Source organism: Methylobacterium sp. D48H (assembly GCF_053345715.1).
In genome coordinates, this window is record NZ_JBKFAP010000018.1 from 1 (window position 1) to 55,673 (window position 55,673).

Consider the following 55,673-nt stretch of genomic DNA (forward strand, 5'->3'; position numbering starts at 1 on the left):
GCAGCATAGCTATGTACGGACGGGATAACCGCTGAAGGCATCTAAGCGGGAAACCCCCCTTAAAACGAGACCTCCCTTGAGGGCCGTGGAAGACGACCACGTCGATAGGCCGGGGGTGCAAGCGCGGTGACGCGTTGAGCCGACCGGTACTAATCGCCCGATTGGCTTGATCGCTCTCGTGATCCGTGTCCGGACTGGTTCGGCAGCCGCAGAGGCTGACGAAGCCAGAGACACACGAAACAAGAAGACCCGCAGCGACACCGCTGCCTGCTTGCCGAACGAAACACTCGCCGTCGCAGCACCCTGCGCCGCCGAGTGCCAAAAAAGTTGCGATGCGCCGGTCTGGTGGCCTGAGCGGCGTGCCCAGAACCCGATCCCATCTCGAACTCGGCCGTTAAACACGCCAGCGCCCATGGTACTGTGTCTCAAGACACGGGAGAGTCGGTCGCCGCCAGACCTGCCCATCGCAATACACACACACGTTCCCTCACCACGAACACCGATCCGGCCTCCGGACACGGCGCACGCTCGCCAGAGCCGGCGCCGGATCTCATCGGTCGCTCCGCCCCCGTGCAAGTTCTCTGAGCCACGTCACCTTCGGTGATGGGCGTTCGATCGGCCGCACGGCCATCCCAATCAGCCGAGAGATCGTGCGCAACCGCGAAGGCGGTTCCCCGCGTCGCGCGAGGGCTGACTGATCCCGGACATCTGCCTGCTCCGAGCCTTTCCCGACCGGTCGTGCCGAACGCCTCGGCCAGTCGTCGTTCGCCCGGCACCGACGACCGCGCTGTGCCGAAGGCGCGGCCTTGAGGGCTGTACAGCAAACCTCTATTATGATGCTGCTGTACAATGCCTCCGGTCAGTGTGGAATCGAGCATCGCATGCCGTGCCATCCGGACACGCGCTCACGGTCGGTCCCCGGTGATAGGGCTGGATCGCCGTCCCTCAGGGCTGATGGCGGACCAGAGTGTCCGCCTGCCGCGTCCGGCCCCGACAAGATCCATCTGCGTCGTCCGCACTCAGGGGATCTCAATGCGGCGGCCGATCGGGATCCGGCGTTCGACGCGGACCGTTTCCGGGCAGCCCTCGTGGAGTTGCTGCCCGACCTGAAGCGATTCGCGGGGTCGATGGCGAAGACGGCCGATCAGGCTGAGGACTTGGTTCAAGAGACGCTGCTCAGGGCTTGGCTGTGTCAGGATCGCTTTCGTCCTCGTGGCCATCTTCGAGCCTGGACATTCACCATCATGCGGAGCAGCCTCTCGCCCTCCAAGCGTGAGACAGCGGATCCGACGGATGTCGGCAACGCTGCACCCGACAGGCGACGCATCGATCCTGACCGGTGAAACCGCGGAGCGTTCTCGCAGGACGAAAGGCTACGGCCACGTCCTCTGACGCGGCGGTGCTGGATGTGGCGACGCCGATCATCGACGCGCGCGCTCTACTGCGTGCGTCGAGATATGAACCGCTCTTCGTCAGTCCGAGTGCTTCGCGCTCCCCGGTCGAGTTCAGGGCGGTCGAGCGCCACCGTCGAGAACTCACGAGAATGCCTGCCGTTCGCGGATCCTCGGTTTCCCGTCAGGAGTGGAGGTCGAAGTGATGGGCGTTGGCGCCGTGATCTGAAACCCCGATCAGGCCGACGTCTCCGTGGACGCCACTGTCCGCCGGTGCGTGGCTCGGTCCGGCCGGTGGGCCGGGTTTGCTGTCGGACGCGAATTCGATGGTGCCGTTCGGGCCGATGCTGGCTGCCGGTCTCGGACCGTGACTGCCCCCGCTCGTCGGGGGACTCGGCTCGCCTGGCGGTTCTTGATCACGGCTCACGCCGGTCGAGCCTCCTGATCCCTGGCGCGAGAGCGATTGGTCTGACGCCACCGGGGTGCCGACGTTCGCGGCTGCAACGGCAGTGCCGTGACCTGTGTGGTGCGGGCCCGCGTCGAGGTTCGCGGGATTGGGATCCGCCTCGACCGCTCGATCCTGCGTGCCGCTCGGCGAGATGCCTGCGTTCGCACCGGTTGCCGGGTTGGAGCCGTCCGAGTTCCGCAGATACGGTTCGGTCTCTCGGGCGTGATCCGCAGCCTCGCCGCTGCGGCCGGGCCCGTCGGCGGTCTGAGTATGGCCTGGATCGTCCGCTCTCACCCCCGCCAGCGCGCTGGCTGACGGAGCGATGGAGTCCGCGTCGGAAGCCGCGCTGTGAACGGCGGGACCCTGTGCGTGCGGTCCATTGTCTTGGAGGTGCCCGGGCGGCTCGCCGCTTCGATCGTCCTGCCCGTGGCCTGGATCGGCAGCGCGCGCCTGCGTGCCGGCTGACGGCGGACCTGGGTCCGCGTCGGTGGCCGAGCCGTGACCGCGGCTATCCTGTGCGGGTGGTGCCGTATCGTGAAGATGTCCCGGCGCCTCGGCGCTCCGGCCAGGTGAAGCGCCGGCCCGCGCGTGACCGGGATCAGCAACATCCGCCTGCGTCTGCGCGCTCGCGGATGGTTGGACCGGATCCGTGTTGGCGGCCGAGCCGTGATGGCCGGCATCCCGGGCGTGCGGCGCCGTGTCTTGGACATGTTCCGGCGCCAGCGCGCTCCGAACCGGTCCCTCGCCAGCCTGCCTGTGATCCGGTTCGGCGGCTCTGGCCTCGATCTGCAGGTTGGCTGCCGGAGCTGAGGGGGTGGGATCGGTGGCCGCCGTGCCGTGGCTACCGGCATCCTGTGCGTGCCCTGCCGGGCCCTGGAGAGGCCCCGGTGCCTCGGCGCTCCGGCCGGGGCCTTCGCCGGCCTGAGCGTGCGCAGCCACCGCGCCGCTCGCCTGCACGGTGGCTGAGGGCGGCGCTGATTGCGTGCCGGTGTCCGTGCCCTGACCGTCGTTGTCCTGAGCGTGCGGCGCCGAGCCCCGGAGGTGGCCCGGCGCAGCGGCACTCCGGCCGGGACCTTCGCCGGCCCGCGTCGGGCCTGGATCGGAAGTGCTTGTCTGAGCCTGTGCCAGACCCGGCGGTTCATCCGGACTCGCGCCGCCGGCCACGTCCAGTGGAACGGCCGCCGCGTCCTTGTGATGGCCTGGCGCATCGGCGCTCCGGCCAGGCCCGTCGCCATCTTGACCGCGGCCCTGATCGGTGACCTCCCCCCGGATCTGCGCGAGGCCCGCTGTTGGACGCGGGCTCGGATCGGATGCTGCACTGGGGTCGCCGGCCGCGCCGTGCAACTCCCGTTCGGATGCACCTGCGCCGATGCCTGAAGGATCCGCATGTGCGACCGCGTCGTGCCGCCCCCTTGCCTCCGGCGAGACGCCCGTTCGCGGATCGTTGTCCGGGCTACCGGAGCGCTCCTCGACCGGGATCTGCGCGTGTCTCAACTCGGGCTGTGCGGCGGCATTGAGCCCGTTGACCGGGGCTGGCGGAGCTTCCGATGCCGCGTGACCGGTCGTCGGGGTCACGCTCTGGGCCAGCGATGGCGCCTCACCGGTCGCGCTCGACGACGGGGCTCCCTGTTCCCGTACCGCGGCGTCCCCCGATGGCGCGGCGCCACCGTCCGATCTGGAATCCGGAGACGACGATGAACCCGCTGCGAGGGCTGCGCTGGCCTCGGCGCCGCGCGCGAGCGGCTGAAATCCGGATTCCGCGCCTGCCCGGGTCGGCCCATGGCCGAGGGCCGGGTCTCTGAGGCCGATGAGCCCGAAATCGGCGGCGTCAGATCGGGCGGAAACGACCGCAGCCGACTCGGCCGTTAGGAGACCGGCCGCGCCGCTCGCGGGACCTTCGTGGCGGCCGGTGCCGAGCGGACCCTCCGACTGGACGGGGCTCGCCGCTCCACCCGTCGTCGGCGACAGGCTGCCCTGGTCACCCGGGACGGCGCTGATGGCGCCCCGCGCGCCGAGGTATGATGTGGCCTCGATACCCTGTGAGGGGTGGTCGACGAGGGCATCCGCGGCGAAGACCATGGCCGAGAACACGATCAGCCCGACCTGCTTACGGTGGCCGTCGCGCTCATCGGCATCGCCCGTGTCGCGCGCTTCGGACGGCCCGTGCTGTTGCGCGTGGCCCGCGTGAGGGGGCTGCGCCGCGCTCTCGGTCGATCGCTCCCCGTCATCCGCGCGGGCGTCGTCGGGCGACAGGCTCAGGGCCGCAGCCGCGACGAGAGCCGCGAGCAGCGCCGCCGGGTGAACCGAGAGCTTCGTCCCGCGGGCATCCTGCGGGATCGGGAGAAGCTCGGGATAGCGTCGGGCGATCTCGTTGATGAGGGCGCGGAAGTCGCTGCCTCGCATCGGGCTGTCCAAGACATCGGACGCGATGACGTAGCTGCCGTCGATCCTGGCGAAATGCATGACGGCGTCGCCATCCGGCCGGCAGAAGACGAACCAGGGATCCGCCTCGTCGCTCAGGCCCTGCTCGCTGCCGATCTGCAGGCCGGCTCGGATCAGCGCGGCCTCGACGCGGTAGAATTCCGCGAGTTCCTGCTGCGACCAGCCGCCCTGGCACGTCGTTGCGGGTCGGAAGAACGAGATGACCGCGCCCATCGGGACCTCACGTCCGCACAGTGACTGAGAAGCGGACTCTATCGTTCATGGAAACTGCGTCCCAGAGCATCGAAGAACGGCGCCACCAGATAGTCGAGCGCCGTGCGCTCGCCGGCCGAGACGACGACCTCGGCGGGCAGGCCCGCCAGGAGGCGTGGTCGTACGTCGTCCGGGAGTTGATGGTCGTCGATCTCCACGGTGCCGGAGAAATAGGCCTGCTTGGTGCCGTCGTCGATCAGGCGGTCGCGGGAGACCATCGTCAACGTCCCGAAGATCGCCGACATGCGGCGCGTCTGAAAAGCCGGAAACTTCACCTCGGCCCGCATGCCGGCATGAACCGCCTCGAGATCGTTCGGCGCGAACTGCACGCTGATCACGAGCCTGTCGTTCGTCGGAACGATCTCCATCAACGGCTCGCCCGAGCGGACCACCTGGCCGATCGTGTAGACCTTCAATCCCTGGATGACGCCCTGGTGCGACGCCCGGACCTCGTGCCGACGGAGAACATCCCGGGCCACGATGAGCTTCTCGCGCAGTTCAGCGATCTTCTGGCGCGTGTCGAGGAGCTGCGCGGTCAGCGATTCCTGCAGCTTCTGCTTGAGCTGCGCGGTCTGCATCCCCGCCTCGTTGATGCCGTTCTGCGCCTTGGCGGTCTCTGCCACGGACCGTCCGATCACGCCTCGGAGGCGCGCGTGCTCGCGCTCCATCATCAGAACGCGCGAGAGCGGGATGAGGTTCTTCTCCTGGAGGCCGCGCAAGCCCTCCAGCTCCTGCTGGATCAGCGCGACCTGCTGCTCGCCCGAGGCCTTCTCGACCGCCAGCCCGGAAATCTCCGTCTTCAGCTGCGTGACCCGCGCCTCGATGAGGCCGAGCTGCGCCTGGAAGGACGCGCGGCGCTCCGACAGCTGGCTGGCCTGGTCGTCGATCAGGCCGGCGACGGCCGGCTCGGCGCGCCGCTCCGCGATCTCCGGCGGCAGGAGCAGATCCTGCGCCTGGCCCTGCTCCGCGCGGAGGCGCGCTTCGAGGATCAGGGCCCCGTCGAGCTGGCCGCGGAGCAGATCGTTGCTGGCTCGCGATTGCACGGGATCGATGCGTAGCAGGACGTCGCCCGCGCCAACCGCCTGGCCGTCCCGGACCAGCACCTCCTGGACGATGCCGCCTTCGAGATGCTGCACCACTTTGCGGCTGCCTTCCGCGACCACCACCCCGGGACTGATGACCGCCCGGTCGAGGCGCGCGACGGCGGCCCAGGTGCCGACCACCCCGAACGTCGCGACGATGAGCGCGTAGCCGGCGACGGCGTACGCGCGCCAGTTCGTCAGGTCGGCGGAGCCCGACCGGTCCCGATCGGACCTTCTTCGCACGGGGGACGGGCTCGGGATCGCGGCGCGCGTGACGGTCATCGCTTATCCCGCGCTCCGCTGTTCGTCGGAGCCGCGGCGGCTCTGGGATGCCGCGGGGCCGACGGGCGGCACCAGGGTCGGGACAGGCCGCTGGCCGGTGACGTGAGCGAGGACCTGCTCGGGCGTGCCGGAGAGCTGTACGCGGCCCTCGCTCATGAGCAGGATACGGTCGGCCTCCTCCAGCAGGCTCACCTTGTGGGTCACCAGCACCACCGTCGTCCCGGATCGCTTCAGGTCCGCGACGGCGCGCATCAGCGCCGCCTCGCCGGGCTGGTCGAGACTCGCATTGGGCTCGTCGAGCACGACCAGGCTCGGCTCGCCGTAGAGCGCGCGGGCCAGAGCGATGCGCTGCCGCTGACCGCCTGACAGCCCATGTCCCCCCCGACCGATGACCGTATTGTAGCCCTCCGGAAGCGACTGGATGAGCGCGTGACAGCCAGCCCGTTGGGCAACCTCGATGACGCGCGCGTCGTCCCGGTCGGCGAAGCGCGCGATGTTCTGCGCGACGGTCCCGTCGAACAGTTCGACGTCCTGAGGCAGATAACCGACATGCTGCCCGAGCAGGGCCCTGTCCCAGTGGTTCAGGTCGGCCCCGTCGATGCGCACCGTGCCTTCCAGCAAGGGCCAGACCCCGGTGAGCGCGCGAACGAGCGTCGATTTGCCGGCGGCACTCGGGCCGATGATCCCCACGACGCTGCCGGGCTCGAGCCGGACGCTCACTGCCTTGAGGATGGGGCGCGTCGCGCAGGGGGCCGCCACCGAGATGTCTTCGGCCTCGATCAGGCCGCGCGGCCGCGGCAGGACGAGGCGGCGCGTCTCCGAGCCGGCGACCGCCACGAGATCGGCCAATCGCCGATAGCTCGCCCGCGCCGCCGTGAAGCCCTTCCAGTTGCCGACGACGGCCTCGATCGGCGCGAGGGTGCGGCCGATGATGATGGACGCGGCGATCATCGACCCGGCCGAGATCTCGCGGTGAATCGCCAGATACGCGCCGACGCCCAGCACCAGGGTCTGTAGCAGCATGCGGACGAACTTCGTGGCCGCGACGATCAGGCCCGCGCGATCGCTGGCCCGCGCCTGGAGGAGCAGGACGTCGTCGTGGCGGCGCCCCCAGAGCCCGCGCATGGACGCGACCATGCCCATGGCCTGCAGCACCTCCCCATTCCGAAAGACCGTGGCGGCGCTCTGCCCCGCTTCGCGCGAGGCCTGACTGGCGGCGTCGAGCGTCCGACGGGTGGCGACCTCGTTGAGCAGCGTGAGGCCGAGGATCGTGCCGCCGCCCACCAGCGCCATCCAGCCGAACCAGGGATGGAGGATGAAGCAGGCGAGCAGGAAGATCGGAATCCAGGGCAGATCGCAGAACGCCAGCATGCCGGCGCCGGTCAGGAACTCCCGCAGGACGTCCACGTCGCGCAGCGCCGTATCGTGCTGCGCGCCGGGCCTGAGCAAGGTGCCGCGATGGGCGGCATCGAAGATCGGCGTGGCGATTTTCTGATCGAACACCACACCGCCGCGCACCAGGAGGCGGGCGCGCAGCAACTCCAGCATCGCGTAGACGGCCAGGCCGAACGCCGCGATCAGCGTGATCCCCGCCAGGGTCGTCTCACTCCGGCTGGGGATCACGCGGTCGTAGATCTGGAGCATGTAGAGCGGGCTGACGAACAGCAGCAGATTGATGAAGAGCCCGAACACCACGGCGGTCGCCAGGACCGGCCGGAGCGAGCGCAGGCCGATGGTCAATGCCGATTGCAGCGAAGGATCGCCCATTCTGCCCTCTTCCTGCGATCGATCGGCACGATCGGCGATACCCGGTGGCTCAGATTCCCGTGCTGCTCGCGTCAGTGACCCGCGGGCGCTCAGATCCGCGAGCGGCAATCGTACGTGCGATTCTCGACTTTCATGGGCCGCTATCCAGAGACATGCACCGGTAGTGGGGCATCCGGCGCCATTCTCCAAATCGTTCCTTACAGGATGATAGCGCTATTCAGGTAGTTGCCAAGCAACGGGATCCGTTCGGGGAGGACGCGGGGACGACGGGTGCCGCCGCGCATCTGGACAGCGCGGCTCCGTCCCAGCTATATGGTGTTTGCTGTATAAGCGCCGCGCCGCGTGGCTTCGGTCGGCAGGAAGGTGAAACCCCGTGTATGCCCATCAGCAACGCCTGGACTCCGAGGAGGTGCTGGAGCTGCGTCGGGAGGGGGGACGGTATCTGAAGGAACTGCGGGAGGCGCGCGGCCTGTCGCAACGACAGCTCGCAGCTCTTGTCGGTGCGGATTACTACACCTTCATCTCGCAGCTGGAGACCGGGCGCGGTCGTATTCCTCCGGATCGGTACCGCGCGTGGGCCGAGGCGCTGGCGATCGAGCCGAGAGCGTTCGTCCGGAACGTGATGCGCTTCTACGACCCGATCACCCACGAGATCCTGTTCGGCGATCGGAGCGCGGAGCCTGATGGCAACGAGGCGTAGGCCGTCGACGCTCTCAGGGCCCGGATCGTTCGGATGCGCGAGGCGCGCGGGACGGCTCCAGCCTGGAGTCGACCGCCCGCGCAGCTCAGGAGGTGGAGTGGTCCGCACCGTCCACCGTCTGTGATCCGAGGGGTGATGGGTCGTCAGACGTCACGTCGGCGGCCGATACGGGCGCGCCGATCGCCGCCATCAGCATTCGCAATCCCTCGATCCACGTATCGGCCTCGGCCCGCGAGATGCACCCGCTGCGGCGAAAGATTTTGCCGGACTCGAGCTTGACAACAACGTCGAAGTGGCCGTCCGGCCTGTCCGTGATCCAGTATTCGACATTCTGAGGCATCGACGCTGCCCAATAGATCCTCACTTGGCCGGCAACAGCCGCCCCGCCCACGCAGCTCGCAGTCTGACGGCGAACGCGCGCCTCTCGCCGACGTGACTCGTTCACCTCGATCCGTTGTTCCTCGCTCGGCCTCAGACCACGTCGGGGTTCACCTGCGCGCGCGATGATCTTCGGCTCCTTCTCGGTTCAACATGTCCGCCCCCCAGGGACGGAAGCGTGCCCCAACGCGTAGGCCGCGGAGAACGATCCGCCGCTTGCGGGGTTAGATGTTCACTGTACAGTCAGGCGGCGGGTCCTATCTGGAGGGGTGGACGCTCGATGACGCGCGTGGTCGGGCCACTCCCGCCGGATGGCCCGCTGCAGATCGCCGGTTCGTCAGGCGGGATTCACGGCGGCCGGAGATCGGTTCGTGCGGCGAGCGCTTTGAGAGGACGTGAGTTGACGGACACGCTGGTTGCTCAAGACGGCGGAGTCGATCGGCCGAGCCGACAGGACCCTCCGGAACCCGCGATTCTGCCCACCGGTGTGCGGGATCATCTCGGCCTGCAGCTGCGCGCCGCCTACGAGGCCGTGACACGGGCACAGACACCGCCGCGTCTGCTGGACCTCGTCGCGCGGCTCGATGCAGCGCTGGAGGGGCTGCGCCAGGACGATGCCACCGCGTTTCGCGAGGGCCTGACCGAAACGCTGCCCGGCCTGCGCGCCTTCGCCCTCTCGCTCGTCGGCGATGCCTCGCGCGCCGACGATCTGGTCCAGGAGACTGTGCTCCGAGCCTGGGCGCGCCAGGACCTGTTCATCCCAGGTTCCAACCTGAAGGCGTGGCTCTGCACCATCCTGCGCAACCAGTTCTACACCGAGTGCCGCAAGCGAAAGCGCGAGATCGAGGACGTGAACGGTGCCGCCGCGGCGCAGCTCACGGCGCCCGCAGCCCAGGAGCACGGGTCCGATCTGCAGATCGTCTGGTCCCATATCGGCAAGCTGCCGGAACTGCAGCGTGAGGCCCTGCTCCTCGTGGGGGCCCAAGGCCTGACCTACGAGGCTGCCGCGGAGGTGATGGGCTGTCAGACCGGGACCGTGAAGAGCCGGGTGAGCCGCGCCCGGGCCTTGCTCGTCGCGCATCTCGCCTGAGACGGGCATCCTGACCGAGGGCGGATTTTCTACGCTCGACGGCCCCTGCATGGTTGAGACAGGTGCCCATCCGCGCTCCGCTCTGGGGCGAGTCCCGACGGGCGACGACCTGGGAACGGTCCCCCGCCGTCCTGGCCGGTGTCGAACCTCGACGGCTCGACCATCCTTGTCGGACGGATAGCCCGGGCAGAGAGACGAGGTGGGGCGCGCGACACGCTCGAAGGCCGGGGAAAGGCCAGGCGCAGGCCGGCAAAGCCGTCTCGGCCCCTATCGCGACCGCGAAACCGCAGCGGGACGCCCTCCCCCATCGCGCTTCAAGTCGCACGAGCGTGTCGCGAGCATCGACTGCACCACGCGGCCGCCATCGTCGATGGACACCGCCGCGGTTCAGTCCGCGCTTCGGCAAGGTTCGGGCCCGTCCCGGTCGCTGCCGCCGCAGCAGGCCGCTCGTCCCGGTCCGAGCCAGAGATCATCCCCAAGCACCTCGACGGACGCTCCGCCTCCACGCGCCGCCCGTGTCGCACGAAGGTCGGCCGTGGCGTCACCGACCATCGGGCAGTGCCGCGTCAGGCATCCTCGCCGCGGAGACTCTCGGCGCGGTCTCCGGTGCCGCTGCGGAACAGGTCGCCCTTAACAAACTCACCCATCCCCGTACGAATCCGGGTCGCCGCTGGACTCACTTTGCAGAATCGGTCCACATGAACAGTCACGTTGGCAGAATCGGGCGGGGACCGATGACCGCAGAGGAACGGCTGGCTGAGCTGAAGGCGGCGGACACGCGCCGTCAGACACGTCGCAGGGAGGCTCTGAAGCAGAAGGGCATGACCCAGCAGAACGTGTGGCTGAAGCCGTCGGTCAAGGCCGTCATCGACCAGGCGATCCAGAACGGTCGGTTCAGGAGCCGTACCGAGGCGATCGAGTGGGCGCTCGCGTCTGCCTTCGAGGAGAAGTCGGCATGATGTAACGGGCAAAGCAGAAGGCCCCGAGGCGGGAACCTCGAGGCCTTTGGACCTGACATACCCTGGGATGGGGCGCGACAGGCGATTCGCACCCCCTTTATGCCCCCTCCCCCAGGCCGTCGTCAAGAACACCCTTCGGGGTGAACGGTCCCGCTTTGCCTCCTGAGAGGAGGCGGACGAGGTGGAGACAGTTCATTCCGGTGGCCGGCCGCTCACGCGCGCCGCGCTCGCCGGCCGGAGACGTGCGCTCGAAGACGGGCGGACGGTCTCGCGCAGGGAGCTCTCGGCCGCGGGCCGGGACGCGGCCAAGGCCCTGAACCTGCGCCCTGCCCTGCGTTCGATCCTCTCGGCGCTCTGCGCCGTGTGGGGTGAGCAGGATTGGGAACGCTTGGTGGTGTGGCCCTCGAACGAGCACCTGTGCGGGATGACCGGGCTGTCGGAGCGCGCGCTCCGCTACGGCCTGCGCGACCTGGTGGCCCTGGAGGTCATCACACCTCGGGACAGCGCGAACGGCAAGCGTTTCGCCATCCGCGGGCCGGGCGGCGCCGTCATCGACGCGTACGGTTTCGACCTGACTCCCATCGTCGCCCGGAAGGGAGAATGGGCGACCGCGATCATGGAAGCCACCGCGAGGGACGCTCAGCGAAGCCGCGCGTTCGATCTCCTGACCGTTCGTCGCCGCGCGGTGTCGGAGGCCCTCGCCGCCCTGCGCGCCCGCTTCCCGGCGACGGATGCCGCCGATCTGCTCGCGGCGCAGGAGACCTTGGAGCGCAGCACGCCGAGGAGACGTGCTTCCGGCGCGGGTCCTGACGTCGTCCTCGATGCCTGGGGAGAACTGCAAGTCATGGCGGAGGATCGTTTCTATCAAGCCGCCTCTGCCGGCAACTCCGGCCGCCACATAGAACAAAACACCGGATCTCCTACCGATCCTTGTGCAAAGGCTCCCGAGAAGGAGCCTGAGCCGACCCGTAGGCCCGAACCGTCACTCGTCGCGGCTGCTTGCCCTGTCGCTGCCGAATTCGGCGTCACCCTCAGAACGGAAGCGGATGTCATCGAGATCGGCCGGCTGATGCGGGGCGGGATCGGCGCGCATCCGTCGGCCTGGAGCGAGGCTTGCGAAGCCCTCGGTCCGTTCCGGGCCTCGGTGCTCGTGCTGATCGTCGCGCAGCTCCACGACGACGACGTGCGCCGGGGTGAGATCCGCATCAAGAACCCAGGCGGCTACTTCAGGCAGCTCGTCCGCCTGTGTTCCGAAGGTCGCTACGGGCTCGAAGCCGAGCTCATGGCGATGCGCAGGAGGAAGATGACGTGACCTCGGGCGAACGTCACCCGCCCCGGACCGCGGAGCCCTGCAGATGCGCCACGCCGCGGCAGCGAATCCGGGCACCCGGATCCTGACCGATGTAGGTAGGCTCCGGATCCCGGAACTCACGCTACGCTTGCGCGGCCGTTGAACATGGGAGGCTTGCGGTGAAGGTGTTTCAGATCCGGCACGAGGTGACGGGCGCCATCCTCTGGACGGGCTCGGCGCCTGACCCGCTCGCTGCCCTCGACGCCATGGCCCACGAGGCGGGGTATTACGATCATTCCGACATCCCCGACCATCTCCGGGCCGGTGGACTCGCCATCGAGGAGATCCGGGTCTAGCGCGCCGACAACCACGCGAAGAGTCCGATCCCTGCGGGCGCCGGGCAGGCGCCCTCGCTTCACGGAAGATCGCCGCGGTGACGTGTCGGTGAGCGATACCGGATTGGTCAGGCGCCTGCAGTGCCGTTCCGCCAGGAGGCCGGGCAGGTTCCGCGGCACCCGGCGCTCTCGGTGCGAGGGGTTCGGCGCGTGATCGCCCCGAACCCGGTCCCCATCGGACAGGTTTGTGTGGGACGCAATCGGGATCAACTGCGTTACTGCGGCGACGAAGTGTGGAGATCCAGGATGGCAGACGCCGTCGCGTCGCAACGCGCTGTTCTGATTGTCGAGGACAATCCCGTGCAGCTCATGGATGCGGCTGCGGCCCTTCGCGACGCGGGATACGAAGTCGCGGAGGCCGCCACTGTCGAAGCCGCCCAGGCTCATCTGGCGGCCCGTCCCGAACTTGTGGCCATGGTCGCGGACGTGGACTTGGCAGGCGAGCCCTTGAGTGGCTTCACCCTGGCCAAAGCCGTCGCGGCGCGCTGGCCCGAACTGGCGATCCTGATCGTGTCGGGTGTGGCTTGGCCCGCCGAGGAGCAGATGCCGATGGGCGCTCGCTACCTGCGCAAACCGTTCACACCGGAGGGGCTGGCCGGCGCGCTGGGGGCTGTGCTGGCGACGCGGGGCGTAGGGTCCGTGCCGCATTGACGGTGGCCAGCCCAGCGTGCGCCGGCGCGGGAGAGCCGCGCCGTCGACGACGGGCCGCATCACGGCGAGGTTCAGGTCCCGCTGTCGCCGGCGCTGGCGTCGTCGCTACCGTCGAGCAGCCAGTCCGGTATCCCGGGAAGCACTTCCCCGGCGACCTCACCGGCGGTCTTCAGGGCCCGCTCCACTTTCGCTTCCGAGTACTCGCCGCGGACCTCGGCGAACAGCTCGCGCGCCAGACGGTCCAGCTCCTCGTCCGAGAGCGTCTGGTCCGGCTCGTCCCTCATGCGTGCCCCCCCAGCTTCGGCCGTCCTGCGCCACCGATCCCGTCACGGGGCGGGGGAGCGTCCGGTGTCACCACCCGTGAGCCGATACGCAACGCGGCCCGCCATCACGGTGCCTGGGCCCGGTTAGGGGATCGTCACCGGCGGGGAACCGAAGATGTCCCAGGCTGACGCTGACGCCGCCGATCCTTCCGTCGCGGTGATCGGCCACCCGCCTCAGTCCACGCCGCAGGCGAGGAGATCGCGCCTGCGCTGCTCGGACGTCTCTCGGGCCTCGTCCTGCCAGCTGGCCTCTGGCGGGTCTCGGTCGGCCTTCACCGGTCGCTCGCCAGGCAGGTACAGACTGCGGGGATCACCGGGCAACGCGCCCGTCGTCTCGGGGTCCCGGTCGCAATCCCGAGCCGGCTGATCGGCCAGGGCGAGCGCGGGACCCGCGCACACGACGACGGCCACGGCGAACGCGAGCAACTTTCTCATGGGGGTCCCGATGGGCCAGGCCCGGCGCATGTACCGCGTCGCCGGTAGGGCCGGAGGGCTTAACGGCGGTTCGCGATGGTCGCCACACCCGTGTCGGCACGGCAGACATGCGTGACCGTCGCCGCAGATCGATCGGCGCCCGGGGACGATTTCCACGTCGCCGGCACCGAACCGCGGCGGCCGGGCGTGGTGTCCGGACTGCCGCGTGCCCGTCACTCCGCTCGCGGCCTCGCCGGTCAAGGCTCGAACCGACGAGCCCCCACTGCGCCCCCGCGCGGATGTGAATGGCCGAATCCGCCCTGTCGGAACGGTCAGGCCTGCCGCATCTCCGTGGACGGCAGAAGCTCGGACCGGCGCGCGTGAGCGACGCCGCCCAGCAGGATGAGAAGCACGAGGGCGGGAAGCGGCATCAGAACGGGGTCGCCCGCGAGGAGATGGCTGCCGACCGCGCCGGCCATGAGCACGGCGAGAAGACCGGCGCCGAGGGCGACGCAACCGGGCGTCCAGAGGAGCACCGCGCCGAGGAGTTGCAGGGCGCCGACCACGTCCATGAACCACAGCGGGTAGCCGAAGCGGACGAAGCCCTCGACCTCGAACGGCACAGCGGCGAACTTCATGACGGCAGCCACCAGGAACACCGCGGTCAACAGGCGTCGCAGCGCCACGCTGCCGACACTCCGCCTATCCCGAACCCGAGCCATCCCCACACCCCTCCCTGCAGGCATCACTCTCGGCGGATCAGACGAAGTGCGTCGGCAGCGCCGCGGTCAGGGCGAGCTGGAGGACGGCGAGCGCCAAGCCAGTCAGCATCGACCAAGCCACGATGTGGTCGGTGACGGTCATGCCCTTGGTCATCATCTTGGTGGCCATCGGTGGTTGCCTCATCCGTGCAGCCGTGGATCGGCTGTCCCAGGACGGTCATATGGCCAAGCTGGATTGCGCCGTTATTGCTTCGATTATTGCGTTGGATTGCACCAAATCAGTTGAGACGCCGTTCTCGGTGAGCGATCCACAGCGCCACGCGCGATCGCCGGCACGCCTCCGGGATGCGCCGCGACGCCATGGCCGCGCGGCGACCGACCGCCGCCGGCCACATCGTCGGCTACATGCCGGGGTGAGGCCGTCCTCGCCCCCGCCGGCCCGGAGCGCCGTCAGTTTGCCGCCGTCCCGCTCGGCGGTGACGAAGGCCTTCGCGTCGGTAGGGATTGCCGACGGATCGACTGGCTCATAGGCGACGAACGGTGTCTCAGGCGACACCGCCACGGTCTCCGACGCGCCGCCCCCGTAAGCCTCCGCGGCGGGGACCCGACAATCCGGGAAGACGGGCGCGGCGCTCGGCGACGCCTGGAGTCCAGCCCGCCCGTCCGCGGGCGCGACGACGGTGCTGTCGGGAGGACGCTGCCGATTCAGGCGTCCGCGTCGGCGCGTCCGTCCCACGCGTCGAGGCGCGACGGCGCCATCGGTGCCGCGGCGGCGATCCCGAGTCGGGTCGCGGCGGCCACAGCGGCGATGATGAGGCCGATGAAGAGCAATGGTTCGAGCATGGCCGTGCCCTCAGCTATGGGCCCGCGCAGCGAGATGGCGGCGCGCCGAACGGTGGCGGGCACGCGCATTGTGCTGCCGCCGCATCTGTTCCTGGAGGATCTCGTCTTCGTGCTGAGGGAAAACTGTGATCGCGGTCGATTGCGGGACACGCAGACCGTCCTCACGCTGCGGATAGATTGGTTTCATGACCGCTCCCCCGTATTACCTACGTAGAAGCTTAACCGTTCTTTAACCGATTGCAACCCGGTGGCAGGGTCGGGTTCCGACGGCGCCGGCGCGCGCTGGAGATCCTTCTCCCTCGGGTAGTCCGCCCTGATCGCCGCGGCGACGCGCCTTCCCTCACCAGCCCGGGCACCGGCCGCATTTCGGGCCCGACGGCTCCGATCCCGGCAGACCCCCCGATCTCAGAGGCCGGGCGGCTGCTGATCCGGGCCGGGGAACTACCTCAGGCACGGTTGCCGCCTATGTCATCTGACCGGGAGCCGCCGTCGGACTGACTTTGATCGTGGAGGACGCAACGATGCCGCCCAAGCTGACCAAGACCATCATCGGAGCCGTTATCGCCGTCGCGCTCGCCGCTGCGGTCTCCTACGGAGTCATCAGCCAGCAGACGGCCGACAAGATCCAGACTCAGGCGAACCAGACCCTGCAGAACGATCAGGCTCCGGCCAGCACCGGTCAGCAGCCGCCGCCTCCGCCTCAGAACTCGATCCCGCAGGCACCCGCACAGCCGGGGGCGTCGCCGCAGAATCCCGCGCCGGCACCGCGTCAGTGAGCAAATCCGGGCGCGTCGATGGTGGATCCGCGACGTCGAGCATGCCCCGGGATCGGCCCGGGTCACTGGCATCGGGGTCGACGGCACATCCTCCCCTGTCGGCGATGACCTGAAGCCGCGGCAACGAGATCGCGGCCCTGTTCGAGCAGAATACTTCGGAGATACGGCGGTCATCGCGGAGGTGCCCTTGGCAAAACCGTTTGCCACGCTGCTGCTCGCAGCAGCCGTCTCTGTTCTGTCAGATCTGCCGGCGCGATCTCAGAGCCCGTCCGGTAAGGGTCTGAGGCGGGGTTGAGTGGCCGGGATGGCGATGATTCCAGGAGGGTGCTGAAGCCTGACCTGGAAGCGCCATGTGGACCCCGACCACCCGGCGGCAGCATAGCCGCGTGGGCCTTCGCTATGAAACCGACCTGACCGACGCCGAGTGGGCGGTGATCGAGCCACTGATGCCGAGGCCAGCGCCCTGTGGCCGGCCTCCGCTCTGGACGACACGGGAGGTCCTGAACGCCATCTTCTACGTTCTGAGGGGTGGGATCTCCTGGCGGTTGATACCCAAGGATCTACCGCCGCGCTCGACCACGTTCGGCTACTTCAGCCGCTGGCGCGACACAGGGCTGTTTGGCCGGATCAACCACCACCTGGTCATGGCCGATCGCGAACGAGTCGGACGGGAAGCCTCACCGTCTGCCGCGGTCCTCGACAGCCAAAGCATCAAGACGACGGAGAGCGGCGGCCCGCGCGGCTACGATGCCGGCAAGAGGGTCAAGGGGCGCAAGCGCCAAGCGCTGGTCGACATGGACGGGCGCGCTCGTCCTCGATCCTCAGCCTGCCGACGTCCAGGACCGCGACGGAGCCGTGCCGGTGCTGCGCCTGTCGCGTCGGACCTTCCCGTTCATCGCCAAAGCCTTCGCCGATGCAGGCTATGCCGGCAACAGACCGGCGACCGCCACGATCATCACGGTCGAGATCGTGCGCAAGCCGCCCCATCAAGTCGGCTTTGCCGTGCATCCACGCCGCTGGGTGGTCGAACGGTTCTTCGCCTGGATCAGCCGCAATCGCCGCCTCTGGAAGGACCCAGAGGCGACTCTCGCCTCGGCCAGAGCATTCCTCTACGCGGCAGCCGTCATGATCCTCGTCAGGCGACTGGCCCGCTCAGCCTGACTTCTCGGACGGACTCTCAGGTCGCGCCCGTCAACAACTGGGCTGAGTTCCGCGAGGCGATGGCCGCGTGCTGGACGGTGCCGCCCGGCACGGAGGGATCCCTGATTGCCTACCGGTTCGGCCTCGACAAGACGGGTGCCATCCGGGGCAAGCCGCTCACCACCGCGCGGCGACTGGTCGGCGACCAGGACGCGCACCGTCGCTACGAGGAGGCGGCATCCGCTGTGCTGGCACGCTGCTTCCCGCTCAAGGTGACACGGGCGTTCGGCGCGATCCTCGGCGAGAGCCCGATCTATCTGCGGTTGGTCAACACGAAGCCGACGGCCGCCTACCAGATCAACAGCAACGTGACGATCTTCGCGCCTCGCTAGGCTGCCCCTCGCGGATGCTCGCCTTGCCCGCCCGGGGGCCTCCCGAGACCGGCTGACAGGCGGTCCGGGAACGCAATGCCTTCGCGGGCAGCGCGCTCGACGGCCCGTTCCAACTGTGTTTGCTGACACGGCCGGCCAGGAGAACGAGCCGCGCGGGAGGGGGGACCATGCGGACCGGTTGGGTTCTTGCCGGCGCGCTCGGCTGCGCGCTCGGCGTCACGCCGACCCAGGCGCGCATCACCCAGATCGAGGTCGTCACCGTCGAGCCGTTCGCCGACGGCGCTGAATTCGGACCTGCCGGCGCGTACGAGCGGGTCATCGGTGCCGCCCGCGGCGAGCTCGATCCGGCAGATCCGGCCAATGCCGGCATCGTCGACATCGCGCTGGCGCCGCGCAACGCGCGCGGCATGGTCGAATACAGGACCGACCTGTTCATCCTGCGCCCGAAGGACCCCGCCCGCGGCAGCGGTACGCTGCTGTTCGAGGTGCTGAATCGCGGCCGCAAGTTCCTCTTCAACTGGGTGCTGGACGCGCCGGCCCAAGGGGCCCAGGCCGTCAACGATCCGCGCAACGCCGTCGACGCCGGAACCGGCCTCGTCCTGCGTCGCGGCGACACGATCGTCTGGTCGGGCTGGGAGGCGGACGCGCTGCGCCAGCAGGGCGGCATGGCCATCGACGTGCCGGTCGCCTCCAGGAGCGGCAAGCCGATCGTGGAGATCGTGCGCGACGAACTCGTGAGCGCGACGCGCGGGCCGCCGGAGGCGCCCTTCTATCTCACCTTCAAGGCGGCCAGCCAGGACAAGGCCGGCACGCAGCTGACCGTGCGCCGCCGGGAGGCCGACCCGCCTCGGCCGGTTCCGGAGGAGGCGTGGCACTACGCGACGCCGCGGCAACTCGAGCTCCTGCCCAAGGGAACGAAGCCGCTGCCGGGCTCGATCTACCAGTTCACCTACCGCGCCACCGAGCCGAAGGTGCTCGGCATCGGCTTCGCCGCGACGCGCGACGTGGTCGCCTACCTGCGCGGCGATGCCGCCGGTGGCGCCAACCCGGCGGGCGGAGCGATCCGGCACGCGGTCGCGCTCGGCATCTCCCAGAGCGGGCGGTACCTGCGCGACTTCATCGCCCAGGGCTTCAATCGCGACGAGGCCGGGCGCCGGGTCTTCGACGGCGTGCTGTCGCACATCGCGGGGATCGGCGGCGTCTTCCTGAACGCGCGCTTCGGCCAACCGTCCCGCACCAACACGCAGCACGAGGACCATCTCTATCCGGAGAATGCCTTCCCGTTCTCCGCGGCGGCTCAGCACGACCCGGTGACGGGACGGACCGGCGCGCTGCTGCGCGACGACGGCTTCGACCCGCTGCTGATCGAGGTGAACACCGCCACCGAGTACTGGCAGAAGGGTGCCTCGCTGCTGGCGACGGATCCCCTGGGCCGCACCGACCTGGCCTTGCCCGACACGACACGCGTCTACTTGGTCTCGAGCGGCTTCCACTACGGGCGCGCCGGACTGACCTCGAGCAGAGGCCCCTGCGCCAACATGCGCAGCACCCTCAATCCGGCGCCTGCCCTCCGGGCGCTTCTCGTCGCACTCGAGGACTGGGTGACGCTCGGCACGCCCCCGCCCGACAGCCGGATCCCGCGCCTGTCGGACGGCACGCTGGTGGAGCCGGCCGAGGCCGGCTATCCCTTCATCGTCGGTGTGCCGGTCCCGACCGCCCCGAACACGATCGCCCGCTTCAGCACCTACGTCGATCCCAAGCCCGAGAGCGGGCCGCAGTACCGGCCGCTCGTGCCCCGCGTCGACGCGGATGGCAACGACGTGGCAGGCATTCGCCTGCCGGCCGTCGCCGCACCGCGCGCGACCTTCACGGGCTGGAATCTCTACGCCGATCCCTTCCCGGCGGGGGCCCTCTGCGACCGGGAGGGGAGCCAGCTTCCGTTCGCCCGGACCCGGGCGGAGCGGGAGGCCAACGGGGATCCGCGGCCCTCGCTGGAGGAGCGCTACCCGGATCCGAATGCCTACCTGGCTGCCGTGCTCAAGTCCGTGGACGCGCTGGTTCGGGATCGCCTGCTCCTGCGCGAGGACGGCGACCGCCTTGTCCAGGCGGCGCGGCAGGAGTCCGCGCCATGACCGCTCCGGATTCGGTCGTGCCGCCGGCGTAGACATGCGTCGGGCGGACCTTGTCCTTCAGGGAGACGTCTCGGACAGTCGACGGTCTTCCAGGGCGGCGTAGACCATGGTGCGGGTCAGCGTGCGGTAGTGCTGGCGCTGGTCGGCCGAGGAGGTCTGCATCATCAGGAGCGCGAAGAACCCCTCTACAGGGTCAACCCAAAAGTATGTGCCTCCGACGCCGCTCCAGAACCAGTCGCCGACATTGCCGGGGAACGGCGCCTCGCCCGCCGCCAGGCGGACCGCCACGCCCAGCCCGAAGCCGTAGCCCGGCCCCGGCGGATAGTAGGCGGCCTTCGCGATCGCCGCCCCGAGATGATCCGAGGTCATGAGCCGCACGCTGGCCGGCGCCAGGATGCGCGCGCCGTCGAGACTGCCGCCGGTGAGAAGCATGCGCAGGAAGCGGGCGCAGTCCGCCGTGCTCGATACGAGGCCGCCATTGCCCCTCTGGCCGCGCCGCGGCTGCGCCGGATCGTGAAAGACAGGGCGCTGCCCCGGTGCTTGCGGCAGCGGTTGCGCGACGCGTGATCCCATCGCGGCCGAGATCTGGAACAGCGTGTCGGCCATGCCGAGCGGCTCGAGCACGGTCACGTCGAGGACCCGCTGCAGATCCGCGCCGCCCGAGATCTCCAGGACGCGGCCGAGCACGTCGGTGGCGTGCGAGTAGTTCCACACCGTGCCGGGCTCGTGCTCCAGCGGCAGGCGGGCGATCCGGTCGGCGAACGCCGCGTTGTCGAGATCCTCGGCGAGCAGGCCGTCGGCCGCGTAGGCGCGCCGCGCCGGCCCGTCGCCGAGATAGCCGTAGGCGATCCCGGCGGTGTGGCGCAGGAGATCCTGAACGGTCGGCCTGGCCCTGGCGGGCCTGAGGCCGCCGTCCGGATCGAGCACCGACAGGTGCTCGAAGGCGGGAATGAACGCTGCCACGGGCTGATCGAGGCGCAGGGCGCCGCGCTCGGCGAGCACCATGGTAGCGGCGGAGACGACGACCTTGGTCATGGAGTAGATGCGCCAGAGCGCGTCGGGCCCGAGGGGCGCGCGCGCGACGCGGTCGCGGTAGCCGACGGTGCGTCGCCAGATCGCCCCGTCCGCGCCGCCGACGAGCATGTCGGCCCCGGCGATCGCGCCGCTGTCGACATCGGCCGTCAGGCGGTCGCCGAGGCGGTCGAGGTGGCGGGAGGAGAAGACTGGCGCAGTCCGCATGGCACCGATGTAGCGCGCGCCACCGCGCCCGCATCGCCGCGGCCGCGAAAGGCCGGACGGCGACGCGCATCGGCTCCGGTGTCCTCGGGGCGCCGCGCGCCGGGGCGACGGTCCGGCCCGGCGAAGGATGGCGCGCCACGTAAGGACCGGGCGCGGCTCTAAGCCTCTGTTTCGACGCGCTCTCGTGCGCCGGACCGGTATCCACTTCGGTGCAGAGCGCTCTAGGCCGGCCTGACGTCGTAGAATTGCGGGAAGCCGTTGCGCACGCCCGTCAGGCCCCGATAGGCCGTCGCCTCGTAATAGGCGCCGAGCGGCAGGTACGGCACGTCGATGAAGAACTGTCGCTGGATCTCGGCGCAGATCGCCTTCTGCGCCGCAGAATCGGGCGCGGTGAACCACGCGGCGCGCAGCTCCTCGAGACGGGGCGCGCGGGGCCATCCGAACCAGGCCTGGTCGCCGTTGCCGCGGATGCCGAGCTGGCCGGCGGGATCGAAGTTGTTGGTGCCGTTCAGGTAGGTGACGAAGGTGCTCCAGCCGCCCTTGTCCGGGGGCTGGCGGCTCGCCCGGCGCTGCACCAGGGTCCCCCAGTCCATCGCGACGAGGTCCACGGCGAGCCCGCATTTCTGGAAGGCTTCGGCCGCGACGAGGGCCAGGGGATGGGTGGCCGGGTAATCGGTCGGGTCGAGCATGACGACGCGCTCGCCCCGGTAGCCGGCCTCCGCCAGGGCGCGCCTGACCGCGGCGTAGTCGCGGGGGCCGACCAGCCCGTCGGTGCCCGCGCGCGTCGCCATCGGCGCCTCGGGGCTGAAGACGCCGACATGGTCCTTCCACAGGGCGCGCTCGTCGCCCGCGACCGCGCTCATGAACTCGGTCTGGTCGATGGCGCCGAGCAGCGCCCGGCGGATCGCGGGATTGTCGAAGGGCGGATGCAGGTGGTTGAAGCGCAGGCAGCCGATGCCGCCGGCCGGATCGAGCACCTCCAGCCGGATCCCCGATCTGCTCCTGAGCAGCGCCTGCAGGTCCGGCGTCGGGTTCTGCCACCAGTCGACCTCGCCGGCCGCCAGCGCGCTCGCGGCGGTGGAGGCGTCGGGCACGATCCGCCACTCGATCCGCTCGAAATGGGCCTGCTTCGGTCCGGCGGTGAAGCTCGCCGCGCCGTCCGGGCGGGGCACGTAGCCGTCGAAGCGCTCGTAGACGGTGAGCGCCCCCGGGACGCGCTCGTCCGCCTTGAAGCGGAACGGGCCCGAGCCGACCATCTCGGTGACCTGCGTGTTCGGGTCGGTCTTCGCCAGGCGCTCCGGCATGATGCAGGGCATCGAGGTACCGGTCTTGCCCAGAGCCGCGGGCAGCAGCGGGAACGGCCGCTTGAGGCGGAACTGCACGACGCGGTCGGAGGTCGCCGCGAGTTCGTCGGTGGCGTCGATCAGCGCCCGGCCGAAGGCGTCGCGGGCGGCGAAGCGGCGCACGCTCGCCACCGCGTCGCGCGCCAGCACCGGCGCGCCGTCGTGGAAGCGCAGGCCCTCGCGCAGGGTCAGGCGCCACAGGCGGCCATCCGCCTCGACGGTGTGACCCTCGACCATCTGCGGCTGGAACTCGTAGCCCGCGGTCTGGCCGTAGAGGGTGTCGAAGACGAGGTAGCCGTGGTTGCGCGTCACGGTCGCCGTCGTCCAGATCGGGTCGATCACCGCGACGTCGCTTTCCGGGATGAAGCGCAGGACCTTGGCGGGCTGCGCGACGGCGGGCCGCGCGACCGCGGCGGCGGCCAGGGCGGCGAGGACCTCGCGGCGCCTCATCGGCAAGCGCTCGTGCTGGATGCCATCGGAGACCGTGCGCCCGTCACCCTCGTCGCGTCGCATGGTGCCCTCGGTGAGGCAGCGAGGCAAACGGGGGGCCGCGCCCCGCCGCGCGCGAACGCGTCACAGTGGGCGGTGTCCGGAGCACAGAGGCGGGGCAACTCGCGCCGCGAGCCCCCTGCACGACCCCGCGTCCGCCGGGCCGGAGCCTCCGTCCCGGCGCCTCGGGCCCTAGCGCTCGCGGTCGGCCCCGGAATCGGCCTGTTCGGGCGCGGTCATCTCCGGCGTCAGCAGACCGAGTTCAATCAGAAAGGCCGAAGTCGGTTCCAAGTAGACGCCGATCTGGATCGCATCCGGGTCCGAATGCGGCGTCACATAGGTGCGCCTCTCGTACAGCTCGGACTCGCCGCTCGCCAACAGGTCCAGCAACGCGCACCGGCGCATCCAAGAGATGATCCCGCGCGCGTAGGCGTCTTCGACCAGCTTGAATCCGCCGATCACGGCCTGTTCGAAATCGGGATCCGTTCGGATCACGACTCTGCGGGGTGTTTCCTGCATGTGTGTCCTGCGACACTCTCGGATCGCGGCCAGCCGGCTCATGCTGATCTTGCGGCCGGCCGCCGAGGCTGACCCAGACTCGGACCAGTCCTGTCCAGGCGCAGAGCCCGCGCGGGCGTTTCCGTCGCCATCATTTGTGGTGCTCGGGGCTCGACCGAAGGACGTAGCACCCTGTCGCGGGCCGCCGCGCCCGCGGCTGAGGCCCCGCGGTCACATCGCTGCGCCGTGTCGTTCGATGTGCCGCACGCCTGCACGATCGCCGCGGGCCGCCGGAGGGGCCGTTCGGTCGGGCGCTCCCCGAGCCGGCCGCGGTCCGAGCCGGCGGCCACGGCGACCCCGTCGCTCCGGCAACGCCGCCGACGCGGGTGCTCCGGAACACGCCGGGCCTGAAAGCTTGAGCCTACATCGGGATCACACCGCGACGACAGTCGCGAGCCCGATGGAGACGACGATGACCTGGACGAACCGCATCACCGTAGCCGCGACCCTCATCGGCGGCGCGATCGCGCTGGTGACTTACGCGCAGGCCCTGAGTCTGCCGACGCACTTCGCCTGAGCCCGCCTGCCGGGGGAGCGCCCCGCGCCGCTCCTCCGACGCCGTCGTGACGGCCACCGTCGCGTTGAGACTTATCGCGCAGCCCACGATCGGGCCGCCTCGCTTCGTCCGAGGGGCGCCTGGCGGACCGCTCTGAGCCGCTCCGGGCCGCGCCGTCGGCGCGCGCGGTTCTCGGCAGGATCGGCCACGATCGCCCAGGATCGGGCGCCGGACCGCGTCGGCGCGGACGCGCCCGCCCCGCTTGCCGGGCCCGCCCTTTCGGCGTTTCAAGGCCGTGACCCCTGGACGTGGCCCGGCCGGCGATGGAACTGAAGTGGATCGAGGACTTCCTCAGCCTCGCCGAGACCCGTAGCTTCTCACGCTCGGCCGAGGCGCGGCACGTCACGCAATCGGCGTTCAGCCGCCGCATCCGCTCCCTGGAGGTCTGGCTCGGCACGGCCTTGCTCGACCGCAGCACCTACCCGATCACCCTCACGGCGGACGGGCGCCACTTCCTCGAGACCGCCGAGGAGGTGGTGCGCCTCCTCACCCTCAGCCGCGCCGACTTCCGCAACCGCAGCGAGAGGTCGAGCCTGCCCGTCGTCGCCATCACGGCCCTGCATTCGCTCTGCCTCTCCTTCCTGCCGCGCTGGCTCGGCACGCTCCGGGGCGAGCTCGGTGCGATGAGCAGCCGCGTGCTGCCGGAGAATTTCAACATCTGCCTCCAGGCCCTGGTCGAGGGCGGCTACGACCTCATGCTGACCTATCACCATCCGGGCATCCCGATCCCGCTCGGGCCCGATCGCTTTCCCTGCCTCGTCGTCGGCCAGGACAGCCTCGTGGCCGTGGCGGCGCCGGCGGATCTCCCCCGCGACCGGGAAGGCCGCCTGCCCCTCCTGCAATATTCCCGCGGCTCCTTCCTGGGCCGGCTCGCCGCCATCGCCCAGGCCCGGGAGGGCGCGCCCGCGACCTATCCGGTCCACACGAACGAGAACTCGATGGCCGAGGCCCTGCGGTCGATGGCGCTCGCGGGACACGGGGTCGCGTGGCTGCCGAGGAGCCTCGTCGCCGGCGAGATCGCGGCGGGCGCGCTCGCCATCGTCAGCCCCGAGATGTCGATGGAGATCCGGCTGTACCGCAGCGCGGAGCGGGCCCGGCCGTTCCTGGAGGCCGTCTGGTCGGCCGCCGCCGCGGATTCGAAGAACTATTCCGGTTCGGAATAGTTCTGGTCGCAACTAGCATTGGCGGCCCGCCGGCACCGGGACTATCAGACGCCGGCCGGTCAGGCGCGGTCGTCCGTGAGGGCGGGGCGACTGGCGGCGACCCTTCATCGCGCACCGTCGAGAGCGTCGACGCCCCCTCACGCGGGCCGGTCGCTCACGCGCAATCGTCTGCCCAACCGTCCTGCCCTACGGCGCGCCGGATCGCTTCCGCGCGCCAGGAGAGAGCCGTGTCCGAGATCGCTTCCGCCGCCGCCACCCGCACCGAGCACGACCTCCTGGGCGACCGCGAGGTTCCGCAGACGGCCTACTGGGGCATCCATACCCTGCGCGCGGTCGAGAACTTCCCGATCACCGGCACCACGCTGGCCACCTGCCCGGACCTGATCCGGGCGCTCGCGGCGATCAAGCAGGCGGCGGCGCTCGCCAACCGGGAACTCGGCCTGCTCGACGCGACGCGCTGCGACGCGATCGTGGCGGCCTGCGAGGAGATCCGGGCCGGCGGCCTGCACGATCAGTTCGTGGTCGATCTCATCCAGGGCGGGGCCGGGACCTCGACCAACATGAACGCCAACGAGGTCGTGGCCAACCGCGCGCTCGAACTGCTCGGCCACGCCCGCGGCGCCTACGGGCAGCTGCACCCGAACGAGCACGTCAACATGGGCCAGAGCACCAACGACGTGTACCCGACGGCCCTCAAGATCGCCGGCATCGGCGCGATCCGTCGGCTCGTCGCCGCGATGGCGTCGCTGCGCGGCAGCTTCGAGGCCAAGGCCGCCGAATTCTCGGACGTGCTCAAGATGGGCCGCACCCAGCTGCAGGACGCGGTGCCCATGACGCTCGGCCAGGAATTCGGCACCTACGCGCGCATGCTCGGCGAGGACGAGGCCCGGCTGGGCGAGGCCGAGCTGCTGATCCGCGAGATCAACATGGGCGCCACCGCGATCGGGACCGGCATCACCGCGCATCCCCTCTACGCGGCCGCGGTCCGCGCGCGGCTGTCCGAGATCACCGGCATCCCGCTCGTCACGGCCGAGGATCTGGTCGAGGCAACCCAGGATTGCGGCGCCTTCGTGCAGGTGTCCGGCGTCCTCAAGCGGGTGGCCGTGAAGCTGTCCAAGACCTGCAACGACCTGCGCCTGCTCTCCAGCGGTCCGCGCGCGGGCTTCGGCGAGATCAACCTGCCGGCCCGGCAGGCCGGCTCCTCGATCATGCCCGGCAAGGTCAATCCGGTGATCCCCGAGGTGGTGAACCAAGTGGCGTTCGAGGTGATCGGCAACGACGTGACGATCAGCTTCGCGGCCGAGGCCGGCCAGCTGCAGCTCAACGCCTTCGAGCCCGTGATCGCCTACAGCCTGTTCCGCAGCTTCGCGCATCTCGAAGCCGCCTGCCGCACGCTCGATCTCCACTGCGTGCGGGGCATCACCGCCAACCGCGAACGGCTGCGCGCCAGCGTCGAGCACTCGATCGGGATCGTGACCGCGCTCAACCCCTATATCGGCTACCGCAACGCGACGGCCGTCGCCATGGAGGCGCACGCGACCGGCCGCGGCGTCTACGACCTCGTGCTCGAGAAGGGGCTGATGGCCCGCGCGCAGCTCGACGCGGTCCTCCGGCCCGAGCGGCTGACCCGCCCGCAAGCCCCCGATCCGGTCATCGCCCGGGCCGTCGCCGGGGCCTGATCCAGAAACCGGGATCCGCGTCCGCGACGCCAGCGGTCGGGTCCCGCACGCCGAACAACACGATCCCATGGGAGGACAACGGATGACGCACGCCGATACGGACCCGGATTCCACGACATCGCGCTCGGGCCGGCTCACGCTCTACACCGGGCTCGGGCTGGCACTCGGCATCCTCGTCGGCGCCGTCCTGCACGGACTGGCGGCCGGACCCGACGAGGCCAAGGCGTTCGCGGCGCACTTCACCCTCGCGACCGACATCTTCCTGCGTCTGATCAAGATGATCATCGCGCCGCTCGTGTTCGCCACCATCGTGGCCGGCATCGCGAGCTTCGGCGACGCCCGCTCGGTCGGCCGGGTCGCCGCGCTGGCCATGGGCTGGTTCGTCACCGCCTCGGTCGTCTCGCTCACCCTCGGGCTCCTGACCGCGTACCTGTTCCAGCCGGGCGCGGGCCTGGGCCTGCCGCTGCCCGACGCGGGGGCGCAGACCGGCCTGAAGGCCGCCTCGCTGAACCTGCGCGACTTCCTCGTCCACGTCTTCCCGACCAGCATCGTCTCGGCCATGGCCGGCAACGAGGTGCTGCAGATCCTGGTCTTCTCGATCTTCTTCGGCTTCGGTCTCAGCACGATCGACCGGCGCTACAGCGAGCCGATGGTGCAGCTTCTCGACGGCCTCGCCCGCGTGATGTTCAGGGTCACCGACACGGTGATGCGGCTCGCGCCGATCGCCGTCTTCGCGGCCATCGCGGCGGTCGTCACCGTCCAAGGGCTCGGCGTCCTTCTCGATTACGGCAAGTTCATCGCCAGCTTCTACGCGGGCCTGTCCCTGCTCTGGCTGCTGCTGATCGGTGCCGGCTGGGCCGTGCTGGGCCGGCGCGTGGTGGAGCTGCTGCGCCTGCTGCGCGCCCCGATGATCCTCGCCTTCTCGACGGCGAGCAGCGAGGCCGCCTTCCCGCGCACCGTCGAGGTGCTGGAGCGCTTCGGGGTGCGCCCGCGCGTGACGGGGTTCGTGCTGCCGCTCGGGTACTCGTTCAACCTCGACGGCTCGATGATGTACCAGGCCATGGCCGCCCTGTTCATCGCCCAGGCGTTCGGGATTCACATGGGCTTCGGCGAGCAGCTGACGATGCTGCTCGTCATGATGGTGACGAGCAAGGGCATCGCCGGCGTGCCGCGGGCCTCATTGGTCGTGGTCGCCGCCACCGTGCCGATGTTCGGTCTCCCGGCCGCCGGCATCCTGCTGATCATGGGCATCGACCAGATCCTCGACATGGGGCGCACCGTCACGAACGTCCTCGGTAACGGTCTCGCCACCGCGGCGGTCGCCAAGTGGCGGGGTGAGATCGCGGGCGGCGTCCGGGAGGTGGGCGCGGAGCCCGCGGGGCCGCGCCTCGACCTCGCCGCGGGGCCCGCGGCCGGCGCCGCCCGCGCTTGACGGCGCCGCCGTGGCCCGCTCGATGGCGGACGGGATCGCGCCGCTCGCCGCTGTCACGGATCGCTCCGGGCTCTGAGAGGCGACCGCGCCCGGGCACCGCTCCGGGCGCGGGGGCGCGGGGTCAGGGGCCGTGCCGGCCGGGTCCGGTCTGTCAGGTTCCGACCCGGAGCGGGGCTGTGAGCTTGCGCAGGTAGGCGATGGCCGACAGGGCCGTGATGCGGCCCGTGCGGGGGTTCTCGTCGGTCGGGACATTCTCGATCGTCATCGCGAAGCGCGCGGCGTCGGCCTCCACCTCGATGCGGTGCGTGTTGCGCTCCAGGCCGGGGTCGGCCCAGATCTCGAGCTCGGTCCGGTCGGGACCGATGCCGGCCAGCGAGAGCGCGACCGCGACGTTGAGATTCGCCGGGAAGCCGCGGGCCGCCTCGCGGGGGCTGCCGGCGAAGATGCGCATCGGCTCGGTGATGCCGCCGATCTCGATGCCGTTCTCCGCGAGGTAGGGGGCGCCGACGAGGCCGCGCACGGGCTTGCGGGTGATCATCCGCACCGTGCGGATGGTGCCCTCCGCGGCGGCCGTCACGGCGTCGAGGCCGAGCAGCGCGCCGGTCGGGACGACGATCTGACCGCCGTGGGCGCGGGCCGTCGCCACGAGGTCCTCGTGATCGAGGAGCGCGCCGCAGCTCAGCACGATCGCGGTCTTCCCCGCCGCCACGAAGGGCCGCACGATCGCCGGGAGATGCTGGGACGGCGCGCATTCCAGCACGATGTCGGCCCGCGGCTCCAGGGCGTCGAACGCGGTGACGACCTCCGGCGGCTCCGCGAGCGCCGCGAGCGCGGCCCGGGCTCTGGCGGCATCGCGAACCGTGACGGCGGTCAGCCTCAGCCCCGATATGGCGCCCGCATCGAGCACGCGCGCCACGGCCAGCCCGACGTTGCCGAGGCCGGCGATCGCGATGCGACCGCCGCGGATGGGCGACCTCGGGGCTTCCTGCAGCGGCATGTCGGGTATCCGTTCATCGGGGCCGGAGCGGCCGACCGCGCCAGCCCTCTGCATCGGCCATGCCGGGGGGGACGCGCCTCAGCCCTCGCCGCGGGCATCGCGCGGCCGGACCGCGTCGCCGCGCAGGGCACGCGCGGTCCGCGCGACGTGTCCGACGCCGACGTCACGGTCGTCGATCCTTTCCAGGGCGCCGTCGACGTCCCCCGCGACCCTGCCGCGCTGTTCCACGGCGCGCCGCTGCGCCGAGGCGAGGCGCGCCGCCTTCATCTCGAGGTGCCTCAGGCACGCGCACCGCAGGAGCGAGGCGAAATTGCGTGCCTCACCGTGGAGAGCGAGCACTTCGTCGTAGAGAAGCGTCACGAGGCGCGGAAGGGTCATGCCCTGAGCGGCGGCGATGTCCTCGAGCACGTTCCAGAACATCACCTCGATCCTGATCGAGGTCGAGTGTCCGCCGAGCCGGATGGAGCGGGTCTCGCCCTCGTAGTCGGCGGACGGCATCCCCGAGTACAGATTGCACATGTCCACCCCTGCGATCCGCGCCGCTCACCCGCGGCGACCGCCCGCGCTTCCCCGGGATGAGGAACAATAATGCAGCGCGCGCCCGTTTCCACCGCCTTCCGGGCTCTGGCATAACGCGCTCTGCGGATCGTCGCGGGCCCGCTCCGCAGTAGCATGATACTACCACCGCACGCTGGAGCGGCTCTAAGTTTCCGCTCGGCGGGACCCCTCGGGACCGTCGGGCTCGGGCCTCGACAGGGGGATCATGCGCGACATGTCCGACATGCCCGAGCGGATCCCCGCGATGATCCGGGTCCGGGACGCGGCGCGCTCCGCGCGTTTCTACCGGACCGCCTTCGGCCTCGACACCGCCGACCGGCCCGGCTTCGAAACCTTCACCCCGATCGATCTCGCGCATGCCGCGTCCGGTCTCGCGTCGGAGCTGACGGCCAACACGGGCCAGGACGGCGCCTGCGGCCTGGGCATGGGGGCCGCCCGGGGCACGGCGCGCTCCTGCTTCATCGACGACCCGGACGAGCACAAGATCGAGGTGCTCGCCCGCGGTTGGCGCTTCGCCTGATGACCCGCGACGGCCCGCCATCGGCCGCCGCGGCACCGGCACGACCGACACGGACAGGGGAGGACGGGATGAGGATGCAGGAGACGGGCGCGCACCTGTCCCGCCGCGGCTTCCTGGGCGCCGCGGGCTCGACGCTGCTCGCGGTCGCGGTCATGCCGGACGGCAGCGTGACCGGGCGGGCCTGGGCGCAGATGCCGAAGGCGACGAAGCCCGAGACCTTCGCCTCCCTCGTGCAGATGTCGCGCGACTGCTACCCGCACGACCGCGTCGCCGACAGGTACTACGCCGCCGCGGTGCAGATCCTCGACGACGCGGCGCGGACCGCTCCAGGAGAACTGACGCTCCTCGAGGACGGGATGGCCGCGCTCAACCGGGCGGCCGTCGAGAGGCACCGCCTGCCCTACGCCAAGGTTCCGCAGGACACGGACCGGGCGGCCCTCCTCGAGACCATCGAGCCGACCCCGTTCTTCCAGAAGGTGCGGGCCAACCTCATCGTCGGTCTCTACAACCAGAAGGAGCTGTGGCCGATCTTCGGCTACGAGGGCGCCTCCTTCGACAAGGGCGGCTACCTGGAGCGCGGCTTCGACGACATCGACTGGCTCTGACGGCGGCCCGGCGCCCGCGCCGGCGGCCGCGCGCGACACGCATTCACCGCTCGGTCCGACCATCCCGCGCGAAGACGGGACGGGGCCGATCCGCGGCAGGAGGAAACCATGTCAGCTCCCTACGACCTCAGCGACGGCTCCGTCTTCGTCATCGTCGGCTCGGGCGCCGGCGGCGGGACCCTCGGGACCCAGCTCGCGCTCAAGGGCATCGACACCGTCATCCTCGAGGCGGGCGACCGGCACGAGACCTTCGACTTCGTCAACGACGAGTGGGACTCGTTCGCCCAGCTCGCCTGGAAGGACAAGCGGCACGCCACCGGGCCGTGGCCGATCGCCAAGACGTTCCCCAACCTGCCGGCCTGGATCGTGAAGGCCGTCGGCGGCTCGACCGTGCACTGGGCGGGCGCGTCGCTGCGCTTCCAAGAGCACGAGTTCAGGACGCGCACGCATTACGGCGCCGTGAAGGGGGCCAACCTCCTCGACTGGCCCGTCGACCTCCCGGAGATGGACCCCTGGTACGCCATGGCCGAGAACCGGATGGGCGTCACGCGCACCAACGGCATCCCGGGCCTGCCGGGCAACAACAACTTCAAGGTGCTCGAGGCCGGCGCCCGCAAGATCGGCTACACGGAGGTGCATACCGGCCGGATGGCCATCAACTCCGAGCCGCGCGACGACCGCGCCGCGTGCATGCAGCTCGGCTTCTGCTTCCAGGGGTGCAAGTCGGGCGCGAAGTGGTCGACGCTCATCGCGGAGATCCCGAAGGGCGAGGCCACGGGCCGGCTCGAGGTCCGTTCGGGCTGCCAGGTCCTGCGGATCGAGCACGATCCCGGCGGCAAGGTCACCGGCGTGGTCTACGCCGACAAGGACGGCGTCGAGCACCGGCAGAGAGCGCGGGCCGTCGCCGTGGCCGGCAACTCCATCGAGAGCCCGAGGCTGCTCCTCAATTCGCACTCGTCGAAGTTCCCCGACGGTCTGGCCAACGCGTCGGGGCAGGTCGGGCGCAACTACATGCGCCACACGACCGGTTCGGTCTACGCCATCTTCGAGAAGCCGGTCCACATGTACCGCGGCACCACGATGGCCGGCATCGTGCGCGACGAGGCCCGGCACGATCCGAGCCGCGGCTTCGTCGGCGGCTACGAGCTCGAGACGCTCTCCCTGGGCCTGCCCTTCATGGCGGCGTTCCTCGACCCGCAGACGTGGGGCCGCGATTTCGCCGGCGCCCTCGACAAGTACCGGAACATGGCGGGCCTCTGGATCGTGGGCGAGGACATGCCCTGTTCCGACAACCGCATCACCCTGTCGGACGACACGGATGCCTACGGGATGCCGGTCGCGTCGGTCCATTTCGCCGACCATCCCAACGACGAGGCGATGCGCGAGCACGCCTACAGGCAGGGCAGCGCCCTCTACGAGGCCGTCGGCGCGGTCCGCACCATCCGCACCCCGCCCTATCCGTCGACGCACAACCTCGGCACGAACCGCATGAGCGAGAAGCCCCGGGACGGCGTCGTCAACCGCTTCGGCCAAGCCCACGATGTCGAGAACCTGTTCGTCTCGGACGGCTCCCAGTTCACGACCGGCGCCACTGAGAATCCGACCCTCACCATCGTCGCGCTGGCCCTGCGGCAGGCGGACCACATCGCCAAGCGGATGAGTCGCGGCGAGATCTGAGCGCGGATCCTGCGCCCGCATCCGGCCGGCGCAGGCGATCTCCGCGACCATCGCGATCGCGCTTCCCGCGCGGGCCCGCGGAAAGCTCGGCTCCCGCCCCCGGCGTCAGTGGAGGTGAAACTCGCTGCCGACGGCCCGCAATTCCGCGGGCCTGATCAGGCGGCTGTGGGCCACCTTCACCGAATGCAGCGGCCCATCGAGGGCGCCCTGCCAGAAGGCCAGGAAGCGCTTCAGCTCCGGGAAGACGGGGAAGAGGTCGTGCTGCTGCCAGATGAAGGTCTGGAGCAGGTGGGGATGGTCGGGCAGGTGATACAGGATCTCGGCTGTCGTCAGGCTGTAGCCTTCCAGCTGACGACGGAAGGCGGTCGAAACGCTCATGGCGGCCCCTCCTGCGCGCATCGTGAGAGTGACCCACGACGAAGCAAGAAAGTTGCCGGCTGAGCTGTTAACAAACGCCGAATCGCCCGCGATCTCAGTCGGTTAGCACTCAGAGCGGCCGATGGCTGCCAGAGCGGTTCGGGGTCGCGCGCACGCGCGCGCTGCACCGAGGTCGGGCCGCGCATGACGGGCTCGGCGACGCTCGGCTCCAACGCCCGGACCGCGAGCCGGCCTCTCCGTCGCCGGATCTGAACCTGTTCAGGACCCAAGTTTCTCAAATATTGCGCGTCTTCGAGCAATGAAACTCGATATTACTGCAGTCAAGGCATCGCTCGTGAAGCGTCTGCCGCGCCGATGTCATTCCTCCACCGTCGCGTGGGCGGCGAGGAAATCGACGAAGCTTCGGATGCGCAGCGCCAAGCGCGCGTGGCCGACATAGAGGACGTGGACGTCCTCGGCATCGCCGGGGTTGAACGCCTCCAGCACCGGCACGAGCCGACCGGCCGCGAGATCGGCCGCCACATGGAACCGGGCGAGGCGGGCGATCCCGGCGCCGCCGAGCGCCATCAGGCGCACCACCTCGCCGGAATTGCCGTAGAAATTCCCCTGGATCGGCCGCTGGTTGAGACCGGCTCCGACGCGGAACGGCCAGGTATCGAGGGAGCGGCGGAAGCTGAAGTTGAGGCACTTGTGCGCCGCGAGGTCGTCGGGATGCTCCGGGACACCTTCCCGCGCGAGATAGGCGGGGGCGGCGACCACGATCATCCGGCTGCGCCCGAGGCGTCGGGCCCGCAGGCGGGTGTCGCGGAGTGGGCCGATCCGGATCGCGACGTCCGCCTGCGTGGCGGGCAGGTCGATCACCTCGTCGGTCAGGGCGAGATCCAGGCTCATCCGCGGGTGCTGCGCGAGAAAGCGCGGCAGGACCGGCAGGACGACGTGGGTCCCGTACGGGACCGAGGCGTTCACCCGGAGCCGCCCGCTCGGCTCGGCGGCGGTCTGGGTGAGGCCCCGCTCCATCGCGTCGATTTCCGCCATCAGCTCGGCGGCCCGCTCGCGGTAGGCCTCGCCTTCCGGGGTCAGGGTCAGGGATCGGGTCGTGCGCCGGAGCAGCGCGACCCCGAGGCGCGCCTCGAGGCGGGCGACGGCCCGGCTCACGGCGGAGGGGGTTTGCCGCAGGGCTTTGGCGGCCGCCGCGAAGCTGCCGCACCGCGTCGCCTGGAGGAACGCCTCCATGTCCCCGAGCCGGTTGTCCATCGCGCCGCCACTCATGCATCCAAGTCACGATCATCGTGCCGCGATGCCTGCTACTCAGCAATCCGGCGGCCGTCCATCTCCTCGGGACCGACACGGCAACGAGGACGAACCGTCATGGATCTGCAGCTCACGGGACGAAGCGCCCTGGTCACCGGCTCGACCGCCGGGATCGGTCTCGCCGTGGCCAAACGGCTGGCCGCGGAGGGCGCGGAGGTCATCATCGCGGGGCGCCAGCAGGCCAAGCTCGACGCGGCCGCGGCCGCGGTCGCCGCGGCGGGCCGCGCGCGCGCGATCCTGGCCGATCCCGCCACGGCCGAGGGCGCTGCCGCGCTCGTGCGCGCGGCCCCCGCGGTCGACATCCTCGTCAACAATCTCGGGATCTACGAGGCCAAGGCCTTCCCGGATATCGCCGACGACGACTGGCACCGCCTGTTCGCGGTCAACGTCGTGTCGGGGGCCCGGCTCGCGCAGGCCTATCTCCCGGGGATGCAGGCGCGCGGCTGGGGGCGCGTCCTGTTCGTCTCGAGCGAGTCCGGGATCGTGCCGCCGCCCGACATGATCCACTACGCCGTGACCAAATCGGCCCAGCTGACGATCGCCCGCGGACTCGCGCAACTCACCAAGGGCAGCGGCGTCACCGTGAACACGGTGCTGCCCGGGCCCACGCGCTCCGACGGGATCGGCGATTTCCTGAAGAGTGTCGCCTCCGATCCCGACCTGTCGCCCGAGGCGATGGAGGCGGAGTTCTTCCGGCTCCATCGGCCGCTGTCGCTGATCCAGCGCCTGATCGAGCCGGACGAGGTCGCCGCCATGATCGCCTACCTGGCGAGTCCCCTCGCCGCAGCGACCAACGGCGCCGCGCTCCGGGTCGAGGGCGGGATCGTGCCGACCGCCGCCTGACCGCCGAGGCCCGCGACGCGGAGACGGGCGCGGGACGGATACCGGTGCGGGGAGCGGGCGCCGCGAAGGGCGGGCGATCGATCCCCGACCTCTCCCCGACCTCTCCCCGACCTCTCCCCGGCCTATCCCCGGCCGGTCCGCGGCTCTTCCCCGGCCAACCGTCCCGGCCCGATCGCGTTCCGGTCGAGCCTGAGCAGGAGCGTCACCGGGAGGAGACCGATCATCACGATGAGCACGGCGGCGACGGCGCCGTCCTCGTACGTGCCGCGCGCCGCCTCGCCGTAGAGATGCGTGCTCAACGTCTCGACGTTGAGGGGACGCAGGAGCAGCGTCACCGGCAGTTCCTTGGCGATGTCGACGAAGGCGAGGAGGCCGCCGCTCAGCACCGCGGGCCAGGCCAGCGGCAGCTGCACGGTGACCAGCGTGGCGAGCCGACCCCGCCCGAGCACCCGCGCGGCGTCGGGGATGGTGCGCGGGATCCGCGCGAAGCCGGCCTCGCTGGCGCCCACCGTGACGGTCAGGAAGCGCAGGGCGTAGGCGATGACGAGGGCGGCGCCGGTCCCGAGTCCCACCCGTGCGGTCGTCAGGCCGGCCTCGAACAACCCGGCCTCGACCAGCGCCAGAGGACCCAGGAGCCCGACCGCCAGCACGGTTCCGGGCATGGCGTAGCCGATCCCGGCCGCGCCGATGAGCAGGCGCCCGGCCCGGGCGCTCAGCAGGGAGGGAACGGCCGCCACCGCCATGCCCGCCAGCACCGTCACCGCCGTGGCGAGGCCCGCGTAGTAGACGGTGTTGAGGGCCTGGGCGGCGAGCGCGTCGGGCAAGCCGCTCGCGTCGATCCGGCGCCACGCCTCGAGGCCGAGAGAGCCCGCCGGCACCAGGAATCCGATCGCGACGGGGGCCGTGCCCAGGGCCAGGGCCGACCCCGCCCGCCAGCCGTCCAGCCGGCGGCGCGCGCCGGCCGTGTGGCGGCGGGCGCCGCCGGCATAGCCGCGGCCGGCCCGCGCGAGCCGTTCGAGGCCGACGACCGCGACCACCGCGGCCAGCATCACCAACGCGATCTGCGCGGCGCCGGGCAGGTCCGAGCGGTTCACCCAGGTGGCGTAGACCTGCACCGTCAGCGTGCGCACACCCAGGAACTCGGCCGCGCCGACATCGTTGAGCGCCTCCATCAGGGCGAGGCCGGTGCCGAGGGCGATCGCTGGCCGCGCGAGCGGGAGGGCGATCCGCAGGAAGCTGCGCCACGGCCCGGCCCCGAGCGCGCGCGCGGCTTCCAGCAGCGAGCCGGCCTGCATCAGGAACAGCGCGCGGGTCGGCAGATAGACGTAAGGGTAGAGCACGAAGCCGAGCAGCAGGCTGCAGCCCGGCAGCGAGCGCAGGTCCGGCAGGGCGAGATCGCGCGGGCTCGACAGGCCGAGCAGGCTCCGCAGCCCGACCTGGAACGGCCCGAGCGGGTGCAGCAGGTCGAGATAGGCGTAGGCGACCACGTAGGTCGGCATCGCCAGCGGCAGCAGCAGGGCGGCCTCGAGGAGGCGCCGACCGGGGAAGTCGAACGCCGCGACCAGCCACGCCGTCGCGGTCCCGAGCCCGATCACCAGGAGGCCAACGCCCGCGAGCAGCAGGGCGGTGTCGCGGATCGCCTGCGGCAGCACGTAGGCGGCGAGGTGCGGCCACAGCTCGCCGCCGCCCTCGGACGCCGTGAAGCCCAGGGAGATCACGGGCGCGAGCAGCAGCGCCGCCAGGGCGACCGCCCCCGCCCAGCCCAGAGAGCGGGTCACCGACATCCGGCCCGGCTCGAACTCAGTTGTCGAAGCCGACCTTGTCGACGAGCAGGCTCGCCGCCTTGCGGTTGCGGGCGATCTCGACGAGCGGCGTCGGATCGACGCTCAGCGGACCGAGTTCCGCGAGCAGCGGCTCGATCGGGGCGCCGGCCTTCACCGGATACTCGTAGTCGACCTTGGCGTAGAGCGCCTGCGCGGCGTCGGAGACGAGGTACTCGAGGAGCTTGACCGCCTGGTCACGGTTCGGCGCGTTCTTGGCGACGACCGCCCCCGACACGTTCACGTGCGTGCCCCCGCCCTCGAAGGTCGGCAGCACGACCTTGATGGCCGCGCCCCATTTCTGCTGGTCCGCCCCGCCGCGACCCGAGCGCATCAGTCCGACATAGTAGGAATTGCCGAGGCCCACCTCGCAGAGGTCGGCCGCGATGTCGCGGGCCACGTCCCGGTCGCCGCCCGTCGCCTTGCGGGCGAGGTTGTCCTTCACGCCCCGCAGCCACGCCTCCGTCTTCTCCGCGCCGTGGCGGACGAGGAAGGCGGCGATCAGGGCGGTGTTGTAGGGATGCTGGCCCGAGCGCAGGCACACCTTGCCCTTCCAGCGCGGGTCGGCGAGCGATTCGTAGGTCGCGGCCGCGAGATCGTTCAGGCCCGTGTCGGCGTAGAGCACGCGCGCGCGCATGGAGAGGGCGAACCAGCGCCCGTCGGCGCCGCGCAGGGGCGCCGGCACGGCCGCTTCGAGCACGGGCGAGCGCACCGGCTGGGTCAGGTCGCGGTCGACGAGTTCGATCAGGTTGCCAATATCGACCGTCATGAGGACGTCGGCGGACGAGCGCGCGCCCTCCGCGGCGACCCGCTCGGCCAGCCCCTTCTCCACGAAGACCGTGTTCACGGTGACGCCGCTCTGCGCCGTGTAGGCGTCGAGCAGCGGCCGGATCAGGCCCGGCTCGCGGGTGGTGTAGAGGTTGACCTCGGCCGCGTAGGCCGGTCCGCCGAAGCAGAGAGACAGGCACAGGCTCGCCCAGGCTCCGGTTCTGCAGACGTCCAACATGATAAACCCCGTTCGTCGAGCGACGAGCCGGTGCTATACAGTAAGAATGCGCCCTGCAAGGCAGATTTATTTAGATATATTCTAATTACAATCTGACAACACTTGGACTCCGTCCGGCAGCGGGAAGACGTGGGCGCGCCCGGGCAGCAGCTCGATGCCGACCTGCTCGCCCAGGACGGCCTCCGGCGGGAGGTCGAGGCGCAGCGGCGCGCCGAGGCCCGCGACCGCGATGTCCAGGCGCAGGCGCGGCCCCGCGAAGGCCCGGCCCAGGATCCTGGCCGGCACGCCGGCGCCCGCCGGCCCGAGGCGGATCGCCTCCGGGCGCAGGCAGACTTGGACCGCGCCCTCCGGCACGGCGTCGGGCCGGGGCAGCGTGCCGAGGGGTGTCGCGACGTGGCCGTCGACGGCGCGGCCCGGAATCTCGATGATCTCGCCGAGCGCCCGGGCGGCGAACGGCGTCGCCGGCGCGGCGTACAGCGCCTCGGCGCTGCCGCTCTGGACGATCCGACCCCGGTGCATCAGGACGATGCGGTCCGCGCAGGCGACCGCCTCGGCCGCGTCGTGCGTGACGAGGATCGCGCCGATGCCGTCCCGCCGCAGGACCGCCAGGGTGTCGGCGCGGACACGCTCGCGGGTGCCGGCATCGAGGTTCGAGAACGGCTCGTCGAGGAGCAGCACCCGCGGACGCGGGGCCAGGGCCCTGGCGAGCGCCACCCGCTGCGCCTCTCCGCCCGACAGCGTGCCCGGATAGCTGTCGGCGCGGTGTGCCAGCCCGACCTGATCGAGGCGCTCGCGGGCGATGTCCCGCGCGTCCGCGCCGCGGAGATGGGCGAGGCCGAAGCGGACATTGGCCAGCACGGTGAGGTGGGGAAACAGCGCGTAGTCCTGGAACATCAGGCCCACGCCGCGGCGCGCGGGCGGCGCGTTGCGGCCGCGCCCGGCGACGCGGCGATCGCCGAAGGCGATCTCGCCCGCGTCCGGCGCGTCCAGGCCGGCGATGAGCCGCAGCAGCGTGCTCTTCCCGCAGCCGGAGGCGCCGAGCACCGCCAGGATCTCGCCCGGACCGAGCGTCAGCGACACGTTGTCCAGCGCCAGCGTCCGGCCGTAGCGTCGGCTCACGCCCGACACCGCGAGTTGCCCCGCGGCGGGACCTGAACCGGCGCCGGGCGACGCGTCGGTCGGAGAAGTCTTGCGGCGTCGAAACACGGGCAGGAGATCCGGCGGGCGATGGGCCCTCGATCGAGAACGGGTGGAGTCACCGTTCTCATCCGGCCCTCCGGCACGGCGCGGCCCGCCGGGCGGTGCGGCTCCAGGGTGTCGTTGGTTGGGCCGCCCCGGTACCTGACGTCCGGCTGTCTCGGCCCCGGTCTCCGGCACCGCGGGTCCGGGGGGCGTAAGAAGGCTTGCCGGTGGGTCGTGCCCGGAAGTCCTGCCCGCGAGACTTGCCGCGGGGGCGTGTCCTCCCGGCTGCGCGGCCACACCGTATCGGTCGGCTCAGCACGCGACACGGCGGACGGTGCACGGCGCAATCGGTCATCGGCACGCCGGGAGCCGCTCTTGCCGAGGGATCGCGTTGTCCGGTCGATCGCGGCTCGGGGCCGACAGGTCAGGCGCGCGGAAATCCCGCGCTCTGCATTCATCAAATCAATCGAATTTGAAAGGTCATGGCAGCACTATTGAATTGGTTCGCTGCCATATTCCTCGCGTGCGGTGGGGGACATCATGCGCGCGTGGCTGGTGGCAGGTGTGGTGATTTCTACACTTGTGGGTAGCATCGACACGGTCGAGGCGCGCGGGCGTGGGCGTCTGTTCTTCGGGCGGTCGTCGACGGCGCAGCGACCCGCGTTGCCTCCGTCTGTCGCCGCGACCCACACGGCCCCGAGCGGCCGTGCCGGCTACCGTCCCACCATCGCGATCGCGCCGGCCCCCATCGCTGCGGCCCCCATCGCTGCGGCCGTTCCTGCGGCCGTTCCTGCGGCCGTTCCTGCGGCAGCCGCGGCAGCGGTGGCGAACACGCCGGCCGAAGCGCGCGAGCCGGAGCTTCGGCCACAGCACACCCTCCTCCGCCCGCCGCCCGAAACGCCGCGTGTCCAAGCGGTGCGCGCCGTCGCCCCGAGTTGCGAGACCGGGAGGCGCGTCGGCGGCGTCGACAGGGCGGAAGCCGGCTTCTGCCTGATCAACTAGACCGGGGATCCTGGCCGCCTCCCGATCGGGGCGGCGCAGCACGACGCGACGGTGGGGCCATTGCGCCGTCGACCCGGCAGCACACGGAGGCCGGCTGTGCCGCACTGCGGCCGAACGTAGCGCAGCGTGGTGGATCGGCCCGCGCGCGGGTGCGCTGCGCGTGCCCCTACCCCGCCGGTCGATCCCTCAGCGGTCAGGCTCCCGGTCTGGCCGGGGATTACTGCGCGCGTCCCGGCCCGTCTCTCAAGCCGAGCCGCAGAGCCCGCGCGAACAGGTCGCTGAGCGTGATCCAGTCAGCACCGTCGATCCGCCAGCGCGCGCAGTCGTCATCCGGCTCGACCGTATACCCGCGGCACCGAAGCACGGCGACCGCGTCGAGCACCGGGTCATCCCCTTCGCCCAGGTGGGCATCCTCTCGGTCATGGGCGTGGGTCAAGGCTGACGCTCATCACATCCGCGAGTTGAAAGAGGAGGTCGCCCACGACACCGATCGGCAGCAGGACGCAGAACTCACTGTCGTCGGGCGACTGCAATCGGATCGCCAGTGTGCCGCCGCCGTCGATGACTTCGACCGAGCGCACCGCCGCAGCGCCCAGCACGTAGGGGACCGCGCTGTCCGAGACCGTCATCCTCGGAGGCCGATCACGCGATTTCCATCTCGAGCGCGACGTCGGCCAGATAGGCCGCGATGCGCGCGCTCGCCCGGGTGTCCGACGCTTCGATGATGAGGCCGGCGCCGCCGGGCAGGACGTCGTAGCGCCGGAGAACGGATTCGGCCTTGAGCGCCGCCTCGCGCTCCGAGGTCGCGCGCAGGACGCGCCGATCGCCCTCGATGCGGATCAGGATGCGGAAGGGAGCGCGCTTCATGCTGGGACCGCCTCGGCCATCTGACCCGCGCCGTCGCGGCTCGATGGGTCAGTTACGGCGAGGCTGGCAAAACCGTTCCGCGACGGAGCGGGGGGAGAGTGAGGGGGACGTCGACCGCTTCGTGTAAGCCCGAGTGACGTTCAGGACGCCCGAGATCGGTCGGTATCTCGAACGGCATCCGTTTCACGCAGCCCTGACAGTGGTCAGAAGCCGAACAGGGACGCGGTATGGGCGCAGGCGACTAACCTCTGAGGCACGTGCTCATGAACGCCTTGCGCTCGGCGCCCTTGAGGCTCTTGGCCGAGGCATCCGCATTGCAGCTCTTCATCTTCATCTGCTGCGGCGTCAGCTCCTTGGCCGGCGCGGCGCTCTTTCCCGCGAGGCAATCTGCCATGAAGCTCTTGCGGGCGGCGCCCGACAGCCGTTGCGTCCCAGCATCCACGTTGCAGGATTTCATCCGATCCCGCTGCGCGGTCTGAGCCGCCGAGGGTGCGGGGGCCTGCGCTCGGACGGACACCGTGCAGGCGAGAACGAGGGCCGAGGCGAGAGCGAGCGTACGCACGGTGGAGGACCTCCGGTGATGCGGAGAACCCTAGCGACCTGCGGTTGTACGAGCCAGCGTCAGTGCCGCGTCTGTCCCATCAATTCGCGGCGATGTCTCGCCACCGCCGTCGTCGAATGGTCACGAGGCTATGCCTTCGTTCGCCGAGCCCGATGTCTCCAGAGGTCCTGGTGCGCTCTGTCATCTGCGCCCTCGCTGGCATCACGCTCGTTCTCGTCGCGCCGGTCGGCCGTGCCTTGGCCGAACCGGCCGCGGATCCGCTGGCGACGGCCGCGCGGGTCGCCGCGGAAGGCCTCGCCATCGGTTCACCCTCCGGCGCAGGTGGCGATCCGCAGACCTCGGTCGCTCAGCCCGTGTTCTCGGCCGGTCGCGCGGCGGAGGTCACGACCTCGTTCCAGCCCCTCCTCGGGGCCGCCGGCGATCCCGGCGGGTACCGCGCCTTCCTGGAGAGCCGCGGGATCACCTTCGGCCTGATCAGTGTGGCCGAGACCTACCGCAACCTGCGCGGCGGCCTGCGGCGCGGTTCCACGGGCCTGACGCTGCTCGATCTCGACGTCGATGTCGATCTCGACACGCTCGCCGGGTGGAAGGGGGCCACGGCCCACGCCACCGTCTACCAGATCCAGGGCAGCGGAGCCTCCCGCAGCCGCGTCGGCAACCTCATGACGATCAGCGAGATCGAGGCCCTGCCGGCTTCGCGGCTCTCGGAGCTGTGGCTGGAGCAGAGCCTGTTCGACGACAGGCTGTCCGTCCGTGTCGGCCAGCTCTCCGCCGACACCGAGTACATGGTGAGCCAGACCAGCATCCTGTTCACCAACGGTACCTTCGGCTGGCCGGAGATCTTCGCCGCGAACATGGTGGACGGAGGGCCGGCCTATCCGCTCTCGGCGCCGACCGTCCGCCTGAAGTACGTCCCGACGCCCGATCTCTCGTTCCAGGCGAGCGTGATCGACGGCACACCCGGCGGCGGCCGTCCCCGCTCGGGCGTAGACCCGCAGCGCCGCAATCCGAACGGTATCCGCTTCCCCGTCTCCGACCCCCCGCTCGTCATCGCCGAGGTTGCCTACGCCTACAACACCCGTCCGGGTTCCGAAGGCCGGCCGGGCACCGTCACGCTGGGCGGCTGGCACCGCTTCGGCCGCGTCGATGCCCTCACGCCGGATCCGGTGAGTGGCCTCGATCGGAGGGTTTCGGGCAATTCGGGCCTCTACGGGCTCATCGACCAGACGATCTACCAGGAGCCGGACGATCCCAACGACGGCGCCAGCGTCTTCCTGCGTGCGTCCGTCTCGCCGGGGGACCGCAATCTGGTGGACCTCTACATCGACGGCGGCATCGCCTATCGCGGCCTGATCCCCGGACGGTCGGACGACACGCTGGGCCTCGCCGTCGGCATCACCCGCATCTCCCCGGCGGCACGCCGGCTCGATGCGATCGCCGCGCTCCAGAGCACGACACCCGCACCCCGCCGGAGCGCCGAGATCTTGCTCGAGGCGACCTATCAGGCCGTGCTCGCGCCCGGCATCGCCCTGCAGCCGACCGTGCAGTACATCGCCCATCCGGGTGGCGGGATCGCCAATCCGCGCGATCCTGACGGCAAGCGGGTGCGCGGCGCCGCGGTGTTCGGCCTGCGTGCCATCACCCGCTACTGAGGTGAACGCGGCCCGTTTGTGCGCCCCGCGCGCCGAGCGCGTTCCGGTCTCGGGAGGAGCGCGGCGGTTCGGCGCGAGCTCACGTCCGCGGGTGCGGCGCGTCGCGCGCGGGAAGCCGCCTGTGTGGCCGCGGCATCGGAACGCCCCGTCGGCTGACGGGTTTGTGAGCCGGCAGAAGGGGTCAGGTGAAGGTAGCGGTATGGCATCGATCCGGGAGATCGCGGACACGCTGAGGAGGATCGCCGCGCCGGGCATGAAGCCGAAGGCGATCCGTTCCGCCATCCGTGAGCGGCATCCGGAGGCGAGCAAGAAGGAGATCGTCCGCGCCGCGTTCTACGCCGTGACAGAAGGGCCGACCGCTACCGAGGGCGCGACCGCGGAGCTTCACGACTTCGCGCTGGCTGAGCGCATCGCCGAGGACAACGCGGACGTGGTCTTGAAAGCGAGCAAGCGCAAGAGGAAGAAGCGCTCGTCGGACGCATCGGACCGATCGCCGGCGCATTGAGCAGGGCGCGCATCGTCCGGTCTCTGCACGCTGGAGATCCGCTTCCGGGACACGTGCCGATACGCTCTGACGGCAGGGTCGGGTCGGTGGGAGGCCGTCCGCCTTTGCAGCGGTCGCGGTCCACAGCGGCCACTCCGCTCTCGGCCAGCATCCGCCATCGCGCGACGCCCGCCTGAACGTCTCAAACGGATGGCTTCCGGCTGGTCCGCCTTCGAGCGACATGGGTTCGAGGCAGACGTCGTTGTCGTCTCCTCTCTCGCTGTCTGCGCGCGGGCCACCCTGCAAGGTGTCCCCCGACGAACGCGTCGCGCGCGCCTGCGGATGACGCGTCCAGACCGGCGGGACGGCCTACTTCAGGAGGCCGTTCGCCAAGCACCGGAAGGCCTCGGTGGCCCTGGCGAGGACGGCCGGCGGATCGTCGGACGCGGCGACCCAGAGCGCGGCGTTGAGCGCCGCGCCGTTGATCAGGCGCGCCGCGGCCTCGGCATCGACAGGCTTGACCGTCCCGGCCTCCACGAGGGCCTGGATCGTCTCGGTCGTCGTGCGCAGGCAGGCGGTCTGGCCCGGCCACCGCGACGGATCGCCCAGCACTGCCGGTCCGTCGAGGAGCACGATGCGCTGGATCTCCGGCTCGAGGGCCAACTCGATGTAGGCGACGCCCTCGTCGAGGAAGCCGAGCCAGGGCGTTGGCGCCCTCTCGCGCGCGACCCGCGCCTGAGCGACCATCTCCGCGTCGAGCTGCGCGATGACGGCCTGAAGCAGGCCCTTCTTGTCGCCGAAGTTGTGATAGAGCGCGCCACGCGTCAGGCCGGCCGCTTCCGTCAGCTCATCCATCGACGCCGCTGCGTAGCCCTTCTCGGCAAAGGCTGCACGCGCCGCGCGGATCAGCCGCGCGCGGGTTTCCTCCATCTTCAGCGCGCGCCGTCCCGATGCCACAGGATGCCTCGATCCTTCACGTAGGCCCGCATGTGTTGACATACGCCGCGTATGTCACGATATTTCTACATACGCGGCGTATGTGAATGTTGCCGCGAGGTCGATGGAAGCCGTCGGCACCCTTCGCAGAGGACACGCGATATGTCGAAGCGCGATGCAGTCTTTCCGCCCGGACGGCAAGCCCTCTACGACAAGCACCGCTACTCGGCCGCGATCCGGTCCGGCGACCTGCTTTTCGTCTCCGGCCAAGTTGGCAGCCGCGAGGATGGCTCGCCTGAACCGGATTTCGGTGCGCAGGTTCGCCGTGCCTTCGACAGGCTGAACGCCGTTCTCGCGGCGGCCGGCTGCAGTTTCGACGACGTGGTGGACGTGACAACCTTCCACACCGACCCTGAAACGCAGTTCGACACAGTGATGGCGGTACGCGACGTAATGATCGGCGAACCGCCCTATCCGAACTGGACTGCCGTCGGCGTGACCTGGCTCGCGGGCTTCGACTTCGAGATCAAGGTCATCGCCCGTCTTCCGACCCCGGTCTGAGTCGGTGTTCGGCTCGGACGATGCCGGGAAGAATCGCCAAGCCGCTTGTTCCTCCACGGTCCCGATACCGGCATCATCGTTGATGAGACAGATTTAGACGATCGCTCCTGACCCTGTACGAACTTTGAACTTGGATCACCGCGTGGGGCCCATCACCCGGCGAGGAGCCCCGCCGATTGGACCACCACAACCGCGAGCATGCAGACCGCCGCCGCGGCCGCCGCGTACGACACGATTTTCGTGAATCCCTTCATGGATCTCCTCCTGACAAATCGGATCTTCGGGCGTCGACAGAGATCGCGGCGCGCGACCGCGCTCCGGGAAGGCAAGACGGCCCGGATCGCCGCGTCACACACCATATCGGGGTGTCACGTCGTCAACGCTCCTCGGTGGCGAGCGTAAACAACGACAGGAAGATTCGGTTCACCTCGGATGCGCGCGTCCTGTCCTCGAGCGACAACTTGCCGCTCGCGACGCGGCACGTCCTGGAACTTCGCAGGCGATGGGTGAGCGGGACGCGCGGCCCGCGCAGGTGCGCACGGGGCGTCCATGACCGGCCCGGTGCCGACGCCCGTCGCGCGAGCGGCCCGAAGGCGCCCTCCCCTCCCGGTCCCGCTCCGTAGCGCTCCGATGTGTCGGGCGGTCACCGACCGCGTCGTCGCGGGCCGCGACCGGATGCCCGACCGTCTCCGGATCACGGGACCTTGCCGGTCAGCGACGCCACCATCCGACGCGTCGCCGCACCACCATCCCGATCCTGCGGTGCGCGGCTCGCATCTGGGTCGTCCCTGCCGATCGGTTCACGCCGCCTCACGGGCGCGCGGGTTACGGTCCGCCGCTGGAAGCGCGTCGGCGAGGTCCCGAGCAGGCCGGGTCGCCACCCTTCGGCTGATCGCCCGCCTCGCGTCTCTGTCCAGTGGCGTCCGAGCGCGCCCGAGACGCGTCGCCGGTCAGTGGCCACCCAATGCGCTGATGCCGGGCCTTGCGACGCGACCGCTTACAAAAATCAGCGCCCCCGGGTCCGCTCCTGAGAAAACTCAGCGCGGCCCCAGCGGTGTCCGACGGCGCGGGACTTACAAAAATCAGCGCAGGTGGACGCGCTTGCCGCGGTTTGGAAGGTCGCCAAGCGCCCTCACCCGTCACCGACGGCGTGCGCCACGCTGACTTTTGCCAGCGGACGGTCGGCGAGCGCTGATTTTTCGCACTCGCGCCGCCGCGACCGGCGCCAACGGCGGTCGCAGCCGTGCCGGGACGCCGTCGCGGCTCGACCGCTGTGCGGCCGTAGGCCGCCGACGCTGAGTTTTGTAAAGAATCCCGGTCGGCGCGCTGAGATTTGGAAACCCGATGATTGCGCCCGGTCGGCGACTCGCGACTGATAGCCTCCAAATTGCCCTGTGCTCGGCACGAGGAGAGCGAGACCGGCATGAACGCGGCAGAGACCCGCCAGCTGAGCCTGTGGGAGCAGAGCCTGCTGCGCCCCGAGGCCGGAGCTGACCGGCCGACGACCGGGCTCGGTCCCGCGCTCGACGGCCGCATGGATGTGTCGTTCCTCCACAAGGGCTTCTGCATCGCCGGCCTGCCGCTGCGCCGGCCCAAGAACACGATGGAGCCGTGGAACCGGCGCGACGGTCGCTTCTCGCTGACCGTCGAGCCGGCCCGGTTCGTCCTGCCCAACGGGCGCCAGATCGAGGTGGGCGTCCCGTTCGGACCCAAGGCGCGCCTCCTCTCCATGTGGCTGGCCACGGAGGCCCGCGATCCGCGCCGGAGCGCCGGCGACCGCTGGATGGAGATGGGGCGGATCACCGAGTGGTTGAAGGCCGTCGGCTTGCCGGTCACGGGCGGCGAGCGGGGCTCGATCGGGCCGACCAAGGACCAGCTCGTCCGGCTGAGCTTCCCCATCTTCACGATGGTCCTGAACGGCGACGAGGGCGGCCACGTGTTCAAGCGCGAGAGCCTGATCGAGGGGGGCGCGTTCAAGGATGACGACCTCGAGGTCTGGGCCGCCGGGGGACACAGCGCCATGCGCTGGCCGGAAGCGCTGATGCTCAGCCAGAACGCCTACGACCGCTTCACGCGGCACTCGATCCCGGTGCCGACCGCCAGGCTGCGCCAGGTCGCCCACAACGCCATGGCGATCGATATCCTCGTGTACCTCTGCTACCGGCTGCCGCTGCTGTCGCGCGGGGAGAGCGAACTGCTGACCTGGCGCGATCTGATGGCGCAGTTCGGCTCCTCGGAATTCGCCTCCCGCTTCAAGCAGGCCTTCTCGGAATCGATCAAGCGCACCCTCGACGCGTACCCGGAAGCCAACGTCGCGATGACGGCCGAGGGTCTGGTGCTGCGGCACTCGGACCCGGCGGAGCTGCGGCGCGCCTTCGTCGCCGTCGCGGGGGGGCCAACCCGTCGCGCCCGTGCCGCGCCGCGGGCGCGCAAGGCCGCGCGGGTCCCGGATCAGACGGGCCCCTGCGAGAGCGCGGCGGACCTGCTGACGCCGGCCGGTGCCGCGCGAGGCTGACGGCGGGTCACCCCCCTCTGGACGGAGCAACCCGGCAAAAGAAAAGGCCCCCGAGACGTTCGCCCCGGAAGCCCTCTCTGTCGTCTGGACAACCTCAGAGAATCACTCCCGGACATCGCTGTCAACCACGCGACGCGGCCATCGCCTCGGCGGGCGCTGCTCTTTTGCCTCATCGCGGGCGAGGACCATGCATCCCGGACACGAACCCACGACACCCTTCGGGCGGCGACCGCTCTCGCTCGGCATGATGGCCGCGCAGGCGGCGGCCAAGGCCTGCCCCGACGACGCGGTCGGGCACAAATGGCGCATCTTCCGCGACGTGACCGTGGCGAAGGATCACCTCGCCGTCTCGGACCGTGCCCTCGCGGTGCTGAGCGCGCTGCTCACGTTCCATCCCGAGACGGCGCTGCCGCCCGGCACGCCGCTCGTGGTCTTCCCGTCGAACCGCGAATTGTCGCTGCGGTCGCACGGCCCGTCCCCGGCGACGCTGCGGCGCGCGCTGGCCCAGCTCGTCGCGGCCGGCCTGGTGATCCGGCGGGACAGCCCGAACGGCAAGCGCTACGCGCGCCGCGACGGCGCCGGCGCGATCGCGCACGCCTTCGGGTTCGACCTGACGCCGCTCGTGGCGCGCGCGGGGGAATTCGCCGCGCTCGCCCGGGCGGTGCAGGCGGCCGCGCGCCGGCGCCTGCTCCTGCGCGAGGAGATCGCCCTGCACCGCCGCGACCTGTCGAAGATCCTCGCCCTGGCCGCCGAATCCGGATGGCCCGGGCCCTGGGCGGCGCTCGCGGACCGGTTCGCGGCCTGCGGCGGAATGCCGGGTCGGACCGCCGGCGAGCCCCACCTGCATGCCGCCGCCGAGCCGCTGCGCGCGCTGCGCCGGGAGGTGGACAAGTGGCTGCCAAGTTTGGCGAATGCGCCGGAAATGGTCGGCACTGCGTCTCACGGTGAGCGCCACCATCAGAATTCAGATCCAGATCCTGCTGACGAATCTGAATGGTGCCCCCGGCGAAGCCCGGCCGGAGCCGCGCGATCTGACGTGGCCCCCGCGCGCGGCCAGCCGCGTCCCCTCCCCGCGCTGGTCCCCTCTTCCCTCTCCTCGCCCCTGCCTCTGCCGATGGTGCTCGAGGCCTGTCCCGACGTCGTGCTCTACGCCCGCGACGGCATCCGGAGCTGGTCCGATCTGGCCGGCGCGGCGGAGGTCGTTCGTCCGGTGCTGGGAATCGGCCCGGACGTCTGGGAGGCGGCCCTGGCCGCGATGGGGCGGGACCACGCGCTGGCGGCGCTGTCGGCGATCCTCCAGCGCGCCGAGTCGATCGGCGCGCCCGGCGCCTATCTGCGCGACCTGACGCGGAAGGCCCGCTCCGGCCGGTTCTCGGCCTGGCCGATGCTCTTCGCCCTGTGGCGCCAGCGCCGTCGAGCGTCAGCCGACGGCCCAAGCGGTCCCCTCCGCGTCGCGGGAGTTGACCGCGGTCAACACGCTCGCCCGCCCGGAAGCGGGGCGGCGCGAGCGTCAACATTCTGTTAAGGTTGACTGTGATCTTGTCACGGTGCGGCGGCGTTTGCAGCCGCGAAAACCGTGACAGGAGTTCGGAACCGTGGCCAGCCCCGCGGCGCTCGCCGCCCTACCCTCTTCGGGGTCAACCTCCATGGCGATGCACGATCTGATCGCCGGCGACGCGCAGGCGCTGTCGGCCAAACTGCAGTCGCACCGGCAGCGGCTGTTCCCGCCCGAGGCGCGCAAGCAGCTGCGGCGCTTCTCGTCCGGCGAGGCCGCCAAGCTGATCGGGGTCGACGACGGCTACCTGCGGCGCCTGTCGCTCGACGGCAAGGGGCCCGCCCCCGAGATCGGGCCGTCCGGGCGGCGATCCTACTCGAGCGCCGACATCCAGGCGCTGCGCGGCATGCTGGACGAGGGAGCCAAGACCGGCCGGCGGTACCGGAAGGAGCGGCGGGCCGAGGAGCATCTCCAGATCATCGCGGTGGTGAACTTCAAGGGCGGCTCGGGCAAGACCACTACGGCGGCCCATCTCGCGCAGCACATGGCGCTGCAGGGCTACCGCGTCCTCGCCGTCGATCTCGACCCGCAGGCGAGCCTGTCGGCCCTGCACGGGATCCAGCCCGAATTCGACGTGCGGGACAACGAGACCCTCTACGCCGCGATCCGGTACGACGCGGCGCGCCGTCCCCTGACCGACGTCATCCAGAAGACCTACTTCCCGGGGCTCGACCTCGTTCCGGGCAATCTCGAGCTGATGGAGTTCGAGCACGAGACGCCGCGCGCCCTCCTCCAGCGGAGCAGCGACGGCGATTCGCTGTTCTTCACGCGCTTCGCCCAGGCCCTGGCGCCGGTCGCCGACCGCTACGACGTGGTCGTGGTCGATTGCCCGCCGCAACTCGGCTACCTGACGCTCTCGGCCCTGTGCGCGGCGACCAGCGTGCTCGTCACCGTGCATCCGCAGATGCTCGACGTGATGTCGATGTGCCAGTTCCTGCTGATGACCTCCGAGATGCTCGGGGTCGTCGCCAAGGCCGGCGGCGACATGAACTACGACTGGATGCGCTACCTCGTCACGCGCTACGAGCCGACCGACGGCCCGCAGACCCAGATGGTCGCGTTCATGCGGACCCTGTTCGGGGAGCGCGTGCTCACCAACGCGATGCTGAAGAGCACGGCGGTCTCGGATGCCGGCATCACCAAGCAGACCCTGTTCGAGGTCAGTCGCGACCAGTTCACGCGCGCGACCTACGACCGCGCGATGGAGAGCCTGGACGCGGTCAACGGCGAGATCGAGGCGCTGATCCGCACGGCATGGGGACGCTGATCCGATGGCCCGCAAGAACCTCCTCGCCGGCCTGCTCGATCCGGCCGACCAGACCGAGTTGACCGCGGTCAACTCGCCCCGCGACGACGCGGCGGCCGGGCGATCGGAGCGGGGCCCCGCCCCGGCCGTTCCCAGCTTCACCGGCCGCGGCGCGGTCGGCGCGATGAGCCGGTCCCTGGAGCGCCTGACCTCCGAGGTCGTCTCGGCGCGCGCCGCGGAGGACCAGCTCAGGTCCGGCAGCGTCGCGGTCGATCTCGATCCGGGCCTCGTCGACCCGTCGCCGGCCCCCGACCGGCTGCCGGTGATCGACGGCCCCGGCGAGGATGCTTTCGTCGCCGTCATCCGGGCGCAGGGGCAGCAGACCCCGATCCTGGTGCGGCCCCATCCCACCGTAAGCGGGCGCTATCAGGTCGCGTTCGGCCACCGGCGGCTGCGGGCCGCCGCCGCGCTCGGCCGACCGGTCCGCGCGCTGGTGCGGACGCTCACGGATGCCGAACTCGTCGTCGCCCAGGGTCAGGAGAACAACGCGCGGGCCGATCTCAGCTTCATCGAGCGGGCCGCCTTCGCCCTGACGCTGGAGCGGCTCGGGCACGGGCGCGACGTGATCATGGCCGCCCTGCTCGTCGACAAGACCGAGCTGTCGCGCCTGATCGCGGCGCGGCGCGCCCTGCCCGATTCCGTGATCGCCGCCATCGGTCCCGCCCCGAAGGCGGGTCGCCGCCGGTGGATGAGCCTCGCGGATCGCCTCGCCAGCCCGGAGATGCGGGCGCGGGTCGATGAGATCGTCGCCGCGGACGCCTTCGCGACCCTGTCCTCCGACCAGCGGTTCGTGCGCGTGTACGCGGCCGTGGCGCCGGTCCCAGCCCCGGCGCCGCCGGTGGTCCGCGCGGGGCCGGAGGCGGGGCTGGCGGAGGACGGGCGCCGCTTGGCGCGCGTCGAGCGGACCCCGACGACCGTGGGCGTGATCATCGACGAGACGCTCCATCCCGCCTTCGGCGACTTCCTCGTCGCCCGCCTCCCGGAGCTGTTCGCGGCCTACGAGCGCGAGCAGGCGCGCGGTCCGGAGCGATCCGGGCTCTGAGGTCGCGCCGCGCGGGCCTCGCGCCGCCGGGGCGGACCGGTCGCGAGGCCGCCGGTCCCCGAGATCCGCCGCGCGCGATCCGCCCGCACGGGGGAGGGGGCTCCGGCGCGCTGCGTGAGGCCCTGGCTACCTGCAGGCCTCGGCCCGCTTGTCGATCAGGCCGCGCAGCCCGGAGAGGCTGATCTCCTCCGTGATGGCCTCGTGCCAGCGGTCCAGCAGGCGGATGCTGAAGCGTCGACCGGCCAGAATATCTTTCAATACGTCCCCGTTCAGCGTGATCACTCCGGCGTCCTGCATCTGCGTTGTGGGAAACATTGCGTTTGAAACAGGTCCGTCGTCGATCCGATACTGATAATTGAAGATGGAATTCTTCGGTAGGCCGGTGATCTCGATGCGGTCGCCGACGATCTGGATGCGCGACCGCGCCTTCGGCGCCAGAACGCAGGCGGCGTCGCCGCTCGACGGGGCCGCCGATTTCCTGAGCACCCAATCGCCCTCGCCGGCGACCGTCTGTCCGGCCTCTTGAGCGTGGCCCAGGCCCGCGACAAGGCAGAGTGCGACGGCGCAGATCGTGACCCTCATGAACGACATCCCCGCTTCACCCGCCGGTCCGGCCCTGGGACCAACATCGTTCGCGCGGCGGCGCCGTCGATCTGAGACACATTCGCCCGGTCACCGGCAGGCGCGCGCCGGCGGATCCGCGATCGGGTCCACCCCGCCTCTGCGGCTCCTCCGAGGCCCTCGGCGGCCCTACGGCGTCACGCCGGCCGACCGGAGCCGCGCCGCGAGGCGCGGATACACGCGCAGCGCGTTCCCGGCGTAGATCTTGGCCCGGTCCGCGTCCGGGATCGCCGCGGCCTCGACGTAGCGCTTGGTGTCGTCGTAGGCGTGGCCGGTCTCGGGATCGACCCCGTTCACCGCGCCGACCATCTCGGAGGCGAACAGCACGTTCTCGCGCGGGACGACCTTGAGCAGCAGGTCGATGCCGGGCTGATGGTAGACGCAGGTGTCGAAGAAGACGTTGCGCATCAATTCGGACAGCGGCGGCCGCTTCATGTCCTGGGCCAGCCCCCGGTAGCGCCCCCAGTGATAGGGCACGGCACCGCCGCCGTGCGGGATGATCAGGCGCAGCGTCGGGAAGTCCTTGAACAGGTCCGAGGTCACGAACTGCATGAAGGCGGTGGTGTCGCCGTTGATGTAGTGCGCCCCGGTCGCGTGGAAGTTGGGATTGGCCGAGGCGCTGACATGCACCATGCCGGGCACGTCGAGCTCGACCATCTTCTCCCAGAGCGGGTACCAGAACCGGTCGGAGAGCGGCGGATCGGTCCAGTAGCCCCCGGACGGGTCCGGGTTGACGTTGCAGCCGACGAAGCCGAGCTCCTTGACGCAGCGCTCGAGCTCGGCCGTGCAGTTCTTGGGCGAGACACCCGGCGATTGCGGCAGCTGGCAGACGCCGACGAAGTTCTGCGGCATCAGGCTCGTCACCCGGTGGATCATGTCGTTCGACACGATCGACCAGTCGAGGCTGGTGCGGGCCGTGCCGATATGGTGGCCCATCCCGCCGGCCCGCGGCGAGAACAGCGCCAGGGAGATGCCGCGCTCGGACTGGAGCTTGAGCTGCCGCCCGCTCACGCTGGCGCGCACCGCGTCGTCGCTGACTTGCAGGTCCGACGGCTTGGGGGACTGGCCCGGGTCGTTGAGCGCGCCGATCTGGCGCTTGCGCCAGTCCAGCATGGCGGCCGGTTCGGTGGTGTAGTGCCCGTGGCAGTCGATCACCAGACCCGTGTAGCGCGACGGCTCGGCCCGCGCGGCGCCGGCCGTCAGCGCCACCCCCAGCCCCGCGAGGCGGCCCAGGAAGCCGCGCCGGGGCAGGCAGCACGCGCAGCCCGCGCCGGCGACCGGCGTGGCCGGATCGGCCGCCGCGATCATCGCGCGCCGCCCTCCGGCAGGGCGGCACGCTTGCGCAGCACCATGTCGCCCCGGAACAGGAACTTCTGCGCCCGCTTCCCGGTGTCGACCTCGGTGGTGAAGACGTTGCCCTTGGAGTCGATCGCGAGGTTGTGGACCCAGTGGAAGTCGCCGGCCATCCGGCCGTTGCGGCCGAAGCGGCCGAGGATCTCGCCGGTGTCGCGGCTCAGGGTGCGGACCTCGTTGTTGGCCCCGTCGGCGTTGAGCAGGTAGGTCTGGCGCTCGTCCGGCCACAGGGCGAGTTCCCAGACCGAGCCGTTGGCCCGGGTGTTCTTCTCGACGAACATCTCCTTCACGAAGGTGCCGTCCTTCCGGAACACCTGGATCCGGTCGTTGGTCCGGTCACACACGTAGACGAGGCCGTCGCGGGCGACCTGCACGCAGTGCACCGGGTTGGCGAATTGCTGGGACGGGGCCGCCGCCGGATCGTAGGGGCCGAGCTTGTCGTCGGTCGGCGGCTTGCCGTAGGCGCCCCACATCCGCTTGAACGCGCCGGTCTCCGCGTCGAACACGATGACGCGGTGGTTGTAGTAGCCGTCGGCCACGTAGAGCTCGTTCGTCTCCGGATCGACCATCATGCCGGCCGGCTTGCCGAGGCGGCTCGTGTCCCGGCTGTCGGTCTGCGGCCCCTGCTTGCCGATCTGCAGCACGAATTTGCCGTCCGGGGTGAACTTCAGGATCTGGCCGTCGGTGTCGCCGTTGCCGGCGAGCCAGACGAAGCCCTTGTGGTCGATGTGGATGCCGTGCTCGTTCTGGGGCCACTGATAGCCCTCGCCCGGGCCGCCCCAGGACTTCACCAGGCGCCCGGTCTGGTCGAAGACGAGCACCGGCGGCGCCGGCTTGCAGCAGCGGGTGCGGGGCGGATCGAGGCTCGCGGCCTTCTCGTCGTCGGTGAGGGTGCGCGGCCGCTGGATCACCCAGACATTGTCCTGCGCGTCGACCGCGACGCCCGCCGCCTGACCCATGATCCAGTCGTTCGGCAGGCGCTGCGGCCAGGCCGGATCGACCTCGAAGCGCAGCGGCTCCTCGGCGAAGGCCGGAACGGCGAATGTCAGCACTGTCAGCGAGGCCGCAGCCGTCAGCCGACGCAGCACGCGTCGCAGCATCTCGGTTTCCTCTCCCGATTTTTACTCAATTCGTGCCGCCATGAGAGGCTGAAAGGCCGCCCTCGTCCAGCATCGCGCAGCATATCCGGGTAACATCCTGGGACGCTTGCGCGCGGATGTTCCCGTCCGCGCGCGGTCGCGGCGGCCGCCGGGTCGCGCCGAGATGCGCGCCGAGATGCGCGCCGAGATGCGCGCCGAGATGCGCGCCGAGATGCGCCCTGGGCGGCCCGAGGCTGTATCCTTCCCGCGCCGGCGGCGAACAGGGACGGTACGTCCCGCATCGACGAGTCCGGATGGAGGCGCCCCCATGATGACGCGCAGAACGCTGACCCGCACCCTTGCCGCCGGCGCGGCCGCCGCGCTTCTGCCCGGACCGGCCGCCGCCCAGGACCTGCCGCGGGCGCGCAACGCCGTGCTGGTCCACGGGCTGTTCGCCGACGGGTCGTGCTGGTCGGAGGTGATCCCGCACCTGCAGGCGGCCGGCCTCTCCGTCACCTCCGTGCAGAACCCGCTGACCACCCTCGCGGAAGCGGTGGCCTCGGCGCAGCGCGTGCTGGCCCGCCAGGAGGGACCGACCGTCCTCGTCGGCCACTCGTTCTCCGGCATGATCGTGACCGAAGCCGGGATCGACCCGAAGGTCTCGGCGCTGGTCTACGTGGCGGCGCGGGCGCCGGACGCGAACGAGGATTACGCGGCGCTGGCGAAGGCCTACCCGACCCCGCCCGCCTCGGCCGGCATCGTGTTCGACGGCGACGAGGGGCGCCTGAGCGAGGCGGCGTTCCTGCGGGATTTCGCGGGCGATCTGCCGGTGGAGAAGGCGCGGGTGCTGTTCGCGGTCCAGCAGCCGTTCCGCAAGGTCCTGCTGACGGGACGGACCACCCAGGCCGCCTG

53 protein-coding genes, 2 rRNA genes and 1 pseudogene (1 of these 56 running past the window's edge) are annotated in these 55,673 nt (G+C 70.6%); 29 read left to right on the forward strand and 27 right to left on the reverse strand.

The genetic code is table 11. The annotated features are described in order from the left end of the window. From ACLBX8_RS22950 to ACLBX8_RS22960, 3 genes are all read left to right on the forward strand, one after another. Positions 1-174, forward strand: a 23S ribosomal RNA gene (locus ACLBX8_RS22950); the annotation flags it as partial. Positions 175-341: 167 nt separating this feature from the next. Next, positions 342-457 (forward strand): 5S ribosomal RNA (gene rrf / locus ACLBX8_RS22955). 376 nt (positions 458-833) lie between these two features. Further along, positions 834-1,343 (forward strand): sigma factor, encoded by a 510-nt coding sequence (locus tag ACLBX8_RS22960; protein ID WP_447700351.1) that lies wholly within the window; start codon positions 834-836, stop codon positions 1,341-1,343. Between the two features lie 232 nt (positions 1,344-1,575). Here ACLBX8_RS22960 and ACLBX8_RS22965 read toward each other — a convergent pair whose 3' ends face one another. Genes ACLBX8_RS22965 through ACLBX8_RS22975 form a run of 3 tightly spaced genes read right to left on the reverse strand, consistent with a single transcriptional unit; the run spans position 1,576 to position 7,664 of the window. Continuing rightward, a complete protein-coding gene (locus ACLBX8_RS22965) occupies positions 1,576-4,494 on the reverse strand; it encodes a hypothetical protein (protein WP_447715788.1) in 2,919 nt (972 codons plus the stop codon). Between the two features lie 38 nt (positions 4,495-4,532). Continuing rightward, positions 4,533-5,897: an HlyD family type I secretion periplasmic adaptor subunit gene (locus ACLBX8_RS22970; protein ID WP_447700349.1), complete on the reverse strand. Its 1,365-nt coding sequence runs from the start codon at positions 5,895-5,897 to the stop codon at positions 4,533-4,535. Between the two features lie 3 nt (positions 5,898-5,900). After that, positions 5,901-7,664 (reverse strand): type I secretion system permease/ATPase, encoded by a 1,764-nt coding sequence (locus ACLBX8_RS22975; protein ID WP_447700357.1) that lies wholly within the window; start codon positions 7,662-7,664, stop codon positions 5,901-5,903. A gap of 373 nt (positions 7,665-8,037) precedes the next feature. Here ACLBX8_RS22975 and ACLBX8_RS22980 point away from each other — a divergent pair, with 373 nt between their 5' ends. Continuing rightward, positions 8,038-8,364 carry a helix-turn-helix domain-containing protein gene (locus tag ACLBX8_RS22980; protein WP_447700348.1) on the forward strand — a complete coding sequence of 109 codons (327 nt, stop codon included), beginning with the start codon at positions 8,038-8,040 and terminating at the stop codon, positions 8,362-8,364. Between the two features lie 85 nt (positions 8,365-8,449). Here the strand turns inward: ACLBX8_RS22980 and ACLBX8_RS22985 are convergent, their stop codons facing one another. Then, positions 8,450-8,704: a hypothetical protein gene (locus ACLBX8_RS22985; RefSeq protein WP_020095905.1), complete on the reverse strand. Its 255-nt coding sequence runs from the start codon at positions 8,702-8,704 to the stop codon at positions 8,450-8,452. 438 nt (positions 8,705-9,142) lie between these two features. On the opposite strand from ACLBX8_RS22985, the gene ACLBX8_RS22990 reads away from it, so the two are divergent. From ACLBX8_RS22990 to ACLBX8_RS23010, 5 genes are all read left to right on the forward strand, one after another. Further along, complete coding sequence (locus tag ACLBX8_RS22990) at positions 9,143-9,832, forward strand: sigma-70 family RNA polymerase sigma factor (RefSeq protein WP_447700347.1); 690 nt, start codon at positions 9,143-9,145, stop codon at positions 9,830-9,832. A 734-nt stretch (positions 9,833-10,566) separates the two neighbouring features. Beyond that, complete coding sequence (locus ACLBX8_RS22995) at positions 10,567-10,791, forward strand: hypothetical protein (protein ID WP_020095907.1); 225 nt, start codon at positions 10,567-10,569, stop codon at positions 10,789-10,791. Positions 10,792-10,972: 181 nt separating this feature from the next. Next, positions 10,973-12,103 (forward strand): plasmid replication protein RepC, encoded by a 1,131-nt coding sequence (gene repC / locus ACLBX8_RS23000; protein WP_447700346.1) that lies wholly within the window; start codon positions 10,973-10,975, stop codon positions 12,101-12,103. A gap of 158 nt (positions 12,104-12,261) precedes the next feature. Further along, complete coding sequence (locus ACLBX8_RS23005; RefSeq protein WP_020095909.1) at positions 12,262-12,438, forward strand: hypothetical protein; 177 nt, start codon at positions 12,262-12,264, stop codon at positions 12,436-12,438. 285 nt (positions 12,439-12,723) lie between these two features. Continuing rightward, a complete protein-coding gene (locus ACLBX8_RS23010) occupies positions 12,724-13,128 on the forward strand; it encodes a response regulator (RefSeq protein ID WP_447700345.1) in 405 nt (134 codons plus the stop codon). A 71-nt stretch (positions 13,129-13,199) separates the two neighbouring features. Here the strand turns inward: ACLBX8_RS23010 and ACLBX8_RS23015 are convergent, their stop codons facing one another. The 5 genes from ACLBX8_RS23015 to ACLBX8_RS23035 form a co-directional block, all read right to left on the reverse strand. Continuing rightward, on the reverse strand, positions 13,200-13,412 hold the full coding sequence (locus ACLBX8_RS23015) for a hypothetical protein (RefSeq protein ID WP_020095911.1): 213 nt from the start codon (positions 13,410-13,412) through the stop codon (positions 13,200-13,202). Between the two features lie 213 nt (positions 13,413-13,625). After that, on the reverse strand, positions 13,626-13,886 hold the full coding sequence (locus tag ACLBX8_RS23020; protein ID WP_026605355.1) for a hypothetical protein: 261 nt from the start codon (positions 13,884-13,886) through the stop codon (positions 13,626-13,628). 311 nt (positions 13,887-14,197) lie between these two features. Further along, positions 14,198-14,587 (reverse strand): DoxX family protein, encoded by a 390-nt coding sequence (locus ACLBX8_RS23025; protein WP_447700344.1) that lies wholly within the window; start codon positions 14,585-14,587, stop codon positions 14,198-14,200. A gap of 37 nt (positions 14,588-14,624) precedes the next feature. After that, a complete protein-coding gene (locus ACLBX8_RS23030; protein WP_020095914.1) occupies positions 14,625-14,756 on the reverse strand; it encodes a hypothetical protein in 132 nt (43 codons plus the stop codon). 536 nt (positions 14,757-15,292) lie between these two features. Then, positions 15,293-15,430 carry a hypothetical protein gene (locus tag ACLBX8_RS23035; protein ID WP_157861912.1) on the reverse strand — a complete coding sequence of 46 codons (138 nt, stop codon included), beginning with the start codon at positions 15,428-15,430 and terminating at the stop codon, positions 15,293-15,295. 521 nt (positions 15,431-15,951) lie between these two features. Between ACLBX8_RS23035 and ACLBX8_RS23040 the strand changes: the two genes are divergently transcribed. The 5 genes and pseudogenes from ACLBX8_RS23040 to ACLBX8_RS23060 all read left to right on the forward strand — a co-directional run bounded on the left by ACLBX8_RS23040 (position 15,952) and on the right by ACLBX8_RS23060 (position 19,870). Beyond that, a complete protein-coding gene (locus tag ACLBX8_RS23040; protein WP_026605357.1) occupies positions 15,952-16,206 on the forward strand; it encodes a hypothetical protein in 255 nt (84 codons plus the stop codon). 446 nt (positions 16,207-16,652) lie between these two features. Next, positions 16,653-17,048: pseudogene (locus ACLBX8_RS23045) on the forward strand (transposase); the annotation flags it as partial. A gap of 19 nt (positions 17,049-17,067) precedes the next feature. After that, positions 17,068-17,367, forward strand: coding sequence for a transposase (locus tag ACLBX8_RS23050; protein ID WP_447700356.1), 300 nt, complete (start codon positions 17,068-17,070; stop codon positions 17,365-17,367). Positions 17,368-17,426: 59 nt separating this feature from the next. Further along, positions 17,427-17,738, forward strand: a complete 312-nt coding sequence (locus ACLBX8_RS23055; protein WP_447700355.1) for a hypothetical protein — start codon at positions 17,427-17,429, stop codon at positions 17,736-17,738. 167 nt (positions 17,739-17,905) lie between these two features. Then, complete coding sequence (locus ACLBX8_RS23060; RefSeq protein ID WP_447700342.1) at positions 17,906-19,870, forward strand: alpha/beta hydrolase domain-containing protein; 1,965 nt, start codon at positions 17,906-17,908, stop codon at positions 19,868-19,870. 57 nt (positions 19,871-19,927) lie between these two features. On the opposite strand, the gene ACLBX8_RS23065 is transcribed toward ACLBX8_RS23060, so the two are convergent. The 3 genes from ACLBX8_RS23065 to ACLBX8_RS23075 all read right to left on the reverse strand — a co-directional run bounded on the left by ACLBX8_RS23065 (position 19,928) and on the right by ACLBX8_RS23075 (position 23,460). Continuing rightward, the gene (locus tag ACLBX8_RS23065) at positions 19,928-21,109 is read right to left on the reverse strand and encodes a serine hydrolase domain-containing protein (protein ID WP_447700341.1); all 1,182 of its coding nucleotides are present in this window, start codon (positions 21,107-21,109) and stop codon (positions 19,928-19,930) included. Between the two features lie 221 nt (positions 21,110-21,330). After that, positions 21,331-22,902, reverse strand: coding sequence for an ABC transporter substrate-binding protein (locus tag ACLBX8_RS23070; protein WP_447700354.1), 1,572 nt, complete (start codon positions 22,900-22,902; stop codon positions 21,331-21,333). 231 nt (positions 22,903-23,133) lie between these two features. Continuing rightward, positions 23,134-23,460, reverse strand: coding sequence for a hypothetical protein (locus ACLBX8_RS23075; RefSeq protein WP_139257097.1), 327 nt, complete (start codon positions 23,458-23,460; stop codon positions 23,134-23,136). An 858-nt stretch (positions 23,461-24,318) separates the two neighbouring features. On the opposite strand from ACLBX8_RS23075, the gene ACLBX8_RS23080 reads away from it, so the two are divergent. The 3 genes from ACLBX8_RS23080 (at position 24,319) to ACLBX8_RS23090 (ending at position 28,329) form a co-directional block, all read left to right on the forward strand. Continuing rightward, positions 24,319-25,218 carry a LysR family transcriptional regulator gene (locus tag ACLBX8_RS23080; RefSeq protein WP_020095923.1) on the forward strand — a complete coding sequence of 300 codons (900 nt, stop codon included), beginning with the start codon at positions 24,319-24,321 and terminating at the stop codon, positions 25,216-25,218. Between the two features lie 227 nt (positions 25,219-25,445). Then, positions 25,446-26,897: an aspartate ammonia-lyase gene (gene aspA / locus ACLBX8_RS23085; RefSeq protein WP_447715789.1), complete on the forward strand. Its 1,452-nt coding sequence runs from the start codon at positions 25,446-25,448 to the stop codon at positions 26,895-26,897. 82 nt (positions 26,898-26,979) lie between these two features. Next, on the forward strand, positions 26,980-28,329 hold the full coding sequence (locus tag ACLBX8_RS23090) for a dicarboxylate/amino acid:cation symporter (RefSeq protein WP_447700339.1): 1,350 nt from the start codon (positions 26,980-26,982) through the stop codon (positions 28,327-28,329). A gap of 151 nt (positions 28,330-28,480) precedes the next feature. Here the strand turns inward: ACLBX8_RS23090 and ACLBX8_RS23095 are convergent, their stop codons facing one another. Then, positions 28,481-29,326 (reverse strand): aspartate dehydrogenase, encoded by an 846-nt coding sequence (locus ACLBX8_RS23095; protein ID WP_447715790.1) that lies wholly within the window; start codon positions 29,324-29,326, stop codon positions 28,481-28,483. Between the two features lie 78 nt (positions 29,327-29,404). After that, positions 29,405-29,845, reverse strand: a complete 441-nt coding sequence (locus tag ACLBX8_RS23100) for a ribbon-helix-helix domain-containing protein (RefSeq protein ID WP_447700353.1) — start codon at positions 29,843-29,845, stop codon at positions 29,405-29,407. A 253-nt stretch (positions 29,846-30,098) separates the two neighbouring features. On the opposite strand from ACLBX8_RS23100, the gene ACLBX8_RS23105 reads away from it, so the two are divergent. The 3 genes from ACLBX8_RS23105 to ACLBX8_RS23115 all read left to right on the forward strand — a co-directional run bounded on the left by ACLBX8_RS23105 (position 30,099) and on the right by ACLBX8_RS23115 (position 32,686). After that, the gene (locus ACLBX8_RS23105) at positions 30,099-30,404 is read left to right on the forward strand and encodes a lactoylglutathione lyase (protein WP_447700337.1); all 306 of its coding nucleotides are present in this window, start codon (positions 30,099-30,101) and stop codon (positions 30,402-30,404) included. A 68-nt stretch (positions 30,405-30,472) separates the two neighbouring features. Next, positions 30,473-31,009, forward strand: coding sequence for a gluconate 2-dehydrogenase subunit 3 family protein (locus ACLBX8_RS23110; protein ID WP_244527024.1), 537 nt, complete (start codon positions 30,473-30,475; stop codon positions 31,007-31,009). A gap of 108 nt (positions 31,010-31,117) precedes the next feature. Beyond that, positions 31,118-32,686, forward strand: coding sequence for a GMC family oxidoreductase (locus ACLBX8_RS23115; RefSeq protein ID WP_447700336.1), 1,569 nt, complete (start codon positions 31,118-31,120; stop codon positions 32,684-32,686). Between the two features lie 105 nt (positions 32,687-32,791). On the opposite strand, the gene ACLBX8_RS23120 is transcribed toward ACLBX8_RS23115, so the two are convergent. Then, entirely contained in the window at positions 32,792-33,064 is a 273-nt protein-coding gene (locus ACLBX8_RS23120) for an usg protein (protein ID WP_020095930.1), read from the reverse strand. Between the two features lie 357 nt (positions 33,065-33,421). Further along, the gene (locus ACLBX8_RS23125; RefSeq protein ID WP_447700335.1) at positions 33,422-34,318 is read right to left on the reverse strand and encodes a LysR family transcriptional regulator; all 897 of its coding nucleotides are present in this window, start codon (positions 34,316-34,318) and stop codon (positions 33,422-33,424) included. A gap of 114 nt (positions 34,319-34,432) precedes the next feature. Between ACLBX8_RS23125 and ACLBX8_RS23130 the strand changes: the two genes are divergently transcribed. Beyond that, positions 34,433-35,218 (forward strand): SDR family NAD(P)-dependent oxidoreductase, encoded by a 786-nt coding sequence (locus tag ACLBX8_RS23130; protein WP_427510350.1) that lies wholly within the window; start codon positions 34,433-34,435, stop codon positions 35,216-35,218. 122 nt (positions 35,219-35,340) lie between these two features. Here ACLBX8_RS23130 and ACLBX8_RS23135 read toward each other — a convergent pair whose 3' ends face one another. The 7 genes from ACLBX8_RS23135 to ACLBX8_RS23165 form a co-directional block, all read right to left on the reverse strand. Further along, the gene (locus ACLBX8_RS23135) at positions 35,341-37,002 is read right to left on the reverse strand and encodes an ABC transporter permease (RefSeq protein WP_447700334.1); all 1,662 of its coding nucleotides are present in this window, start codon (positions 37,000-37,002) and stop codon (positions 35,341-35,343) included. Positions 37,003-37,018: 16 nt separating this feature from the next. After that, positions 37,019-38,044, reverse strand: coding sequence for an extracellular solute-binding protein (locus tag ACLBX8_RS23140; RefSeq protein WP_020095934.1), 1,026 nt, complete (start codon positions 38,042-38,044; stop codon positions 37,019-37,021). Positions 38,045-38,125: 81 nt separating this feature from the next. After that, positions 38,126-39,172: an ABC transporter ATP-binding protein gene (locus ACLBX8_RS23145; protein WP_447700352.1), complete on the reverse strand. Its 1,047-nt coding sequence runs from the start codon at positions 39,170-39,172 to the stop codon at positions 38,126-38,128. Between the two features lie 1,273 nt (positions 39,173-40,445). Continuing rightward, positions 40,446-40,664, reverse strand: coding sequence for a hypothetical protein (locus ACLBX8_RS23150; RefSeq protein WP_020095937.1), 219 nt, complete (start codon positions 40,662-40,664; stop codon positions 40,446-40,448). Then, positions 40,648-40,857: a hypothetical protein gene (locus tag ACLBX8_RS23155; RefSeq protein ID WP_447700333.1), complete on the reverse strand. Its 210-nt coding sequence runs from the start codon at positions 40,855-40,857 to the stop codon at positions 40,648-40,650. Before ACLBX8_RS23155 ends, ACLBX8_RS23150 begins: the two co-directional genes overlap by 17 nt. A gap of 13 nt (positions 40,858-40,870) precedes the next feature. Next, on the reverse strand, positions 40,871-41,095 hold the full coding sequence (locus ACLBX8_RS23160) for a hypothetical protein (protein WP_020095939.1): 225 nt from the start codon (positions 41,093-41,095) through the stop codon (positions 40,871-40,873). A gap of 241 nt (positions 41,096-41,336) precedes the next feature. After that, positions 41,337-41,657 carry a PsiF family protein gene (locus ACLBX8_RS23165; protein ID WP_447700332.1) on the reverse strand — a complete coding sequence of 107 codons (321 nt, stop codon included), beginning with the start codon at positions 41,655-41,657 and terminating at the stop codon, positions 41,337-41,339. Positions 41,658-41,809: 152 nt separating this feature from the next. Here ACLBX8_RS23165 and ACLBX8_RS23170 point away from each other — a divergent pair, with 152 nt between their 5' ends. Both ACLBX8_RS23170 and ACLBX8_RS23175 read left to right on the forward strand, forming a co-directional pair. After that, positions 41,810-43,309, forward strand: a complete 1,500-nt coding sequence (locus ACLBX8_RS23170) for a carbohydrate porin (protein ID WP_447700331.1) — start codon at positions 41,810-41,812, stop codon at positions 43,307-43,309. Between the two features lie 199 nt (positions 43,310-43,508). After that, positions 43,509-43,814 (forward strand): hypothetical protein, encoded by a 306-nt coding sequence (locus ACLBX8_RS23175; protein WP_447700330.1) that lies wholly within the window; start codon positions 43,509-43,511, stop codon positions 43,812-43,814. A 348-nt stretch (positions 43,815-44,162) separates the two neighbouring features. Here ACLBX8_RS23175 and ACLBX8_RS23180 read toward each other — a convergent pair whose 3' ends face one another. Next, on the reverse strand, positions 44,163-44,750 hold the full coding sequence (locus tag ACLBX8_RS23180) for a TetR/AcrR family transcriptional regulator (RefSeq protein ID WP_100253110.1): 588 nt from the start codon (positions 44,748-44,750) through the stop codon (positions 44,163-44,165). 141 nt (positions 44,751-44,891) lie between these two features. On the opposite strand from ACLBX8_RS23180, the gene ACLBX8_RS23185 reads away from it, so the two are divergent. From ACLBX8_RS23185 to repB, 5 genes are all read left to right on the forward strand, one after another. Further along, positions 44,892-45,290, forward strand: a complete 399-nt coding sequence (locus tag ACLBX8_RS23185; protein ID WP_091682109.1) for a RidA family protein — start codon at positions 44,892-44,894, stop codon at positions 45,288-45,290. A gap of 1,423 nt (positions 45,291-46,713) precedes the next feature. Then, positions 46,714-47,805, forward strand: a complete 1,092-nt coding sequence (locus ACLBX8_RS23190) for a replication protein RepA (RefSeq protein WP_447700329.1) — start codon at positions 46,714-46,716, stop codon at positions 47,803-47,805. After that, positions 47,789-49,330, forward strand: a complete 1,542-nt coding sequence (gene repC / locus ACLBX8_RS23195; RefSeq protein WP_447715791.1) for a plasmid replication protein RepC — start codon at positions 47,789-47,791, stop codon at positions 49,328-49,330. Before ACLBX8_RS23190 ends, repC (ACLBX8_RS23195) begins: the two co-directional genes overlap by 17 nt. Positions 49,331-49,451: 121 nt before the next feature. Next, positions 49,452-50,627, forward strand: a complete 1,176-nt coding sequence (gene repA, locus ACLBX8_RS23200; RefSeq protein ID WP_020096188.1) for a plasmid partitioning protein RepA — start codon at positions 49,452-49,454, stop codon at positions 50,625-50,627. Positions 50,628-50,631: 4 nt separating this feature from the next. After that, positions 50,632-51,708 (forward strand): plasmid partitioning protein RepB, encoded by a 1,077-nt coding sequence (gene repB / locus ACLBX8_RS23205; protein WP_447715792.1) that lies wholly within the window; start codon positions 50,632-50,634, stop codon positions 51,706-51,708. Between the two features lie 126 nt (positions 51,709-51,834). On the opposite strand, the gene ACLBX8_RS23210 is transcribed toward repB, so the two are convergent. From ACLBX8_RS23210 to ACLBX8_RS23220, 3 genes are all read right to left on the reverse strand, one after another. Continuing rightward, on the reverse strand, positions 51,835-52,290 hold the full coding sequence (locus tag ACLBX8_RS23210) for a hypothetical protein (RefSeq protein ID WP_447715793.1): 456 nt from the start codon (positions 52,288-52,290) through the stop codon (positions 51,835-51,837). Positions 52,291-52,458: 168 nt separating this feature from the next. Beyond that, on the reverse strand, positions 52,459-53,487 hold the full coding sequence (locus ACLBX8_RS23215; protein WP_056524304.1) for an amidohydrolase family protein: 1,029 nt from the start codon (positions 53,485-53,487) through the stop codon (positions 52,459-52,461). Between the two features lie 146 nt (positions 53,488-53,633). Next, positions 53,634-54,782 carry a hypothetical protein gene (locus ACLBX8_RS23220; RefSeq protein WP_447715794.1) on the reverse strand — a complete coding sequence of 383 codons (1,149 nt, stop codon included), beginning with the start codon at positions 54,780-54,782 and terminating at the stop codon, positions 53,634-53,636. Between the two features lie 307 nt (positions 54,783-55,089). Here ACLBX8_RS23220 and ACLBX8_RS23225 point away from each other — a divergent pair, with 307 nt between their 5' ends. Next, positions 55,090-55,673, forward strand: partial view of an alpha/beta fold hydrolase gene (locus ACLBX8_RS23225; protein ID WP_447715795.1) — the 5' portion only. It continues 196 nt past the right edge of the window; only the first 584 of its 780 coding nucleotides appear in the window; its start codon is at positions 55,090-55,092; its stop codon lies beyond the right edge, outside the window.

Excerpts from the sequence above, each read along its gene's own strand:
- ACLBX8_RS22960 (WP_447700351.1), top strand. The coding sequence starts at position 834 with ATGATGCTGCTGTACAATGCCTCCGGTCAGTGTGGAATCGAGCATCGC.
- ACLBX8_RS22965 (WP_447715788.1), bottom strand. The coding sequence starts at position 4,494 with ATGGGCGCGGTCATCTCGTTCTTCCGACCCGCAACGACGTGCCAGGGC.
- ACLBX8_RS22970 (WP_447700349.1), bottom strand. The coding sequence starts at position 5,897 with ATGACCGTCACGCGCGCCGCGATCCCGAGCCCGTCCCCCGTGCGAAGA.
- ACLBX8_RS22975 (WP_447700357.1), bottom strand. The coding sequence starts at position 7,664 with ATGGGCGATCCTTCGCTGCAATCGGCATTGACCATCGGCCTGCGCTCG.
- ACLBX8_RS22985 (WP_020095905.1), bottom strand. The coding sequence starts at position 8,704 with ATGCCTCAGAATGTCGAATACTGGATCACGGACAGGCCGGACGGCCAC.
- ACLBX8_RS22995 (WP_020095907.1), top strand. The coding sequence starts at position 10,567 with ATGACCGCAGAGGAACGGCTGGCTGAGCTGAAGGCGGCGGACACGCGC.
- ACLBX8_RS23010 (WP_447700345.1), top strand. The coding sequence starts at position 12,724 with ATGGCAGACGCCGTCGCGTCGCAACGCGCTGTTCTGATTGTCGAGGAC.
- ACLBX8_RS23015 (WP_020095911.1), bottom strand. The coding sequence starts at position 13,412 with ATGAGGGACGAGCCGGACCAGACGCTCTCGGACGAGGAGCTGGACCGT.
- ACLBX8_RS23020 (WP_026605355.1), bottom strand. The coding sequence starts at position 13,886 with ATGAGAAAGTTGCTCGCGTTCGCCGTGGCCGTCGTCGTGTGCGCGGGT.
- ACLBX8_RS23025 (WP_447700344.1), bottom strand. The coding sequence starts at position 14,587 with ATGGCTCGGGTTCGGGATAGGCGGAGTGTCGGCAGCGTGGCGCTGCGA.
- ACLBX8_RS23030 (WP_020095914.1), bottom strand. The coding sequence starts at position 14,756 with ATGGCCACCAAGATGATGACCAAGGGCATGACCGTCACCGACCACATC.
- ACLBX8_RS23035 (WP_157861912.1), bottom strand. The coding sequence starts at position 15,430 with ATGCTCGAACCATTGCTCTTCATCGGCCTCATCATCGCCGCTGTGGCC.
- ACLBX8_RS23040 (WP_026605357.1), top strand. The coding sequence starts at position 15,952 with ATGCCGCCCAAGCTGACCAAGACCATCATCGGAGCCGTTATCGCCGTC.
- ACLBX8_RS23055 (WP_447700355.1), top strand. The coding sequence starts at position 17,427 with ATGGCCGCGTGCTGGACGGTGCCGCCCGGCACGGAGGGATCCCTGATT.
- ACLBX8_RS23060 (WP_447700342.1), top strand. The coding sequence starts at position 17,906 with ATGCGGACCGGTTGGGTTCTTGCCGGCGCGCTCGGCTGCGCGCTCGGC.
- ACLBX8_RS23065 (WP_447700341.1), bottom strand. The coding sequence starts at position 21,109 with ATGCGGACTGCGCCAGTCTTCTCCTCCCGCCACCTCGACCGCCTCGGC.
- ACLBX8_RS23070 (WP_447700354.1), bottom strand. The coding sequence starts at position 22,902 with ATGAGGCGCCGCGAGGTCCTCGCCGCCCTGGCCGCCGCCGCGGTCGCG.
- ACLBX8_RS23075 (WP_139257097.1), bottom strand. The coding sequence starts at position 23,460 with ATGCAGGAAACACCCCGCAGAGTCGTGATCCGAACGGATCCCGATTTC.
- ACLBX8_RS23080 (WP_020095923.1), top strand. The coding sequence starts at position 24,319 with ATGGAACTGAAGTGGATCGAGGACTTCCTCAGCCTCGCCGAGACCCGT.
- ACLBX8_RS23090 (WP_447700339.1), top strand. The coding sequence starts at position 26,980 with ATGACGCACGCCGATACGGACCCGGATTCCACGACATCGCGCTCGGGC.
- ACLBX8_RS23095 (WP_447715790.1), bottom strand. The coding sequence starts at position 29,326 with ATGCCGCTGCAGGAAGCCCCGAGGTCGCCCATCCGCGGCGGTCGCATC.
- ACLBX8_RS23100 (WP_447700353.1), bottom strand. The coding sequence starts at position 29,845 with ATGTGCAATCTGTACTCGGGGATGCCGTCCGCCGACTACGAGGGCGAG.
- ACLBX8_RS23105 (WP_447700337.1), top strand. The coding sequence starts at position 30,099 with ATGTCCGACATGCCCGAGCGGATCCCCGCGATGATCCGGGTCCGGGAC.
- ACLBX8_RS23110 (WP_244527024.1), top strand. The coding sequence starts at position 30,473 with ATGAGGATGCAGGAGACGGGCGCGCACCTGTCCCGCCGCGGCTTCCTG.
- ACLBX8_RS23115 (WP_447700336.1), top strand. The coding sequence starts at position 31,118 with ATGTCAGCTCCCTACGACCTCAGCGACGGCTCCGTCTTCGTCATCGTC.
- ACLBX8_RS23120 (WP_020095930.1), bottom strand. The coding sequence starts at position 33,064 with ATGAGCGTTTCGACCGCCTTCCGTCGTCAGCTGGAAGGCTACAGCCTG.
- ACLBX8_RS23125 (WP_447700335.1), bottom strand. The coding sequence starts at position 34,318 with ATGGACAACCGGCTCGGGGACATGGAGGCGTTCCTCCAGGCGACGCGG.
- ACLBX8_RS23130 (WP_427510350.1), top strand. The coding sequence starts at position 34,433 with ATGGATCTGCAGCTCACGGGACGAAGCGCCCTGGTCACCGGCTCGACC.
- ACLBX8_RS23135 (WP_447700334.1), bottom strand. The coding sequence starts at position 37,002 with ATGTCGGTGACCCGCTCTCTGGGCTGGGCGGGGGCGGTCGCCCTGGCG.
- ACLBX8_RS23140 (WP_020095934.1), bottom strand. The coding sequence starts at position 38,044 with ATGTTGGACGTCTGCAGAACCGGAGCCTGGGCGAGCCTGTGCCTGTCT.
- ACLBX8_RS23155 (WP_447700333.1), bottom strand. The coding sequence starts at position 40,857 with ATGACGGTCTCGGACAGCGCGGTCCCCTACGTGCTGGGCGCTGCGGCG.
- ACLBX8_RS23160 (WP_020095939.1), bottom strand. The coding sequence starts at position 41,095 with ATGAAGCGCGCTCCCTTCCGCATCCTGATCCGCATCGAGGGCGATCGG.
- ACLBX8_RS23170 (WP_447700331.1), top strand. The coding sequence starts at position 41,810 with ATGTCTCCAGAGGTCCTGGTGCGCTCTGTCATCTGCGCCCTCGCTGGC.
- ACLBX8_RS23175 (WP_447700330.1), top strand. The coding sequence starts at position 43,509 with ATGGCATCGATCCGGGAGATCGCGGACACGCTGAGGAGGATCGCCGCG.
- ACLBX8_RS23185 (WP_091682109.1), top strand. The coding sequence starts at position 44,892 with ATGTCGAAGCGCGATGCAGTCTTTCCGCCCGGACGGCAAGCCCTCTAC.
- ACLBX8_RS23190 (WP_447700329.1), top strand. The coding sequence starts at position 46,714 with ATGAACGCGGCAGAGACCCGCCAGCTGAGCCTGTGGGAGCAGAGCCTG.
- repA (WP_020096188.1), top strand. The coding sequence starts at position 49,452 with ATGGCGATGCACGATCTGATCGCCGGCGACGCGCAGGCGCTGTCGGCC.
- repB (WP_447715792.1), top strand. The coding sequence starts at position 50,632 with ATGGCCCGCAAGAACCTCCTCGCCGGCCTGCTCGATCCGGCCGACCAG.
- ACLBX8_RS23210 (WP_447715793.1), bottom strand. The coding sequence starts at position 52,290 with ATGAGGGTCACGATCTGCGCCGTCGCACTCTGCCTTGTCGCGGGCCTG.
- ACLBX8_RS23220 (WP_447715794.1), bottom strand. The coding sequence starts at position 54,782 with ATGCTGCGACGCGTGCTGCGTCGGCTGACGGCTGCGGCCTCGCTGACA.